Here is a 56665-nt window from a genome sequence, read left to right as displayed (position 1 = left end):
GGCGCATCTCCTTCGCTTGCTTCCACGGCTTCGTTCAGGCGCAGCATCACGACGCCGGGCGTCGCGCCGAAATCGTTGAGTTCGATTTTCGCCGCGCCGTCGTAGCGCTGGAAGAAGCGGTCGAGCACGCTCTTCCATACGTGGCCGTAACCATCGACGCTCGTGCGGATCACCACTTCGGCGTTCGCACCCGGCGACGGCGAGAGCAGCACTTCGAGATCGCCGGAGCCGACCACGCCTACGTGCGCGCGGCGCGTGACGGGCCGCTTGGCGGGGTATTCGTATCGCATGTTTTCCATCTTTGGTTCCTCTTTGCGCCTTACGCCAGACGTCTGAGACTGTCGAGAAAGAGCGTCGCCGCGAGCAGGTCGGCCGCGCCGCCAGGCGATGCGTTCAACGTCAGCAAATCGGCTTCGAGTTGCGCGAGCGCCGCGCGCCCGCCGTCCGTGCCCACGCCGCCGCGATCCATCACGCGCCGCGCGCCGCGCTGCGCCGCATCGAGCGCGTTCGAGCCGCCGCGATGCAGCACACACGTATCGTCGAGCGACGCGATGATCGCGATGAGCGCATTGAGACGCGCGTCCGGTTCGTCGAGCCCGCGCGCGCGTGCATCGTCGAGTGCGGACAGGCCGACGAAGCGCGCATGCGGGAAGCCATCGCGTGCTTCGCCGCGCGCGCCCGCCACGCGATAGCGCTCGCTCACGCGCGCGCCGTGACTCGTCGTCGCCGACGCCGGCGCATAACGATCCTCATGACGCGCGATCGCCGCAGCCGATGCGCAGATCGATTCGACATCGTCGGGAGCGTGCATCGACGCGCCCGCGCACAACAGACCGACGATCCAGATCGCACCGCGATGCGCGTTGCTGCCGCTCGTCGCGCGCATCATCGCGGCTTCGCCTTCGCGGCCGATGCGCGCCAGTTGCTCGCGCAAGGTCTGCGACGGTCGCACGTCGCAAGCCGCGCGCGCGATCGCGAGAAAAGTCGGTTGCAGCGCGCGGGCGGACCGCAGCATCGTGTCCAGATCGAGATCGCGATGTGCGCCGCTGCCGCGTTCATCGACGAGCGCGGGCTTCGGCGTGAGACGCGCCTCGGCAATCAGCGCATCGACGGCGAGCGTCGCGATGAGCGGCGGCGGCGTCGCTTCGTCACGCGCAAGGGGAAGGGCGGCCGCTGACGTTCTCGTCATCGCGCTCACCAGCTTCTGAAGCGCGCCGGCGGCGCATAGAGCCCGCCCGACCACGCGACCAGATCGTCGATGCTGCGCGCCGCGAGCAACGAACGCTTCGCCTCGCCGCGCCGCACGCCGAGATCTTCCGGAAACGCGACGATGCCGCGCCGTCTCAGTTCCGCCGTCTTTGCAGGATCGGCGCGCATGCCGATCGGCGTCACGCCCGCGACCGCCGCGAGCGCGGCGCGCCGCTCATCGACGCCTTCGGCCGCATGCAGATACGCGATGCCTTCCTCCGTTACGACGTGCGTGACGTCGTCGCCGTAGATCATCACCGGTGCGATCGGCATGCCGCTTTTCTCGCCGACGGCGATCGCATCCAGCGCATCGACAATGGTCGGCTCGCCGCCTTTCTTGTACGTCTCGGCGGTCTGCACGACGAGCTTGTGGCCGCGCGCGATCTTCGGGTTCGGGCCGTCGTCCTTCAGCAACTTGAGCCATGCTTCGCTCGAATGCCGGCGGCCGCGCGGGTCGTGCCCCATGTTCGGCGCGCCGCCGAAGCCTGCGAGCCGCCCGAGCGTGACGGTCGACGAGTTCGCGTCGGCATCCATCTGCAAGGTCGAACCGATGAACAGATCGACGCCGTATTGCCCCGCGAGCTGACAGAACACGCGGTTCGAGCGCAGACTGCCGTCGCGGCCGGTGAAGAATACGTCGGAGCGCGCCGCGATGTAGTCCTCCATGCCGACTTCGCTGCCGAAGCAGTGCACGCTCTGCACCCAGCCGGATTCGATCGCGGGAATGAGCGTCGGATGCGGATTGAGCGCCCAGTTCGTGCAGATCCTGCCCTTCAGCCCGAGCGATTCGCCATACGTTGGCAACAGCAGTTCGATCGCGGCCGTATCGAAGCCGATGCCGTGATTGAGCGACGTGACGCCGTAGCGGTCGTAGATGCCGCGGATCGTCATCATCGCCATGAGAATCTGCAGCTCGCCGATGTGACGCGGATCGCGCGTGAAGAGCGGTTCGACCGCGAACGGGCGATCCGCTTGAACGACGACATCGACCCACGAACCGGGGATATCGACGCGCGGCAGTTCATCGACGATCTCGTTCACCTGCGCGAGGACGATGCCGTGACGGAACGCCGTGGCTTCGACGATCGTCGGCGTGTCCTCGGTGTTCGCGCCGGTGTACAGATTGCCGTGCCGGTCCGCCTGCACCGCGCACACGAGCGCGACCTGCGGCGTGAGATCGATGAACATGCGCGCATACAGTTCGATGTACGTATAGATCGCGCCGATCTCCAGCATGCCGTCTTCGAGCAGTTGCGCGACGCGCAGGCTCTGCGGCCCAGCGAAAGCGAAATCCACCTTGTGCGCGATGCCTTGCTCGAATAGCGCGAGATGTTCCGGACGGCTTATGCTGGAAATGAGCAGATGGATGTCGTGCACGCGCTCCGGATCGAGCTTCGCGAACGCGCGCGAGAGAAAGTCGGCCTGCTTCTGGTTGTTGCCTTCGAGCGCAACCCGGTCGCCGCTGACGATCAACGCGCTCAACGCATCGACGATACGCGCGGAGTCGAGTACCGAGCCATTCAGCCACGGTTCGATCAGCTTCAGTCGCCGCGCTTTTTCCTGCGCCCGCGTGTTCCAGTTGCGGGTTGCGCGGAGCGCGTCAGGGGGTGTGGACGAATTCATCGGTCAGCCTTTGGAGAAGTCGTTCGGGACGATGCGCGGCGCTTCTTCTTGACGTGGCTCGTTTGAGCGAGCGACTGGGCATCGGCGAGAAAGCGGTGAATCAGTTCGCCCGTCGCGAGCAGATGACGCGCGACGAGCATTTGCGCCTGTTCGATATCGCGTGCGGCGAGGGCATCGAAGATCGCGCGATGTTCGGCATCGGACGCATCCTTGTGGATCGGCAGCCCGAGCTTCAGACGCAGATAACGCTCGCCGCGCCGATGCATCTGGCCGATCAGTTCCATCAGGCGCGGGCGGTCCGCGGGCGCATAAAGACTCATATGAAACTGCTCGTTGCGCACCACATAGAGCGCGGGATCAGGCTCGTTTTGTGCGGCTTCGAGCAGGCGCTTCACTTCGGCGAGCGTGGCGGGCGTGTGATGGTCGATCGCGATGCCGATCGCCAGGCTTTCGAGAGACGCGCGAATCTCGTAGATCTCGCGCGCCTCGTCGGCGGATTGCAAGCTGACCGCCGCGCCGCGATTCGGCTCGATCGTCACCCAGCCTTCGCTGTCGAGCTGGCGAAACGCCTCGCGCACCGGGATCGCGCTCACGGAAAACTGCCGCGCGATGGCGTCCTGGCGCAGCGGCTCGCCCGGCAGTAGCGAGCCCTCGACGATCGCGTTGCGCAGCGCGTCCGCGATGAAGCGCGACGTGCTCTGGCGCGGCTCGAACTGCGCGTCGCGAAAGGATGCCGGATGCTGCGGTGCGGCTGAGAGATCTGTCGACATGGCTAGGTGAAAACGCGGACTTGTCGCGTGTTGATGTTCAAATATTATATATAAAATTGCACACGCAAATCCGGTGCTTTCCCTAGACGCCATAACAAACACTTTCAACGCGCGCGTCGATAATTCACTAGGAGAGACATGGCCATGCCGACCATCCTGGATCGACGCATCAGCGCCACGCGCGCCGCGAAGACGCCGCTCAACCGGTCGCAGATCACCGGTTTCTGGGGCGCGTGGGCCGGCTGGACACTCGACGGAATGGATTCGTTCATCTACGCGCTCGTGCTCGCGCCAGCGCTCACGGAACTGCTGCCGCGCTCCGGCTACGCGGCGACGCCGGCCAACGTCGGCCTGGCAGGATCGATCCTGTTCGCGCTCTTTCTGGTGGGATGGGGACTGTCGTTCATCTGGGGCCCGCTTGCGGATCGCTTCGGGCGCACCAAGGTGCTCGCCGCCACCATCTTCACGTTCGCGATCTTCACGGGGCTCGCCGCCACCGCGCATACGGTGTGGGAACTCGGCATCTATCGCTTCTTCGCGGGCGTGGGGATCGGCGGGGAATGGGCGCTTGCCGGAACCTATGTCGCCGAAGCGTGGCCGGAAGATCGTCGGAAGATGGGCGCAGGCTATCTGCAAACCGGCTATTACGCGGGCTTCTTCCTCGCTGCCGCCCTGAACTACACGATCGGCGCGGCGTTCGGCTGGCGCGCGATGTTCCTCGTCGGCCTGGTCCCGGTCGTCGTGTCGATCATGGTGCTCCTGCGCGTGAAGGAAACCGACAAATGGGAGCGCGCCGAAGCCGTTCAGCCGCACATCAAACACGAGAGTTCGCTCAGGGCGATCTTCAATGCGCAGTATCGCAAGCGCACGATCGTCGCGGCTGTGCTGCTGACGGTGGCGATCATCGGCTTGTGGGCGGGCGCGGTGTACGAGCCGTCGGCGGTGATCCAGCTCGCGACGAAGGCGGGCATGGACAGGCACGACGCGGCGCGCATGGCGTCGATCGCGACCGGGCTGCTGTCGATCGGCACGATCGTCGGCTGTCTCGCGCTGCCGCCGATGGCCGAGAAGATCGGCCGCAAAAAGACGCTCGCGGTGTATTTCGTCGGCATGGCGGCGTCGATCGCGCTCGCGTTCGGCTGGGCGTTCTATCTGCCGAACGGGCTCGTGCCGTTCATCGCGCTGCTCGTCGTGCTGGGCTTCTTTGGCGGCAACTTCGCGCTCTTTTCGCTGTGGCTGCCCGAGCAGTTCGAAACGCGCGTGCGGGCGACCGCGTTCGCGTTCTGCACGTCGGTGGGGCGCTTTTTCGGCGCGATCGTCAACTTCGGCATCGGCGCGATGGTGCTCAACATGAAGACGCTCGGCGTGCCGATCGCGCTCACGGCGATTGCGTTTCTGATCGGTCTCGCGGTGATTCCGCTCGCGCCCGAGACACGTGGGCAGGAACTGCCGAACTGAGCGACAAAACAACTCATGCGGACGGCGGTCTTCGTGGTGCGAAGGGCGCCGTTTTTTATGCGCGCGAGCTTACTTTTCGTAAGTTTTTTCTCGGTAATAGCAGGTTACGAAGTCGAACACTTGGCGTGGCATCCGTCCGATATAGTCCCGTCAACACAACAAACATCCCATCGAGGTGGGCTTCACATGAACAAGGTATCGAAGGCTTCCGTGCTGGCTGGCGTCGCGATGATCGGCGGCTTGATGGTGTCCGGGGCGGCCAGTGCGGGTGTGTCCGTGGGCGTCAACATCGGCGTGCCCGCGCCGGTGTATGTCGCGCCGCAGCCGGTCTATGCGCCGCCTCCGCCGCCGGTCGTGTACGCGCCGCCTCCCGCGCCGATGTATGCGCAGCCGGTCGTCGTCGTCGGCTGGCACGGCGATCGTTACTGGGATGGCCGCCGCTACTGGAATCGCGACGACTACTATCGCCATTACGACCATGATCACGGTCACGGCCATGGCCATGACCATGACGGTCATGACAACGGCCATCACAACGGCTGGCATTGATCGACGTGCAGCGCCGTGGTCTCGCGCCGAAAGCCACCCAGCAACCCGGGTGGCTTTTTTTATGCCGAACGTCAAAAAACAACACCGGCAGGCCATTCCGTTCGTGGCGATGTAACAAAAGGTAAGGTTTCTCCAGACGTTATGCGCAAGCACGCAATAACTTACAAAGCTGAAATATTGCGCTGAAAGCTTTCCGTTATATTTCGTCGCAAGCGAACAAGTAGAAAAGCGAGGTCGGTTGCAGATGACAAAGAAACTTTCGGCAGGAATTCTCGCGGGCGTACTCGCGGTTGCGGCGCTGGGCGTATCGAGCATCGCGCGCGCGGATGTTCATGTGGGCGTGAATATCGGCATTCCCGCGCCGGTGTATGTCGCGCCGACGCCGGTTTATGCGCCGCCCCCGCCGCCGGTGATCTATCAGCCCGGGCCGGTGTATGCCGCGCCAGTGGTGATCGGCTGGCATAACAATCGATACTGGGACGGGCGCCGCTACTGGAGCCGCAACGACTGGAATCGCCATCACGGGTATGGACGCGGGCCGCATCACGGTCCGCCGCCGGGGCATGGCAACGGACACGGAAACGGACACGGGCACGGGCACGGACACGGCGGTCCGCACGGACGCCACTGACGGTCACGCGCGAAACGGCCGTGGCAAACAAAAAGCGCCGCTCGCATGACACGAGCGGCGCTTTTTCGACAGCGTCAGACGCGGCTTATTCCGCCTCGCCGCCCATGCCGCCGACAACCGCGTGAAATCCGGCATCGACGTGGACGACTTCCGCGCTCACGCCGCCCGACAGATCCGACAGCAGGAACGCGGCCACATTGCCCACTTGCTCGATCGTCACGTTGCGCTTGAGCGGCGCGTTTTCTTCGACGAAGTTCAGAATCTTGCCGAAGCCCTTGATGCCGCTCGCCGCGAGCGTCTTGATCGGACCCGCCGAAATGGCGTTGACGCGCACGCCCTTGCCGCCGAGCGACGGCGACGCCGCCATGTAACGCACGCTGGCTTCGAGCGATGCTTTCGCGAGACCCATCGTGTTGTAGTTCGGCAGCGCGCGCTCGGCGCCGAGGTAGCTCAGCGTCAGCAGCGACGAGCCGTCTTTCAGCAACGGCAGCGCGGCTTTGGCGAGCGCGGGGAAGCTGTACGCGGAGATGTCGTGCGCGACGCGGAAGTTCTCGCGCGTCATGCCGTCGAGGAAATCGCCAGCAATCGCCTCGCGCGGCGCGAAGCCGATCGAATGCACGAGGCCGTCGAGCGAGTCCCAGCGTTCCTTGAGCGAGCCGAAGAGGGCGTCGATCTGCGCGTCGTCGGCGACGTCGCAGGGATAGATCATGTCGCTGCCGAACTCGGTCGCGAATTCGGTGATGCGCTCCTTGAAGCGCTCGCCGACATACGTGAACGCCAGTTCCGCGCCTTCGCGCTTGCAGGCCGCGGCGATGCCGTAAGCGATCGAGCGGTTCGACAGCAGGCCCGTCAGCAGAATTCGTTTTCCAGCGAGAAAGCCCATGAATGCTCCTTCTTTGATGTCAATGTCGCGCGCGGATACCGCGCGTATCGTGCGTGGCGCAGTCGGCTCAGATGCGAACCTGGTGGCAAACCCCTAGGCCGCAAGCCGTATGGCGCGTGATTTTGGGTAGAATTCTCTCACAATGCAATGCCTGCACAGGATTCTCGCGGCGCTCGCTTCGGGCTTTGCCCGGGTCATTCAACGCTTCACCACACATCGCGCCAAGAGGCACATGACGACTCGCACGACGATCCGCTCATTCAGCGCCTCATGTAGATTCATCGCACTTGCACTGGCCGGATCGATCGCGTGGCTCGCGAGCCCGGCTTACGCGGTCCATGCGATCGCGCAATACGGCGAACCCAAGTATCCGGCGGATTTCAGGCATTTCGGTTACGTCAATCCCGATGCGCCGCGTGACGGCACGCTCGTGCTCGCCAATCCGAACCGGCTGACGAGCTTCGACAAGTTCAATCCGTTCACGCTGCGCGGCAATCCGGCTCCGGGGCTTTCGCTGATGTTCGAAAGCCTGACGACCGGCAGTTCCGATGAAGTAGCGACCGCTTACGGCCTGCTCGCCGACGATATCTTGGTCGCGCCCGACGGCATGTCGACGACCTTCCACATCAACCCGAAAGCACGCTTCTCCAATGGCGATCCGGTCACGGCCGAGGACGTGAAGTTCTCGTTCGAGACGCTCAAGAGCCCGTTGGCCGCGCCACAGTTCGCGGTCTACTTCGGGCAGATCGCGCGCGCGGTCGTCGTCGATCCGCTCACGATCCGCTTCGAATTCAAGATCGCGACGCGCGAAATGCCGCTGCTCGCGGGCGGCATTCCGGTGTTCTCGCGCAAGTGGGGCATGAAGCCGGACGGCACGCGCGTTCCGTTCGATCAGATCGCGTTTCAGAAGCCCATCGGCAGCGGGCCGTATCTGATCGACCGGTTCGACAACGGCCGCACGATCTCGTACCGGCGCAATCCGGAATACTGGGGCGCGGCGCTGCCGGTGCGGGTCGGCATGTACAACTTCGCGCACATCGACTACAAGCTGTACGGCGACCCCACCGCGCGTCTCGAAGCCTTCAAGGCGGGCGAGTACGACGTGCTGGTCGAATATGTCGCGCGAAGCTGGGTGCGGCGCGATATCGGCAAGCGCTTCGACAATGGTGAACTCATCAAGCGGGAGTTTCCGCAGCACAACGGCACGGGCATGCAGGGCTTCTTCATGAACACCCGCAAGCCGCTTTTCAAGGACGTGCGCGTGCGTCAGGCGCTCGATCTCGCGCTCGATTTCGAATGGCTCAACCGGCAGTTGTTCTTCAATCAGTACCGGCGCATCGACAGCTTTTTCGTCAATACGGATCTGCAGGCGAAAGGCAAGCCGAGCGATGGCGAACTGGCGATCCTGAATCCGTTGAAGCAGGAACTCGATCCCGCCGTGTTCGGCGAGATGCCGCGCCAGCCGGACACCGATCCGCCCGGCTCGCTGCGCGCGAATCTCATCAAGGCGCGCGAGTTGCTCGCGCAGGCCGGCTGGACGTATCGCGACGGCGCGCTGCGTAACGCGAAAGGGCAGCCATTCGCGTTCGAGATTCTCGACGACACCGGCGGCGGCGCGTCGATGGAGCCGGTCGCCGCCGCGTTCGGGCGCAATCTGCAGAAGCTCGGCATCACGATGAACTTTCGCACCGTCGATTACGCGCTCATCCAGAAGCGTCTCGACGCGTTCGACTTCGACATGACGAGCGTGCGCATGCCCGACGTGCAGGTGCCGGGAACCGAGCAGGTTACGCGCTTCGGCAGCAAGTCCGCTGACGAGCAGGGCTCGGACAATCTCGCGGGCGTGAAGTCGCCGGCCGTCGACGCCATCCTGCACAAAGTGATCTCCGCGCAGACGCGCGAGCAACTGGTCGACGCGACACACGCGCTCGATCGCGTGCTGATGAACGGCTACTATGTGGTGCCGCACTGGTACTCGGCGACGCATCGCGTGGCGTATCGCAATACGCTCGCGTACCCGTCGACATTGCCGCTGTATTACGGCGCCGAGGAATGGGTCATATCGACGTGGTGGGCGAAGTCCGCGCCCGCGGCGAAATAAAGGACGGCGCGCCATGTGGAGCTACATCCTCAAACGCATTCTCTTGATGATCCCGACGCTCATCGGTGTGCTGACGCTCACGTTCGTCGTGATCCAGTTCGTGCCGGGCGGTCCGGTCGAGCAGGCGGTGCACGATCTGCGGCGCGGCCAGACGGAAGGCGGCGGCGGGTTCGGCCTGCGCACGCATACGGGAGTCGATGCGCAACAGGTCGAGCAGCTCAAGAAGCTCTATGGCTTCGACAAGCCGCCGCTCGAACGCTATGTTCTGATGCTCGGCAAGTTCGCGCGCTTCGATCTCGGCGAAAGCTACTTCAGGCATCAGAGCGTGTGGTCGCTGATCGTGTCGAAGCTGCCGGTGTCGATCAGCATCGGCTTGTGGACCTTCTTCATCACGTATCTGATATCGGTGCCGCTCGGCATCGCGAAGGCGGTCAGGAACGGCTCGAAGTTCGATGTCGCGACGAGTCTCGTCGTGCTGGTCGGCTTCGCGATTCCGGGCTTCGTGCTGGGCGTGCTGCTGCTCGTGCTGTTCGGCGGCGGGACGTTCTGGCAACTGTTCCCGCTGCGCAATCTCACTTCCGACAACTGGGCGACGCTCTCGCTCGGCGGCAAGATTCTCGATTATCTGTGGCACATCACTTTGCCGGTGGTGGCGTCGGTGGTCGGCAGCTTCGCTATCGTCACGATGCTGACGAAGAACGCGTTCCTCGACGAAATTCGCAAGCAATACGTGCTGACCGCGCGCGCCAAAGGCCTGAGCGAGCGGCGCGTGCTGTGGAAACACGTGTTCCGCAATGCGCTCCTGCCGCTGATCGTGGGTTTTCCGGCGGCGTTCATCGGCGCGTTCTTCACGGGCAGCCTGCTGATCGAGACGCTGTTTTCGCTCGACGGCCTCGGCCTGCTCTCGTACGAATCCGTCGTGCGGCGCGATTACCCGGTCGTGCTCGGCACGCTGTATCTCTTCACGCTGATCGGCCTCGCGACCAAGCTCATCTCGGATCTCTGCTACGTCTGGGTCGATCCGCGCATTCAATTCGAACAACTGGAGCGCTGATTTGAATCGAGCCGCTTCACCGGAATCGTCACGGCGCGCGGCCAATGGCAGCGACGCGCAACCGTTGCGCGGCGAGGCACCGATCTCGCCGGGGCGGCGCGTGTGGCTGCGCTTCAGGCGCAATCGCCTCGGCTACTGGAGCCTCATCGTGTTCGTCGCGGCGTTCGTGATCAGTCTCGCGGGACCGCTGTGGTCGAACGACAAGCCGCTCGTCGTGCGTTATCAGGGGCATTTCTATTTCCCGCTTGTGAAGACCTACGCGGAAACGACCTTCGGCGGCGATTTCCCGACGCCCGCCGATTATCTCGATCCGTTCGTGCGCGACCGGTTCAGCGCGCCCGGCAACTTCGCGATCTATCCGCCGAATCACTATTACTACGATACGCTCAACTACTTCTCGAAAGGCTCGAACCCGGCGCCGCCTTCGCGCGAGAACTGGCTCGGCACCGACGACCGCGGCCGCGACGTGTTTGCGCGGCTCCTGTACGGCTTTCGCGTGTCGGTGCTGTTCGCGCTCGTGCTGACGGCGATCGGCACGGTGCTCGGCGTCGTCGCGGGCGCGGTGCAGGGGTATTTCGGCGGCCGGATCGATATCACCGGGCAGCGGCTCATAGAAATATGGAGCGCGCTGCCGGAGCTTTATCTGCTCATCATCTTCGCGTCGATCTTCGAGCCGAGCCTGATCCTGCTGATCATCCTGCTGTCGCTGTTCGGCTGGATCGGTCTGTCCGACTACGTGCGCGCGGAGTTCCTGCGCAATCGCACGCAAGACTACGTGCGCGCGGCGCGCGCGATGGGCCTGTCGAACTGGCAGATCATCTGGCGGCACGTGCTGCCCAATAGCCTGACGCCGGTCATCACCTTCCTGCCGTTTCGCATGAGCGGTGCGATTCTCGCGCTGACAAGCCTCGATTTTCTCGGCCTGGGCGTGCCGTCGCCGACACCATCGCTCGGTGAACTGCTCGCGCAGGGCAAGGCCAATCTCGACGCGTGGTGGATCTCGCTTTCGACCTTCGGCGTGCTGGTCGCCACGCTGCTGTTGCTGACCTTCATGGGCGACGCGTTGCGCAACGCGCTCGATACGCGCATCGCGGATGCGGTGAAAGCGGGAGGCGGGCAGTGAGCGCGCCTTTGCTTTCGATCGAAGACCTGCGCGTGCGTTTTGGCGATACGCTCGCCGTCGACGGCGTGAATCTCGAGATCCGCGCGGGCGAGCGTGTCGCGCTCGTCGGCGAATCGGGCTCGGGCAAGAGCGTGACGGCGCTGTCGATCCTTCGGCTCGTGCGCGATGCCGAAGTGACCGGCTCGATCCGCTTCGCCGGCGACGAGTTGCTGTCGAAGAGCGAGCATGCGATGCGCGGCCTGCGCGGCTCCGATATCGCGATGATCTTTCAGGAGCCGATGACGGCGCTCAATCCGCTCTATACGGTCGGCGACCAGATCGGCGAAACGATTCAACTGCACGACGGCACGAGTCCGCGCGAGGCGCGGCAGCGCGCGATCGCGCTGCTCGCGCGCACCGGCATCACGGAGCCGGAAAGGCGTGTGGACAGCTATCCGCATCAGCTTTCGGGCGGACAGCGCCAGCGCGTGATGATCGCGATGGCGCTCGCGTGCCGGCCGCGCCTGCTCCTCGCCGACGAGCCGACGACTGCGCTCGACGTGACGATCCGCGCGCAGATCGTCGATCTGCTGCTGGAGTTGCAGCGCGACGAGGCGGAAAAGCGCGGCATGGCCGTGCTGCTGATCACGCACGACCTGAATCTCGTGCGGCGTTTCGCCGAACGCGTCGCGGTGATGGAGAACGGCGTGCTCGTCGAGAGCGGCGCCACGGACGACATTTTCACGTCGCCGCAGCATCCTTACACCCAGCGTCTGCTGGCAAGCAAGCCGAAGCGCACCGTGCTGCCCGTGCTGCCGATCGCGCCGGTGCTGCTCGACGCGAAGGACGTGTCCGTCGATTACCCGACGCGCGTGCCCGGGCTCAAAGGCTGGTTCCAGAGCGGCCGCTTCAAGGCGGTCGACGATGTGACGCTGACGGTGCGCCAGGGCGAGACGCTTGGCATCGTCGGCGAGTCGGGCTCGGGGAAGTCGACGCTCGCGATGGCGCTTCTCGGGCTGCAGCGCATTTCAGCCGGCGCGGTGGAGTTTCAGGGCCGCGCACTCGGCGATTTTCGCGGACGCGAAAAAGCGGTGCTGCGCTCGAATCTGCAAGTGGTGTTTCAGGACCCGTTCAGCTCGCTGTCGCCGCGGCAAACCGTCGAGCGGATCGTCGGGGAAGGGCTGGCGCTGCATCGCCCGGAACTCGACGCGGCCGCGCGGCGCGCCAAGGTGATCGCGGTGCTGCGCGAGGTGGGCATGGAGCGCTCGGCGCTCGAACGCTACCCGCACGAATTTTCGGGCGGGCAGCGGCAACGCATCGCGATCGCGCGTGCGCTCGTGCTGGAACCCAGCATCCTGATCCTCGACGAACCGACCAGCGCGCTCGATGTTTCCATTCAGACTCAAGTACTTGCGTTGCTGGCCAGCATTCAGCAGAAGCACAATCTCGGTTACGTTTTCATTAGCCACGACCTGCAGGTGATCGGGGCAATGGCACATCGCGTCGCGGTGATGCGGAATGGTTTTATCGTCGAGTCCGGAGAAGTAGAGAAGATTTTTTCGAACCCGTCCGACGAATACACAAGAAAGCTTCTGAGAGCAGCCCTTGATTCCTAAAAATCTTTCTTTTTCACCAATTGGGTGCCCATCTTAATTGTATTTTTCTATTTCTTTTGACAGTTAAATACTTTGTGGCTAGTATCCTTCCAAACTTTCACGTATCTCCCTGATTTAGCAGCTTTTAATTGTAAAACCTACCGACCGATGCAGCCACTAACGTTGACTCAGACATGCGCCCGCGCCGCCGCGAGCATGTTGATCGGCCTTCTGATGACAACCACTTCCGGCGCGTTCGCCGACGAAGTCAACAGTAGCAGCCAAAATGCCAACAACGGCATTTTCTCCTCCAGCAAATCCACTGATGGATCCAGCGCAGACGCCGCCAGCACTCCGGGCGGCGCGAAGTCGTTTCTGTCGGGCGTAGCCAGCAAGGCGGGCGACGTCGTCGTCGGCGCGCTGAACATGATCGGCGTGCGCTACCGCTGGGGCGGCAACACGCCGGATTCCGGTCTGGATTGCAGCGGCTTCGTGCGCTACGTGTTTCAGGACACGCTCGGCATGACCTTGCCGCGCCGCGCCGAGGAAATGAGCCGTGTCGGCGAGAAGGTTACCGTCTCCGACCTCAAGCCGGGCGATCTGGTGTTCTTCAACACGATGCGCCGTTCGTTCTCGCATGTCGGCATCTATATCGGCGACAACAAGTTCGTGCATTCGCCGTCGACCGGCAGCACGATCCGTGTCGACGACATGGAAGACGGCTACTGGGAAAAGCGCTTCCAGGGCGCGCGTCGTATCGAGAACGCACAGGTCGGCGATGGTTCGGAACTGCGTCAGCGCGTGAGCGCGTCGATCGGCGGTTACTGATCGTTCTGACTGGCATCAGGAAAAGCCTGCCTCCTTCGGGACGCAGGCTTTTTGCATTTCCGGGCCGCACGCGGGACATGCCGAGGTTGCCTGGTTCGATCCAAAGCCCTGATTGCACGCGCCTCTAAAAGCCGTTATAGTTTTTGAATGAATTTTTCCCCGTTCCCCTTCTCGCTGTTCCCGGCAGGTGCGTCGCTACGCGCACTATCGCTGCTAGCGCGCCTACCGCGCTGATTCGTCTCGCCTCCCGTCTGCTCGTCTAGCCAGGTTTTCGACGCCAGCGGTGGCGCGAACACCCGAATTCCCTTTTGCCTGATCGTTTTCCACCCAACAATCGATAAATCTCCCCACAGGAGCCCAGCATGGCAGCAGACAAGTTGATCATTTTCGACACGACCTTGCGCGATGGCGAGCAGTCCCCCGGCGCGTCGATGACGAAGGAAGAGAAGATCCGCATCGCGAAGCAACTGGAGCGCATGAAGGTCGACGTGATCGAGGCGGGCTTCGCCGCCAGTTCGAACGGCGATTTCGACGCGATCAACACGATCGCGTCGCTCGTGAAGGACAGCACGGTCTGCTCGCTGGCCCGCGCGAACGACAAAGACATCCAGCGCGCCGCCGATGCGCTGAAGCCGGCGAACCAGTTCCGCATCCACACGTTCATCGCCACTTCGGCGCTGCACATGGAAAAGAAGCTGCGTATGACGCCGGAGCAGGTCTACGAGCAGGCGCGCCTCGCGGTGCGTTTCGCGCGCAAGTTCACCGATGACGTCGAGTTCTCGCCGGAAGACGGCAGCCGCTCGGATATCGATTTCCTCTGCCGCGTGCTCGAAGGTGTCATCGAAGAAGGCGCGCGCACCATCAACATCACGGATACGGTCGGCTACGGGATTCCGGAACATTACGGCAATCTCGTCAAGACGCTGCGCGAGCGCGTGCCCAATTCCGACAAGGCCATCTGGTCGGTTCACTGCCACGACGACCTCGGCCTCGCGGTCGCGAATTCGCTTGCGGGCGTGCAGATCGGCGGCGCGCGTCAGGTCGAATGCACCATCAACGGTCTCGGCGAGCGCGCGGGCAACACCTCGCTCGAAGAAATCGTGATGGCCGTGAAGACGCGCAAGGACTACTTCGGGCTCGATGTCGGCGTCGATACGACGCAGATCGTGCCCACGTCGAAGCTCGTCTCGCAGATCACCGGCTTCGTCGTGCAGCCGAACAAGGCGGTGGTCGGTGCGAATGCCTTCGCGCACGCGTCGGGCATCCATCAGGACGGCGTGCTGAAGGCGCGCGACACCTACGAAATCATGCGCGCGGAAGACGTGGGCTGGGCCGCGAACAAGATCGTGCTCGGCAAGCTGTCGGGCCGTAACGCGTTCAAGCAGCGTCTGGAAGAACTCGGCGTGACGCTCGAATCCGAAGCCGATGTCAACGCCGCATTCGCGCGCTTCAAGGATCTCGCCGACCGCAAGGCCGAAATCTTCGACGAAGACATCATGCAGATCGTCTCCGAGGAATCCGCCGAGGCGCAGGCGAAGGAACACTTCCGCTTCGTATCGATGAAGCAGCATTCGGAGACCGGCGAGCAGCCGCAAGCGAAGGTCGTGTTCGCGGTGGAAGGCAACGAAGTCACGGGCGAGGCGGGCGGCAACGGTCCCGTCGATGCCACGCTGCACGCGATCGAATCGAAGGTGTCGAGCGGCGCGGAACTCGTGCTGTATTCGGTGAACGCGATCACGACCGGCACGCAGGCGCAGGGCGAAGTGACCGTGCGTCTGTCGAAGAGCGGGCGCATCGTGAACGGCGTGGGCACCGATCCGGATATCGTCGCGGCATCGGCGAAGGCTTACATCGCCGCATTGAACAAGCTGCATTCGAAGGTCGAGAAGCTCAATCCGCAGCTTTGATGTTCGAACGCGGTTTCGTTTGAAACGCAACAGCCCTCGCGAGAGGGCTTTTTGCATGGCGCGGCGCGGATCTCGTCAGAACAGATTGCGCCGGTCGGGATCGTGCAGCGGGTCGGGTGTCTTCTGCGTCATGCGCAGAATGCCCTGATCGTCGAAATAGAAGTTGTACATCAGATACCAGATGTTCGCTTCCATGTAGCGATAGGTCCAGACTTCGCGCTTCATCAGCGGAAAGTACGAAGTCTCCACCGGGCGCCCGAAGTTCACGAGCACGTCCTTTCTCGTCCACGTACCGATCTGCGCCTTGTAGAACTCGTTTTCATCGAGCACCTGCCTGACGCTGACGATCCGGCCGGACGCGTCGATATCGGCGGCGGTGGTGAATTCGCCGAGCGGCTGTGTCGGCCACATCAGGCGCTTGCCGCCGTTGGGCAGATCGTAGACTTCGCGCGGCGGCCCAAGGCGGGTCGTGATTGTCGATGCATCCGCGCCGGTCTGATAGTTCTGCCACGGCTGCGCGCAGGCCGTGAGCAGCAGCGCGACGCCCGCGCCCGCGAGCGCGCCGCGCAGACGGTTCAATGAGTGCAGCATGGTAGCCTCCACGTGCTGGATCGTTCGATGTTTCCCGTGATTTTGACACGCGCGCGCGGCAAAACATTCGCCATGACGTCGCGGCATTCGAGCCGATGTGTCGGCAATGCCGGACTTGCGCGGCGAACGCGCCGCGGCCTATGATCCGCGCTTTCGGTGGATCGACGCAAACCCATGAAGAAACGAATCAGCGTGCGCGCGACGCGATGGCTGCGCTCCGTGGCATCGGCGTGTCTGGCAGTGTCCCTGACGGCGAATGCGGCCGATCTGCCGCCCATCAAGCTCGCGCTGATCGAGGGCATGTCCGGCCCGTTCGCGAATGCCGGCGCGATGGTCGAGCGCAATCTGCGCTTCGGCGTGGAGCGCGTGAACGCGCAGGGCGGCGTGAAGCTCGCCGACGGCGTGCATCCGCTGCAACTCGTCGTGCTCGACGGCCGTGGCAGCAGCGAGGCGAGTCTCGTGCAACTGCGCGCGGCGATCGACGAGAAGATCGGCTTCATCATGCAGGGGAACAGTTCGGCGGTGGCGGCGGCGCTCGTCGCGGCGGTCGACAGGCAGAACGCGCGCGAGCCCGACCGGCGCGTGATGTTCCTCAACTATTCCGCCGACGATCCCGCGCTCACCAACGACGCGTGCAGCTTCTGGCACTTCCGCTTCGACGCCCACGCCGGCATGCGCATGGACGCGCTCGCCGATGCGCTGAAAGACGATCGCGCGGTGAAGAAGGTGTATCTGCTGAATCAGGATTACAGCTTCGGCCACGACGTGAGCCGCGAGGCGCAGCGCGCGCTGAAGGAGCGGCGGGCGGATGTCGCGATCGCGGGCGACGAGTTTCATCCGATCGGCCGGGTGAAGGATTTCGCGCCCTATATCGCGAAAATCCGTGCGAGCGGGGCGGACGCCGTGATCACTGGCAACTGGGGCAACGATCTCACGCTGCTCGTGAAAGCGGCGCGCGAGCAAGGCCTCGACACGAAGTTCTATACGTTCTACGGAAACAGTCTGGGCGCGCCCGCAGCGCTCGGCGATGCGGGCGTGAAACGCGTGATCGCGGTGGCGGACTGGCATCCGAACGCGGGCGGCGCGGCATCCGACGCGTACTATCGCGCCTTTCGCGCCCGTTATCCGGCCGCCGCGGACGACTATCTGGTGGCGCGCATGCCGCTGATGATCGAGATGCTCGCCGCCGCGATGACGCGCGCCGGCAGCGCGGACCCGCTCGCGGTGGCGCGCGCGCTGGAAGGCATGAAGTTCGACGGCGAAGGTTTCCACGCGATGACCATGCGCGCCGACGATCATCAGGTGATCCAGCCCCTTTATGTCATGGAGATGGACAAGGCGGGCACGAAGGGCGTGGGTATCGACAACGAAGGCTCCGGCTACGGCTTTCGCACGCTGCTCGCCGTCGCCGCCGACAAGACTGTTCAGCCGACGACCTGCAGGATGACGCGGCCGGCCCGCTAGGCGTCGGCGGCGCGCCGGAACTGCGTCTCCAACGGTGCGCGCTGTGCTATACTTCGCGCTTCGTCTTTGGTTTGGCCGAAGCGAAATCCGAAACTGGTAAATCCACGGCACGGCCTTTCTTCCGTGACCGCCTGTCTGTATCAAAGGAAAAGCAAATGTCCGTAGCAGAAGTCAAGAAATCCGATATCGTCGCTGAATACGCGCGCGGCGCCAACGACACCGGCTCCCCCGAAGTGCAGGTCGCACTGCTCACGAGCCGCATCAACGAACTGACCGTCCACTTCAAAGCGCACTCGAAGGATCACCATAGCCGCCGCGGCCTGCTGCGCATGGTGAGCCGTCGTCGCAAGCTGCTCGACTACCTGAAGGGCAAGGATGCGGATCGTTATCGCTCGCTGATCGAGAAGCTGGGTCTGCGCAAGTAATTGGCGCCAAGCGGCCAGCGTTCCAACGAAGTGCCTGTGTCAGTCCGCTGATACAGGCATTTTGTTTTTGTACGTTCCGGCCGTGAAGTGGTGCCCGATCGTATTTCCCGGCGGTCGGCCCATCGTAGTCGGTTTTCGGCGGGTCATAGGCTTTACCCGGATGCATTGTCCGGTTCGACACCCGGTCCGGCCTCGCGGCAGAGCTTTGTGTCATTCCATCGCGGCGCGTGCCGCGCACGTTGGGCAGGCCCCGCGCTGGAATGGCATAACACACCTCTCAAGCGTGGCTCGCGACCGCCCCAGCCAGCGCCAGATGAAGCGGCGCGGCGCAACGAAGAAGGAGTCACAATGTTCAATAAAATCGTCAAAGAATTTAAGTGGGGACAGCACAATGTCCGCCTGGAAACGGGTGAGATCGCTCGTCAGGCAAGCGGCGCGGTGATCGTCGATGTCGAAGACACCGTCGTGCTCGCCACTGTCGTCGGCGCAAAGACCGCCAAGCCGGGCCAGGATTTCTTCCCGCTGACCGTCGATTACCTCGAAAAGACCTACGCCGCCGGCAAGATTCCGGGCGGCTTCTTCCGCCGCGAAGGCCGTCCGTCGGAAGGCGAGACGCTGATCTCGCGCCTGATCGACCGCCCGCTGCGTCCGCTTTTCCCGGAAGGCTTCTATAACGAAGTGCAGGTCGTGATCCACGTCCTGTCGCTGAACCCGGATATTCCGGCGGACATTCCCGCACTGATCGGCGCATCCGCTGCGCTGGCCGTGTCGGGCCTGCCGTTCAACGGTCCGGTCGGCGCCGCGCGCGTTGCCTACATCAACAACGAGTACGTGCTGAACCCGACGCGTCCGCAGATGAAGGAATCGGCGCTCGATCTGATCGTCGCCGGCACCGAGCGCGCCGTGCTGATGGTGGAGTCGGAAGCGCAGCAACTGAGCGAAGAAGTGATGCTCGGCGGCGTCGTGTTCGGCCACGAGCAGATGCAGACGGCCATCGACGCGATTCACGAACTCGTTCGCGAAGGCGGCAAGCCGGAATGGGACTGGGCGCCGGCGGCGAAGAACGAAACGCTGATCGGCCGCGTGACGGAACTCGCGCAAGCCGAGCTGCTCGCCGCGTACCAGTTGCGCAACAAGCAGGCGCGTTCGACCAAGCTGAAGGAAGTCTACGCAGCGACCTCCGCAGCCCTCGAGCAGGAAGCCGCGGCATCGGGCTCGGTCGCCGCCGACAAGGCAACCGTCGGCAACGTCCTGTTCGACATCGAAGCGAAGATCGTTCGCTCGCAGATCCTGAACGGCGAGCCGCGCATCGACGGCCGCGACACGCGCACGGTCCGCCCGATCGAAATCCGCACGGGCGTCCTGCCGCGTACGCACGGCTCGGCGCTCTTCACGCGCGGCGAAACGCAGGCGCTGGTCGTCGCGACGCTCGGCACGAAGGGCGATGAGCAGAACATCGACGCGCTCGAAGGCGAATACCGCGAGCGCTTCATGCTCCACTACAACATGCCCCCGTTCGCGACCGGCGAAACGGGCCGCGTCGGTTCGCCGAAGCGTCGTGAAATCGGTCACGGCCGTCTGGCGAAGCGCGCGCTCGCCGCGTGCCTGCCGAGCGCCGACGAATTCGGCTACTCGATCCGCGTCGTGTCGGAAATCACGGAATCGAACGGTTCGTCGTCGATGGCTTCGGTCTGCGGCGGCTGCCTCGCGCTGATGGACGCCGGCGTGCCGATGAAGGCGCACGTCGCGGGCATCGCGATGGGCCTGATCCTCGAAGGCAACAAGTTCGCGGTTCTGACCGACATCCTCGGCGACGAAGATCACCTCGGCGACATGGACTTCAAGGTGGCCGGCACGGCGCAAGGCGTGACCGCGCTGCAGATGGACATCAAGATCCAGGGCATCACCAAGGAAATCATGCAGGTCGCGCTCGCGCAGGCGAAGGAAGGCCGCATGCACATCCTCGGCAAGATGACCGCCGCCGTGCCGACCACCAACACGGAGCTGTCGGACTACGCGCCGCGCATGATCACCATCAAGATCAATCCGGAAAAGATCCGCGACGTGATCGGCAAGGGCGGTTCGGTGATTCGCGCGCTGACGGAAGAAACCGGCACGACCATCGACATTTCGGACGACGGCGTCGTGACGATCGCGAGCACGAGCGCCGAAGGCATGGCCGACGCGAAGAAGCGCATCGAGAACATCACGGCTGAAGTGGAAGTGGGTCAGGTCTACGAAGGTCCGGTGCTCAAGCTGCTCGACTTCGGCGCGATCGTGAACATCCTGCCGGGCAAGGACGGTCTGCTGCACATCTCCGAGATCGTCAACGAGCGCGTGAAGGACATCAACGACTATCTGAAGGAAGGCCAGATCGTGCGGGTCAAGGTCATCCAGACGGACGAAAAGGGTCGTGTGCGTCTGTCGGCGAAGGCGCTTCTGAACGAAGGCGCGCAACAGGCGGAACCCACGCACCCGCAGCAGTAATGCGGTAATGTGTAAACGGCCGGCCCGCTGATGCGAGCCGGCCGTTTTCATGTATGACGCTTCGGACGCTATGCGTTGTCCGACGCGTCATCGGACTCGATGGCAGTGCGGAGCGTGGATCACTCCGAGCGCGCGCAGTGCCATCCGGTTCGAATGCACACCGACTCCGGTCGGCACAGGGAGAGGATATGAAGGCCATCGAAATCACCGAGTTTGGCGCACCCGAAGTCCTGAAGCTGGGCGAACGTCCGACGCCTGCGCCGGGCAAGTGCGAGGTGTTGATCAAGGTGGCCGCTTCCGGCGTGAACCGGCCAGACGTCTTCCAGCGCAAGGGCGCATACGCGCCGCCGCCGGGCGCGTCGGATTTGCCGGGGCTGGAGGTCGCGGGTGAAATCGTCGATGGCGATTTCGATCCCAGGCACAACCCGTTCGGTCTGAAAAAAGGCGATCGCGTGTGCGCGCTGCTCGCAGGCGGCGGCTATGCCGAGTACGCGGTGGCGCCGCTCGAACAATGTCTGCCGGTGCCGAAGGGTTTGTCGGATATCGAGGCCGCGTCGCTGCCGGAGACGTTCTTCACCGTATGGAGCAATGTCTTCGAGCGTGGTCAGCTGGGCGCGGGCGAGAACGGCGAGGAAGAGACGCTGCTCGTGCAGGGCGGATCGAGCGGCATCGGCGTGACGGCGATTCAGATCGCGAAGGCGCTCGGTTTCCGCGTGTTCGCCACCGCCGGCACCGATGAAAAGTGCCGCGCGTGCGAAGCGCTCGGCGCGGAGCGCGCGATCAACTACAAGACGGAGGATTTCGTCGAAGTGGTGAAGTCGCTGACGAACGACCGTGGCGTGGACGTGATTCTCGACATGGTCGCGGGCGATTACCTGCAGCGCGAACTCAAGTCGCTGGCGGACGGCGGACGCATCTGCGTGATCGCGCTGCTCGGCGGCGCCAAGGCGGAGATCAATCTGAACGACGTGCTGCGTCGCCGGCTGGTCATCACCGGGTCGACTTTGCGTCCGCGTCCCGTCGCGTTCAAGGCGAAGCTCGCGGCGAAGCTGAAGGAGCGCGTCTGGCCGGAAATCGAGGCGGGGCGCATCAAGCCGGTGATCCATCAGGTTTTCCCGGCGCACGACGCCGCCGCCGCGCACGCGCTCATGGAAAGCAGCACGCATGTCGGCAAGATCGTGCTGGACTGGCGCGAGGATGCCTGATATTTCGCGCACGTCGTGGTATTTCATGTCGCGACACGGTTTTGACGGTTTGACCGGTTTTGTCGTAACACAGTAAAATCATCTGTTTTGCAAGCGGTTTGCAGTTCGTAGCGGCTTCACTTCTATAACATGGCGGCTCTCGAAAGCCGTCGCCGACTGACGAGACATATGTCCAGAGAACGAGCGAAACTGGTGGTGGGCAACTGGAAGATGCACGGCCGCATCGGTGACAATGCGACCCTGCTGACCGAAGTCGCCGCAGGCGCATCGGCTTTGCAAAAGGGCGTGCGCGTAGGCGTGTGCGTGCCGTGTCCGTATCTTGCGCAATCGCAGGCGCTCTTGAGCGGCTCGGTCGTGCAGTGGGGCATCCAGGACGTGTCCGCGCATGCGGGCGGGGCATTCACCGGCGAAGTCGCGGCGGAAATGGCGGCGGATTTCGGCGTCACTTACGCGATCGTCGGTCATTCGGAGCGACGCGCGTATCATCGCGAAAGTCCGGAGATCGTTGCGGCGAAAGCGCAGCGCGTGATCGAAGCGGGACTCACGCCGATCGTCTGTGTCGGCGAGACGCTCGACGAGCGTGAAGCCGGTACGACCGAACAGGTCATCGGCACCCAGCTCGACGCCGTTCTGCAGGTGCTGACGGAAGAACAGGCGGCGGGCATCGTGGTCGCCTACGAACCGGTCTGGGCCATCGGCACGGGAAAGACCGCGCGTCCGGGCCAGGCGCAGGACGTTCATGCATTCCTGCGCCGCAAGCTGCTGGAGAAGGGCGCAACAGTCGCGAACGTGCCGCTTCTGTACGGTGGCAGCGTCAAGCCCGAGAATGCGGAAGAGCTGTTCGGGCAAAAGGATATCGACGGCGGGCTGATCGGCGGCGCGTCGTTGAAGTCGAAGGATTTTCTGGCGATCTGCAGGGCAGCGCAAACCGTGCTGCACTGAGCGGCGGCCGGGAAGCAGGCAGGGCAAGCGAAAGAGCATAGTGCGACACGAAGGTGTCACGGAATTATCAGGAATCGGGTGAGTTGAAATGCTGTATTTGAAGACATTGATTATCGTTGTCCAGTTGCTGTCGGCGTTGGGCGTTATCGGCCTCGTGCTGCTCCAGCACGGCAAGGGCGCGGACATGGGCGCGGCGTTCGGCAGCGGTGCGTCGGGAAGTCTCTTCGGTGCGACGGGTTCGGCCAACTTTCTGTCGCGCACCACGGCGGTTCTGGCCGCGGTTTTTTTCGTGACGACGCTGACGCTGACCTACTTCGGCAGCTACAAGCCGCAGACTTCGGCAGGCGTGCTGGGCGCGGGTCCTGTGCCGGCATCGGCGCCGGCGGCAGGCGCATCGGCGGCTGCGGCACCGACTTCCGCGCCGGTCGCATCGTCCGCGCCGGGCGCCGACGTGCCTAAATAACGACAGAACGAATTTTTCGCAGAATCTGCATTTTGTGCGTTGAACAATTCGTAGGGCCCAGTTATAATTCAAGTCTTGAAGCGATTCGCGGCAATTTAGAAGTAGTTTTCCCGGATTGCAGTACAGTGCCGACGTGGTGAAATTGGTAGACACGCTATCTTGAGGGGGTAGTGGCGAAAGCTGTGCGAGTTCGAGTCTCGCCGTCGGCACCAAAGTTATCCAATGCCAGCCGCTTGCATCGCTTCGGCTGGCATTGTCACTTCTGGAGTACCCTTACGTTTTCGCAGCATCGACATCGTCAAAGCGGGTGTCACAGTGTGCTGATATCGTGAGCGGTCCCAAGTGAATTCTCCCGCCGGGTGGTCCGTCCCGGCTGAAGGCCCCAATCAATAACAGACCACATCTACCGATCAGAGGATAGCCTTGAACCTCGCACCCTATTACCCCGTCTTCTTGTTTCTTGTAGTGGGCCTAGGTTTAGGTATTGCGTTGGTCAGCATCGGCAAGATTCTCGGTCCCAACAAGCCCGACACGGAAAAGAACGCGCCTTACGAGTGCGGCTTCGAGGCCTTCGAAGACGCGCGTATGAAGTTCGATGTGCGTTACTATCTCGTCGCGATTCTTTTCATCATTTTCGACCTTGAGACGGCGTTCCTGTTTCCGTGGGGTGTGTCCCTGCGCGATATCGGCTGGCCCGGCTTCATGGCGATGATGATTTTTCTGCTCGAATTTTTGCTCGGTTTCGCCTACATCTGGAGAAAGGGCGGACTCGACTGGGAATGACAGTTAGATCACCGGATTCATGGGCGGCTTTGGCTGGCTGCTCATCTGGAGTGGAAAACAAATGAGTATCGAAGGGGTCTTGAAGGAAGGCTTTGTCACCACCACGGCTGACAAGCTCATCAACTGGACGCGCACCGGCTCCCTGTGGCCGATGACGTTCGGTCTCGCGTGCTGCGCGGTCGAGATGATGCATGCGGGCGCCGCCCGTTACGATCTGGACCGTTTCGGCGTGGTGTTCCGCCCGAGCCCGCGCCAGTCCGACGTCATGATCGTCGCCGGGACGCTGTGCAACAAGATGGCGCCCGCGCTTCGTAAGGTGTACGACCAGATGGCCGAGCCCCGCTGGGTCATCTCGATGGGTTCGTGCGCGAACGGCGGCGGCTACTATCACTATTCGTATTCCGTCGTGCGTGGTTGCGACCGGATCGTGCCGGTCGACGTGTACGTGCCCGGTTGTCCCCCGACCGCCGAAGCCCTGGTCTACGGCGTGATCCAGTTGCAGGCGAAGATTCGCCGCACCAACACCATCGCCCGTCAGTAAGGGCCTGAGTCTCCCCAAACTATGGCAAGCAAACTCGAGACCCTCAAAGCGAACCTCGAGACGGCGTTTGGCGGCCGTCTCCAGAGCATCACCGAGTCGCTGGGTCAGGTGACGGTCGTCGTCAAGGCGGCCAACTATCTGGACGTCTGCAAGCAGCTGCGCGATGACCCGTCGCTGCGCTTCGAGCAGCTCATGGATCTCGCTGGCGTCGACTACTCGACCTACGGCGACGGCGCCTACGACGGCCCGCGTTTCGCGGCCGTGAGCCATCTTCTCTCGATCACGAACAACTGGCGCGTGCGCGTGCGCGTATTCGCTCCGGACGACGAAGTGCCGATCGTGCCTTCGGTGGTGGACATCTGGACGTCGGCGAACTGGTACGAGCGCGAAGCGTTCGACCTCTACGGCATCGTGTTCGAAGGCCACCCCGACTTGCGCCGCATTCTCACGGACTACGGCTTCATCGGTCATCCGTTCCGCAAGGACTTCCCGGTTTCGGGCTACGTCGAAATGCGCTACGACCCGGAAGAGAAGCGTGTCGTGTATCAGCCTGTGACGATCGAGCCGCGCGAAATCACGCCGCGCGTGATCCGCGAAGATCGCTATGGCGGTCTGAAACACTAAGAGAACGTCATGGCAGAGATCAAAAACTACACGCTGAACTTTGGCCCGCAGCATCCGGCAGCGCACGGCGTGCTGCGCCTCGTGCTGGAACTCGACGGCGAAGTGATCCAGCGCGCCGACCCGCACATCGGTCTGCTGCATCGCGCGACCGAAAAGCTGGCCGAAACCAAGACCTTCATTCAGTCCGTGCCGTACATGGACCGTCTCGACTACGTGTCGATGATGGTCAACGAGCACGGCTACGTGATGGCCATCGAGAAGCTGCTCGGCATCGACGTGCCGGTTCGCGCGAAGTACATCCGCGTGCTGTTCGACGAAATCACGCGCGTGCTGAACCACCTGATGTGGATCGGCTCGCACGCGCTCGACGTCGGCGCGATGGCGGTGTTCCTCTACGCGTTCCGCGAGCGTGAAGATCTGATGGACGTCTACGAGGCAGTGTCCGGCGCGCGCATGCATGCGGCGTACTACCGGCCGGGCGGCGTCTATCGCGATCTGCCGGACGCGATGCCGCAATACAAGGCGTCGAAGATCCGCAACGCGAAGGCGCTCGACAGGATGAACGAAACCCGTCAGGGCTCGTTGCTCGACTTCATCGAGGACTTCTTCAATCGCTTTCCGCATTGTGTCGACGAGTACGAAACGCTGCTCACCGATAACCGCATCTGGAAGCAGCGTCTCGTGGGTATCGGCGTCGTGAGCCCGGAGCGCGCGTTGCAAATGGGCTTGTCCGGCGCGATGCTGCGCGGCTCGGGCATCGAATGGGATTTGCGCAAGAAGCAGCCGTACGAAGTGTACGATCAGCTCGACTTCGATATCCCCGTCGGCGTGAACGGCGATTGCTACGACCGCTATCTGGTGCGCGTGGAAGAAATGCGCCAGTCGACCCGCATCGCCCAACAGTGCATTGCCTGGCTGCGCAAGAATCCTGGCCCTGTGATGGTCGATAATCACAAGGTTGCGCCGCCGTCGCGCGTGGGCATGAAGAGCAACATGGAAGAGCTGATTCACCATTTCAAGCTCTTCACCGAAGGCTTCCACGTGCCGGAAGGCGAAACGTACGCGGCGGTCGAGCATCCGAAGGGCGAGTTCGGTATCTACCTGATTTCGGATGGCGCGAACAAGCCGTATCGCCTGAAGATTCGCGCGCCGGGCTATGCGCATCTCGCATCGCTCGACGAAATGGCGCGAGGCCACATGATCGCCGACGCTGTGACGATCATCGGTACGCAAGACATCGTGTTCGGCGAGATCGATCGCTGATCTCATTCTCCGCTTGCGCGGTGCGCTGATCGGCCGCCGCGCACGGAACGCGAAAGCAATAACAGGAACCCGCAGGAACGCCAGGTCTGCCGCAATACGAAGGACGCGGCAGGTTTTCGTTCGGTAGGAATTGAAAGAGTCGTGTCTGAAAATGATCTCAGCTGAAGGCCTGAAAGAAATCGATCGCGCGGTCGCGAAATATCCCGCCGAGCAAAAGCAATCGGCGGTGATGGCGGCGCTCGCCGTCGCTCAGGAAGAGCATGGTTGGCTCTCGCCCGAACTCATGCAGTTCGTGGCCGATTACCTGAGCATGCCGCCGGTCGCGGTGCAGGAAGTCGCGACGTTCTACACCATGTACCAGCTGAAGCCGGTCGGTAAGCACAAGATCACGCTCTGCACGAACCTGCCTTGCCAGCTCGGTCCGGACGGCGGTTCGGACAGCGCGGCCGACTATCTCAAGCAGAAGCTTGGAATCGATTTCGGTGAGACCACCGCGGACGGCAAGTTCACGTTAAAGGAAGGCGAGTGCTTCGGCGCGTGCGGCGACGCACCCGTGATGCTCGTGAACAACCATCGCATGTGCAGCTTCATGAGCCGCGAGAAGATCGACCAGCTGATCGAGGACCTTTCGAAATGACGTCACTCCACGATCGTCACATCAAGCCGCTGATCCTCGCCGGCCTCAACGGCGAGAACTGGCATCTCGAAGACTACGTTGCGCGCGGCGGCTACAAGCAGCTGCGCCGCATCCTGGAAGAAAAGATTCCGGCCGAGCAGGTGATTGCCGACGTCAAGGCGTCGGGTCTGCGCGGACGCGGCGGCGCGGGCTTCCCGACCGGCCTGAAGTGGAGCTTCATGCCGCGTCAGTTCCCGGGGCAGAAATACCTCGTCTGCAACTCGGACGAAGGCGAGCCGGGCACGTTCAAGGATCGCGACATCCTGCGCTGGAATCCGCACGCGCTGATCGAAGGCATGGCCATCGGCGCGTACGCGATGGGCATCACCGTCGGCTACAACTACATCCACGGCGAGATTTTCGAAGTCTACAAGGTGTTCGAAGCGGCGCTCGAAGAAGCGCGCGCGGCCGGCTATCTCGGCGCGAACATCCTGGGCTCCGGCTTCTCGTTCGAGCTGTATGCGCATCATGGCTACGGCGCGTACATCTGCGGTGAAGAAACCGCTCTGCTCGAATCGCTGGAAGGCAAGAAAGGCCAGCCGCGCTTCAAGCCGCCGTTCCCGGCGAGCTTCGGCGTGTACGGCAAGCCGACCACGATCAACAACACCGAGACCTTCGCGGCGGTGCCGTTCCTGCTGGAAATCGGCCCGCAGAATTATCTCGAGCTCGGCAAGCCGAACAACGGCGGCACGAAGATCTTCTCCGTGTCGGGCGACGTCAATCGTCCGGGCAACTACGAGGTCCCGCTCGGCACGCCGTTCTCCACATTGATGGAACTGGCGGGCGGCGTGCGCGGCAAGTCGGTCAAGGCGGTGATTCCGGGTGGCTCGTCCGCGCCGGTCGTGCCGGGCGACATGATGCTCGCCACCGACATGGACTACGATTCGATCGCGAAGGCAGGCTCGATGCTGGGCTCCGGCGCGGTGATCGTGATGAACGAAACGCGCTGCATGGTGCGCTCGCTGCTGCGTCTGTCGTACTTCTACTATGAAGAGTCGTGCGGCCAGTGCACGCCGTGCCGCGAGGGCACCGGCTGGCTGTATCGCGTGGTGCATCGCATCGAGCACGGCCTCGGCCGCAAGGAAGATCTGGATCTGCTGAACTCGGTCGCCGAAAACATCATGGGCCGCACGATCTGCGCGCTCGGCGATGCGGCGGCGATGCCCGTGCGCGGCATGCTCAAGCACTTCTGGGACGAATTCGAATATCACGTCGAGCACAAGCACTGTCTCGTCGGCGGACACGCGCATCACGCGGCGTCCGAAGCGCTTACCGCGTAATCAGGCGCGCAGTCCGTTGCGCGACAGAGGGTTGAGGATATCTATCCATCATGGTTGAACTAGAAATTGACGGCAAGACGGTCGAGGTGCCTGAAGGCAGCATGGTGATCCAGGCTGCGCACAAGGTCGATACGTACATCCCTCACTTTTGCTATCACAAGAAGCTGTCGATCGCGGCGAACTGCCGGATGTGCCTCGTTGAAGTCGAAAAGATGCCGAAGGCCGTTCCCGCCTGCGCGACGCCCGTGTCGGCCGGCATGATCGTGCGCACCACCTCCGACAAGGCCGTGAAGGCGCAGCAGTCGGTGATGGAATTCCTGCTGATCAACCACCCGCTCGATTGCCCGATCTGCGATCAGGGCGGCGAGTGCCAGTTGCAGGATCTGGCCGTCGGTTACGGCAAGTCGCAGTCGCGCTATAGCGAAGAGAAGCGCGTGGTGTTCCACAAGAACGTCGGCCCGCTCATTTCGATGGAAGAGATGTCGCGCTGCATCCACTGCACGCGCTGCGTGCGCTTCGGCCAGGAAGTCGCCGGCGTGATGGAGCTCGGCATGCTGGGCCGCGGCGAGCATTCGGAAATCACGTCGTTCGTCGGCAAGACGGTGGATTCGGAACTGTCGGGCAACATGATCGACCTGTGCCCGGTCGGCGCACTGACGAGCAAGCCGTTCCGCTACAGCGCGCGTACGTGGGAACTGTCGCGCCGCAAGTCGGTGAGCCCGCACGATTCCGTCGGCGCGAACCTCGTCGTGCAGGTGAAGAACAATCGCGTGATGCGCGTTCTGCCGATGGAAAACGAAGCCATCAACGAATGCTGGATCTCGGACAAGGATCGCTTCTCGTACGAAGGCCTGAACAGCGACGAGCGTCTCACCACGCCGATGCTCAAGCAAGGCGGCAACTGGATCGAAACCGACTGGCAGACCGCGCTCGAATACGTGGCGAAGGGCCTGAAGGGCATCAAGGCGGATCATGGCGCGAACGCCATCGCCGCGCTCGCCACGCCGCACAGCACGGTCGAAGAGCTGCATCTGCTCAAGCAACTGGCTGAAGGCGTCGGCACGCCGAACGTCGATTTCCGTCTGCGTCAGACCGATTTCTCCGCGCCGGTGGGCGTCGGTGCGCCGTGGCTCGGCACGAAGATCGCGGATCTGTCGATGATCGACACCGCGTTCGTGATCGGCTCGTTCCTGCGCCGCGATCATCCGCTGTTCGCCGCGCGTCTGCGTCAGGCAGCGAAGAGCGGCGCGAAGATCACGTTCCTGAACGCCAGCAACGACGACTCGCTGATCCCGACCGCGCATCGCCTGGTCGCCGCGCCGTCGGCGTGGCTCGATCAGCTCGCGGGTATCGCGGCGGCGGTCGCCGAAGCGCGCGGCGTCGCGCTGCCGGACGCGTTCGCGGGTCGCGACGTGTCGGCTGCGGCCAAGGATGTCGCGGCATCGCTGTCGGCGGGCGAGAAGCGCGTCGTGCTGATCGGCAACGTCGCGGTTCAGCATCCGGACTTTGCACAGATTCAGGCGGCGGCCCAGTGGATCGCCGACAATACCGGCGCGACGCTCGGCTTCCTCACGGAAGGCGCGAACTCGGTCGGCGCGCATCTCGTCGATGCATTGCCGGGCGAGGGCGGTCTCAACGCACGCGAAGTGTTCGAGCAGCCGCGCAAGGGCTATGTGCTCGTCAACGCCGAACCGGAATTCGACACAGCCAATCCGGCGCAAGCCATCGCCGCGCTCAAGGCAGCGGAAATGGTCGTCGTGATGTCGCCGTTCAAGCACGGCATGGACTACGCGGACGTGCTGCTGCCGATCGCGCCGTACACGGAAACGTCGGGCACGTTCGTCAACGCGGAAGGCACGGCACAGTCGTTCAACGGCGTCGTGCGCGCACTCGGCGACACGCGTCCGGGCTGGAAGGTTTTGCGCGTGCTGGGCACGATCCTCGGCTTGCCGGGCTTCGAATTCGACACGGCTGAAGAAGTGCGCGCCGCGGCGCTCGGTACGGGCGAGCTGAGCGCGCGTCTGTCGAACAAGACCACGGTGGCGGCGAAGCGCGCTGCATCGAACGTCGCGCTGAACGGCAGTGGCCTGCAACGTCTCGCCGACGTGCCGATCTACCACGCCGACGCGCTCGTGCGCCGCGCGCCGTCGCTGCATCTGACGGCGGCCGCACGCGATGCGAACGTGGCGGGTCTGCCGACCTCGCTCTTCGACAAGCTCGGCCTGAAGGACGGCGAAGCGGTGCGTATCAAGCAAGGCAACCTGTCGGTGACGCTGCCCGCGGTCCGCGATGCGAATCTCGCGGAATCGGTGGTCCGCGTGTCGGCGGGCACGACGGCTGGCGCCGCGCTCGGCGGCCTGTTCGGTGAACTGGTAGTGGAGAAGGCGTAAAAATGGGCTTGTTCGATACGATCAACGCAGGCGGCACGCAGCTTCTCGGCGTCGCATGGCCGACGGTGTGGGCGGTCATCCGCATCCTCGTGGTTTCGGTGGTCATCCTGCTGTGCGTGGCGTACCTGATTCTCTGGGAACGCAAGCTCATCGGCTGGATGCACGTGCGTCTCGGCCCGAACCGCGTCGGTCCCGCAGGTCTGCTGCAGCCGATCGCAGACGTGCTGAAGCTTCTGCTCAAGGAAGTCATTCAGCCGACGGCGGCCAGCAAGTGGATCTACATGATCGCGCCGATCATGACCGTGGTGCCCGCGTTCGCGGTCTGGGCGGTGATTCCGTTCCAGGCCAAGGCGGTGCTCGGCGACATCAACGCGGGTCTGCTGTACGCCATGGCGATCTCGTCGATCGGCGTGTACGGCGTGATCCTCGCGGGCTGGGCGTCGAACTCGAAGTACGCGTTCCTCGGCGCGATGCGCGCGGCGGCGCAGATGGTGTCCTACGAAATCTCGATGGGTTTCGCGCTCGTCGTGGTGCTGATGGTCGCGGGCACGCTGAACATGTCCGAGATCGTGCACTCGCAGCAACGCGGCATGTTCGCGGGCTGGGGCATCAACTTCCTGTCGTGGAACTGGCTGCCGCTGCTGCCGATGTTCGTCGTGTACTTCATCTCGGGCATCGCTGAAACGAACCGTCACCCGTTCGACGTGGTGGAAGGCGAATCGGAAATCGTCGCGGGTCACATGATCGATTACTCCGGCATGGCGTTCGCGCTGTTCTTCCTCGCCGAGTACATCAACATGATCGTGATCTCCGCGATCGCGACGACGCTGTTCCTCGGCGGCTGGGATGCACCGTTTGGCTTCCTGTCATTCATTCCGGGCGTATTCTGGTTCGTTTTCAAGGTATTCCTGCTGCTGTCGGTGTTCATCTGGGCGCGCGCGACTTTCCCGCGTTACCGCTACGACCAGATCATGCGTCTGGGCTGGAAGGTGTTTCTGCCGGTGTCGGTGATCTGGGTGGTGGTGGTCGGCTTCTGGATCATGTCGCCGCTCAACATCTGGAAGTAAGAGACAAGAGCGGACGAAAACATCATGAACGCTATTCAGAACTTCTTCAAAACCTTCTTCCTGACCGAGCTGCTGAAGGGTCTGGCGCTGACGGGCCGTTACACGTTCCAGCGCAAGATCACGGTGCAGTTCCCGGAAGAAAAGACCCCGATCTCGCCGCGTTTTCGCGGCCTGCACGCGCTGCGCCGCTATGAAAACGGCGAAGAGCGCTGCATCGCCTGCAAGCTGTGCGAAGCCGTGTGCCCGGCGATGGCGATCACGATCGAATCGGAAACGCGCGCGGACAACACCCGTCGCACGACGCGCTACGACATCGACCTGACCAAGTGCATCTTCTGCGGTTTCTGCGAAGAGAGCTGCCCGGTCGATTCGATCGTCGAGACGCACATCCTCGAATATCACGGCGAAAAGCGCGGCGACCTGTACTTCACGAAGGACATGCTGCTTGCGGTGGGCGATCGTTACGAAACGGAAATCGCCGCATCGAAGGCGGCGGACGCGCCTTATCGTTGATAGGAGTTCGATGCCGAAGCCATGCGTTTCGGCATCGCGCCAGAGCGATTTTGTTGTTGCTGTTTGGCACACTGCGGCGCGCGCCGAGGGCGGCTCCTGTCCGAAAGCGCCGACACACCATGCCTGATGATGGCCTAACGATGAACCGGTAATCATGGAATTCACAACCGTACTGTTCTATATCTTCGCGCTGCTGCTGACCGTGTCGGCGCTGAAGGTGATCACCTCGCGCAACCCGGTGTCATCCGCGCTTTTCCTCGTGCTCTCGTTCTTCAACGCGGCCGCGATCTGGATGCTGCTGCAAGCCGAATTCCTCGCGATTCTGCTGGTTCTCGTGTACGTGGGCGCCGTGATGGTGCTGTTCCTCTTCGTCGTCATGATGCTCGACATCAACATTGATGTCCTGCGGCGGGATTTCAAGCGCTTCGTGCCGCTCGCGAGCATTGTCGGCGCGATCATCGTGGTCGAGACGGCGCTGATCCTGTGGCACGGCTACGGCGCGACCACCACGCCGGTCGTCGGCGCCGCCGTCAGCGGTGCGGGCGTGATGCCGAACACGCAACTGATCGGCAAGGTCATCTACACGGACTACATCTTCGCGTTCGAAATCGCGGGTCTCGTGCTGCTGGTCGCCATCATCGCGGCAATCTCGCTCACGATCCGCGACAAGAAAGACAAGAAGACGCAAACCGTCAGCCAGCAAGTCAAGGTGCGTGCGCAAGACCGCGTGCGCATCGTGAAGATGAAGTCCGAGACGGAAGCGCCGGACGCCACCACGGAACCGGCCGTGACCGGCAATATCGGCGCGGGTACGGTCGACAACAAGGGCTGAGCGCGAAGGAGAATACGAATATGTTGAGTCTTGCCCATTACCTCGTGCTCGGTGCGATCCTGTTTGCGATCAGCATCGTCGGCATCTTCCTGAACCGCCGCAACGTCATCATTATTTTGATGGCCATCGAATTGATGCTGCTCGCGGTGAACACCAATTTCGTCGCGTTCTCGCACTATCTGGGCGATGTGCACGGCCAGATTTTCGTGTTCTTCGTGCTGACCGTGGCCGCGGCGGAAGCCGCGATCGGTCTCGCGATTCTCGTGACCCTGTTCCGTAGCCTCGACACGATCAACGTCGAGGACCTCGATCAGCTCAAAGGTTAAATTCAGGCTAGGCTGTTATGTCCACGACACTCAATGAAAACCTCCTGCTCGCGGTTCCGCTGGCGCCGCTGGCCGGCTCGCTGATCGCAGGGCTATTCGGGAAGGCGGTAGGGCGCAAGGGCTCGCATCGCATCACGATCCTCGGCGTCTTCATCTCGTTCATCCTTTCGGCGATCGTCTTCAACGACGTGGTGCATGGTGCGAGCTTCAACGCGACCATCTACGAATGGATGAACGTCGGCACGCTCAAGATGGAAGTCGGCTTCCTGGTCGACTCGCTCACGGCGATGATGATGGTCATCGTGACCTTCGTCTCGCTGATGGTGCACATCTACACGATCGGCTACATGGCGGACGAGGAAGTGGGTTACGAGCGCTTCTTCTCGTACATCTCGCTGTTCACGTTCTCGATGCTGATGCTCGTCATGAGCAACAACTTCCTCCAGCTCTTCTTCGGCTGGGAAGCGGTGGGTCTCGTGTCGTACCTGCTGATCGGCTTCTACTTCACGCGTGAGAGCGCGATCTACGCCAACATGAAGGCGTTCATCGTGAACCGCGTGGGCGACTTCGGCTTTCTGCTGGGCATCGGTCTGCTGCTCTCGTTCGCGGGTTCGCTGAACTACGGCGACGTGTTCGCCCAAGGCGACAAACTCGCGGCGATGACTTTCCCCGGCACGCAATGGGGCCTGCTGACGGTTGCCTGCGTCTGCCTGTTCATCGGCGCGATGGGCAAGTCGGCACAATTCCCGCTGCACGTCTGGCTGCCGGATTCGATGGAAGGCCCGACGCCGATCTCCGCGCTGATTCACGCGGCGACCATGGTGACGGCCGGCATCTTCATGGTGACGCGCATGTCGCCGCTGTTCGAGCATTCGGATGCGGCGCTCTCGTTCGTGACGGTCATCGGCGCGATCACGGCGTTGTTCATGGGCTTCCTCGGCGTCGTGCAGAACGACATCAAGCGCGTGGTCGCGTACTCGACGCTCTCGCAGCTCGGCTACATGACGGTCGCGCTCGGCGTCTCGGCATACCCGGTTGCCGTGTTCCACCTCGGCACGCACGCGTTCTTCAAGGCGCTGCTGTTCCTCGGCGCGGGCTCGGTCATCATCGGCATGCACCACGATCAGGACATGCGCAACATGGGCGGCCTGCGCAAGTACATGCCGATCACGTGGATCACGTCGCTGATCGGCTCGCTCGCACTGATCGGCACGCCGTTCTTCTCGGGTTTCTACTCGAAGGACTCGATCATCGAAGCGGTGAAGTACTCGCATCTGGCGGGCTCGGGCTTCGCGTATTTCGCGGTGGTCGCGAGCGTGTTCGTCACGTCGCTGTACTCGTTCCGCATGTATTTCATGGTGTTCCACGGCGAAGAGCGCTTCCGCGGTCCGAAGCATCCCGATTCGCCGATGGGCCAGGCCGAAGCGCACGGTCACGGTCACGGTCATGACGACGGTCACGGTCATCACGACGATCATGGTCATGGCCACGCGCACGTTCCGCACGAAACGCCCTGGGTGGTGACGCTGCCGCTCGTGCTGCTCGCGATCCCGTCGATCATCATCGGCGCGATCATGATCGGCCCGATGATCTACGGCGACTTCTTCGCGCACGGCGTGGCGTTCGACAAGGTGATCTTCATCGGCGAGAACCACGAAGGTCTGAAGGAAATGGCCGAAGAGTTCCACGGCTGGGTCGCGATGGCGCTGCACGGCATCATCACGCCGGGTCCGGTGTGGCTCGCGGCGCTGGGTGTGATCGTCGCGTGGTTCTTCTACATGAAGCGTCCGGATCTGCCGGCAGTCGTCGCGAAGACCTTCCGTCCGATCTACGTGCTGCTCGACAACAAGTACTACTGCGACAAGATCAACGAGGTCGTGTTCGCGAAGGGTGCGGTCGCCATCGGGCGCGGTCTGTGGAAAGAGGGCGATGTGGTCGTCATCGACGGCATCGTCAACGGCAGTGCGCGGTTCATGGGCTGGTTCGCCGGTGTGATCCGCTTCCTTCAATCCGGTTACATCTATCACTACGCGTTCGCCATGATTATCGGCATGTTGGGGCTCTTGACCCTGTTTGTGACGCTCGGCGGCAAATAAGGCGAGGGATCCTATGCACTCTTTTCCGATTCTCAGTGTCGCGATCTGGCTGCCGATCATTTTCGGTCTGCTGGTGCTCGCAGTTGGTAATGACCGCAACCCGGCGCCCGCGCGCTGGGTCGCGCTGATCGGCTCGGTGCTCGGGCTGATCGTCACGATTCCGCTCATCACCGGCTTCGATACGTCGACGGCCGCGCTGCAGTTCGTCGAGCAGTCGAACTGGATCGAGCGCTTCAACATCACGTACCACCTCGGTGTGGACGGCATCTCGATGTGGTTCGTCGTGCTGACCGCGCTCATCACGGTGATCGTCGTGATCGCCGGCTGGGAAGTGATCACCGAGCGCGTGTCGCAGTACATGGCCGCGTTCCTGATCCTCTCGGGCATCATGATCGGCGTGTTCTCGACGGCGGACGGCCTGCTGTTCTACGTGTTCTTCGAAGCCACGCTCATTCCGATGTACATCATCATCGGCGTGTGGGGCGGACCGAACCGTGTGTACGCGGCGTTCAAGTTCTTCCTGTACACGCTGGCCGGCTCGCTGCTGATGCTGGTTGCACTGCTGTATCTGTACACGCAGACGCATACGTTCGATCTCGCCACGTGGCATGCCGCGAAGCTCGACATGACGCCACAGGTGCTGCTCTTCATCGCGTTCTTCCTGGCGTTCGCCGTGAAGGTGCCGATGTGGCCGGTGCACACGTGGTTGCCTGACGCGCACGTGGAAGCGCCGACGGGCGGCTCGGTCGTGCTGGCGGCGATCATGCTGAAGCTGGGCGCGTACGGTTTCCTGCGCTTCTCGCTGCCGATCGCGCCGGACGCGAGTCACTTCCTCGCGCCCGTGGTCATCACGCTGTCGCTGATCGCGGTGATCTACATCGGTCTCGTCGCTCTGGTGCAGGCCGACATGAAGAAGCTGGTCGCGTATTCGTCGATCGCGCACATGGGCTTCGTCACGCTCGGCTTTTTCATGTTCGGACCGTCGAGCCAGCTCGCCGTCGAAGGCGGGCTGATCCAGATGATCTCGCACGGCTTCATCTCGGGCGCGATGTTCCTTTCGATCGGCGTGCTGTATGACCGCGTCCACTCGCGTCAGATCGCGGATTACGGCGGCGTCGTGAACACGATGCCGAAGTTCGCCGCGTTCGCGATGCTCTTCGCGATGGCCAACTGCGGCCTGCCGGGCACCTCGGGTTTCGTCGGCGAATTCATGGTCATTCTGGCGGCGGTGAAGTACAACTTCTGGATCGCGTTCCTCGCCACGTTCACGCTGATCCTGGGCGCGGCGTACACGCTGTGGATGTACAAGCGCGTGTATTTCGGCGCGGTCGCGAACGACCACGTCGCGAAACTCAAGGACATCAACAAGCGCGAATTCCTGATGCTCGCCGTGCTGGCGCTCTTCACGCTGTACATGGGCCTGCATCCGAAGCCCTTTACCGACGTGATGCACGAATCCGTGGCAAACCTGCTCTCCCACGTCGCGCAGTCCAAGCTGCCGCTGGCTCAGTAACGTCGTGCGGAGGAACTAAAAGATCATGCAAAACGCTCCTATGAGTATGTTGTGGCCCGACGCGGTCCTGATGGCCGCGGTCGTCGTCGCCTGGTTGAACGACACGGTGTTCGGCGAGAAGAGCCGCAATACGACGTATCTGATCGCGCTCGTGTCGACGATCGTCTGTGGCGTGTGGTTCGCGATGACCGCGCTCAATCCGACGCCGGCTTACTTCTTCACGCGCATGTATATCGTCGATCCGTTCGCGAGCGCGATGAAGGCGGTGGTGTGCCTCGGCTACGCGGTATCGATCATCTATTCGAAGAAGTACTTGCAAGACCGCGACCTGTTCCGCGGCGACTTCTTCCTGCTCGGCCTGTTTTCGCTGCTCGGCCAGTGCGTGATGATTTCGGGCAACAACTTCCTGACGCTGTATCTCGGCCTCGAACTGATGTCGCTGTCGCTGTACGCGGTCATCGCGCTGCGCAAGGATGCGCCGCAGTCGAACGAATCGGCGATGAAGTACTACGTGCTCGGCGCGCTCGCATCCGGCTTCCTGCTGTACGGCATCTCGATGCTCTACGGCGCGACCGGTTCGCTCGAACTGAACGAAGTCCTGAAGGCGGTGGCTTCGGGCCGCATCAACGATGCCGTGCTGCTGTTCGGCGTGATCTTCGTCGTGGCGGGCGTGGCGTTCAAGATGGGCGCGGTGCCGTTCCACATGTGGGTGCCGGACGTGTATCAGGGCGCACCGACCGCGATGACGCTGCTCACCGGCGGCGGCCCGAAGGTCGCGGCGTTCGCGTGGGGTCTGCGTCTGCTGGTGATGGGCCTACTGCCGCTCGCGATCGACTGGCAGGAGATGCTGGTGATTCTCGCGGCGTTGTCGCTCATCGTCGGCAATATCACGGGTATCGTGCAGAAGAACATCAAGCGGATGCTGGCGTATTCGGCCATCTCCAATATGGGCTTCGTGCTGCTCGGCCTGCTCGCGGGCGTCGTCGACGGCAAGTTGACCGGCGCGGCCGGCGCATACAGCTCGGCGATGTTCTACAGCATCATCTATCTGGTTACGACGCTCGGCACCTTCGGCGTGGTCATGCTGCTCGCGCGCCGCGACTTCGAAGCCGAAATGCTGGAGGACTTCAAGGGCCTGAACCAGCGCAGCCCGGTGTTCGCGTTTGTCATGATGATCATGATGTTCTCGCTCGCCGGCATTCCGCCGACGGTCGGCTTCTACGCGAAGCTCGCCGTGCTCGAAGCGACGATGAACGCCGGCCTCACGTGGCTCGCCGTCCTCGCCGTGATGACCTCGCTCGTGGGCGCGTTCTACTACCTGCGCGTCGTGAAGCTGATGTACTTCGATGCGCCGCAAGACGCATCGCCGATCGTCGCTGGCGGCCTGAACCGTTCGCTGCTCGCGTTCAACGGCCTCGCCGTGCTGGTGCTCGGTCTGGTTCCGGGCCCGCTGATGACCGCGTGCCTGACGGCGATCTCGCACACGCTGCCGCTGTAATGTCGGCGGCAGGCTGGTTCATCGTGCTGTTGGCGCTCGTTTTCGCCAACCTGCCGTTTCTGAATCAGCGCCTCTTCGCCATCGTCCCGTTGCCGCTTCCGGCGCCGACGGGACGCAGGACAGTGAAGAAGAGCGCGTGGATTCGCATCGGCGAGCTCATTGTTCTTTACTTCGCGGTCGGCGCGCTCGGCTTCATGCTGGAAGCGCGCGCCGGCAACCGCTTCGCTCAGGAATGGCAGTTCTATGCCATTACCTTCAGTCTCTTCGTGGTGTTCGCGTTTCCGGGCTTCACGTACCAATATCTCGTCAAGCGTCGCTGACGGCCTCGCGCCGTCAGCGGCCTGCTTCAAGGCACAAGGCTCAAGATGGCAGATCATTCCTCGACCCCCGGCAAAGACGACGGCCTCATCGAAAAGAAGGTCGAAAGCATCACGCTGCATGAGGGCAAATTCCTCACGCTCAAGCGCGATACCGTCGAATTGCCGGACGGCAAGCACGCGACGCGCGAATTCGTCGAGCATCCCGGTGCGGTGATGATCCTGCCCGTCTTCGACGATGGCCGCGTGCTGCTCGAACGTCAGTTTCGCTATCCGGTAGGGAAGGTTCTGCTCGAATTTCCCGCGGGCAAGCTCGATCCCAACGAAGACGAACTCACGTGCGCGAAACGCGAGTTGCAAGAAGAGACGGGCTACACGGCGCGCGAATGGACGTTTCTCACGCGTATCCATCCGGTGATTTCGTACTCGACCGAGTTCATCGACATCTATCTCGCGCGCGGCCTGAGTGCGGGCGATGCCAGGCTCGACGAAGGCGAGTTCCTCGAAACCTTCATCGCCGATGAAGCGCAACTGATGAACTGGGTGAAGGACGGCAGCATCAGCGACGTGAAGACGATCATCGGCGCGTTCTGGCTGGAGAAAGTCCGATCGGGCGAATGGAAGCTCGGCGAGACGATCACGGACTGAGCGTTCGTCGGAAGCATGCATGCGAAGGCGGCCTCGACGGCCGCTTTTGTCGTTTTTGCGTCAACAAAAGCGTCGCGGGGGCCGAGCGGCTAGAATGAATGTTCCGTCGATGAAGCGCGCGTGCCATTTTTCCGATGTTTCGAACGGTCGTTCACAAAACGCGTTTTTGAGATAAACTCCAGACGAAGCCCCATCAGCATGAAGGTTCTCGATTTAAAGTGCTCGCACGAACACCGGTTCGAAGGCTGGTTTGCCTCGACCGAGGAGTTCGAGTCGCAGTTGTCGCGCAAGCTGGTTGCATGTCCGGTTTGTTCGGCGACCGAAGTGAGCCGTATGCCATCCGCGCCGCGCCTGAATCTGTCGTCGGCGCGAGGCGAGGCGGCGCCACAGGCTGCGCAGGCGGAAGTCGCGCCCGAAGCGGCGGCGCTGCAGGCGCGCGCGCTGCAATTCATGCGTGAGCTGATCGGGAAGACCGAAAACGTGGGCGAGCGGTTTGCCGAAGAGGCGCGGCGCATTCACTACAACGAAGCGCCGGCGCGCAACATTCGCGGCGTTACGACGCCCGAGGACGCGCATGCCTTGCTCGAAGAAGGGATCGACGTGATGCCGTTGCCTGTTCCGGACGCATTGAAAGAGCCGCTGCAGTAGCATTCGCGTGCGGCGTCTCTTCTGGCTCTGGACCGGGCCGTGAAGGAGACACCGCGCATGAACCTCAACTGTTCCCCCGCCGACGACGCCTTTCGCGCCGAAGTCCGCACCTGGCTCGACGCCAGCCTTCCTCGCGCGCTGCGCGACAAAGTCCTCCATCACAAGCGTCTGACCCGCGACGATTACGCGAGCTGGCACAAGCTGCTGGCCGCGCGCGGCTGGTCGGCGGTCGCGTGGCCGACGGAATATGGCGGCCCGGGCTGGGACGTCACGCAGCGCCATATCTGGGACGAAGAATGCGCGCGCGCCGGCGCGCCGATGGTGCTGCCTTTCGGCGTGTCGATGGTCGCGCCCGTGCTGATGAAGTACGGCAGCGCCGAGCAGAAGTCCTTTTACCTCCCGCGCATTCTCGATGGCACCGACTGGTGGTGCCAAGGCTACTCGGAACCCGGCTCGGGCTCCGATCTCGCGTCATTGCGCACACGCGCCGAGCGGCGTGACGATCACTACATCGTGAACGGACAAAAGACGTGGACGACGCTCGGCCAGCACGCCGACATGATGTTCTGCCTCGTGCGCACCGATTCCGACGCGAAGAAGCAGGAAGGCATCTCCTTTCTGCTGATCGACATGACGACACCCGGCATCACCGTGCGGCCGATCATCACGCTCGACGAAGATCATGAAGTCAACGAAGTCTTCTTCGACGACGTGAACGTGCCGGTGACGAATCTCGTCGGCGAGGAGAATCGCGGCTGGACCTACGCGAAGTATCTGCTCGGTCACGAGCGTACGGGCATCGCGCGTGTCGGGCAATCGAAACGGGAGTTGCTGTTTCTCAAGCGTCTTGCGCTCGATCGCACCAAAGGCGGCAAGCCGCTGCTCCACGATCCGCTGTTCGCCGCAAAAGTGGCCGCGCTCGAAATCGAGTTGATGGCGCTCGAAGTGACCGTGCAGCGAGTCATCGCGAGTGAAGCAGGCGGCAAGGGCCCGGGCCCGGAAGCGTCGATGCTCAAGATCAAAGGCACCGAAGTGCAACAGGCGCTGACCGAACTGATGCTCGAAGCGATCGGCCCACAGGCGGCGGCCTTCGATCCCGCGTTCCTCGAAGGCGAACGCGCGCACAGCGTGACCGGCGACGACGATGCCGCGCCGCTCGCCGCGTACTACTTCAACTTTCGCAAGACATCGATCTACGGCGGCTCGAACGAGATTCAAAAGAACATCATCGCGCAGATGATTCTGGGACTTTGAGGAGCGCGCATGGACTTTACTTTCAGCGATGAACAGCAGCAGTTCCGCGATGCGCTGCGCCGTTACCTCGACAAGGAATATGCGTTCGATGCGCGGCAGAAGATCGCCGCATCAGAGGCGGGCGTCGATGAAAAACATTGGCGCGCATTCGCCGAATTGGGTCTGCTCGCGCTGCCGGTCCCCGAAGCGCAAGGCGGCTTCGATGGCGGCCCGGTCGACATGCTCGTCGTGATGCAGGAACTGGGGCGCGCGCTCGTCGTCGAGCCTTATTGGGCGACGGCTGTCGGTATCGAAGCATTGCGGCTCGCAGCGGAGAAGGGCAGCGCCTTTGCCGGTGAGTTGCTCGAACGCGCGGGACGCGGTGAGATTCATTTGGCGGTCGCGTTCCACGAGCCACACGCGCGCCACGATCTCTTCGATCTGCGCACGATCGCGAGCGAAGCGGGCGATCACATCGCGCTCGAAGGCAAGAAGTCGATGGTGCAGCACGGCGGGCAAGCCGATTACTGGATCGTGCCCGCGCGCGTGCAGGGCGAAGTGGCGCTTTTCATCGTCGGAAAGGATGCGGCGAACGTCGGCATCACGGAATACCGCACGATCGACGGGCAACGCGCCGCGACGCTCACGTTCGACCAGACCCCGGCGACTCGCCTCGATGGCCGCGACACGGGTGCGGCGACGCTCGAACGGATCGCCGATTACGCGACCTTCCTGCTGTGCGCGGAAGCGCTCGGCGCACTCGACGCGCTCAATCGCGCGACCGTCGACTATACGAAGGAACGTCAGCAGTTCGGCGTGCCGATCGCGCGTTTTCAGGCGCTGCAGCATCGCATGGTCGACATGCTGATCCACGCGGAGCAGGCGCGCTCGATCACGTATCTGGCCGCCGCGCGCTACACGAGCGACGATGCCGGAACGCGCGCGCAGGCCATCTCGGCCGCAAAGGCGCGCGTCGGGCAGGCTGCGCGCTTCGTCGGTCAGCAGGCCGTGCAGTTGCACGGCGGCATGGGCATGACCAACGAACTGCCCGCGGCGCACTGGTTCAAGCGCCTGTCGATCATCGAGACGACGCTCGGAGATGTCGATCATCACCTTGCGCGCTTTGCCGCGCTTCCCGCTTTTTCAGTCACCGAAGATTGACGCTCATCGAGGAGCTTACGCATGAAATACGCCTTTGAGGATTTCGAAATCGGCAGCGCGGTTCAGCTTAGCGCGCACACGTTCACGAGAGAAGAGATCGTCGGATTCGCGGAGCGTTACGATCCGCAGCCGTTTCATCTTTCCGAGGAGGCGGGCGAGGCATCGCATTTCGGAGGTCTCGTCGCGAGCGGCTGGAACACGTGTTCGGCGATGATGGGCATCCTCGTGCGCGATATGGTCGGCGATTCGACTTCGATGGGTTCGCCCGGGCTCGACAATATTCGCTGGATCAAACCCGTGCGCGTCGGCGATACGGTGCGGCTCAGCGTGCGCGTGCTCGACAAGCGCGTGTCGAAGAGCAAGCCGGATCGCGGTATCGTGCAGACGCGTTGGGAAGCGCATAACCAGCACGGCGAGCTCGTGCTCACGGTTGATTCGGCGGCGCTGTTCGGCTTGCGTGAACCGGGCGGTGAAACCCGCTAGCTTCTTCAGACGTCCGCGTACTTGCCGAACTCCAGCTTCGCGATGGCATTGCGATGCACCTCGTCGGGGCCATCGGCGAGCCGCAGCGTGCGCGCCGCGGCATACGCATACGCCAGCGGAAAGTCGTCGCTGACGCCGCCCGCGCCGTGCGCCTGGATCGCCCAGTCGATGACCTGACACGCGACATTCGGCGCGACCACCTTGATCATCGCGATCTCGCCGCGCGCGCCCTTGTTGCCGACGGTGTCCATCATGTACGCGGCTTTGAGCGTCAGCAGCCGCGCCTGCTCGATCATGATGCGCGCCTCGGCGATACGCTCCTGCGTCACGCCATGCTGTGCGATCGGCTTGCCGAACGCGATGCGCCCGAGCGTGCGCTTCGTCATCAGTTCGAGCGCGCGTTCCGCCAGGCCGATCAACCGCATGCAGTGGTGAATGCGCCCCGGCCCGAGCCGGCCCTGCGCGATTTCGAAGCCGCGCCCCTCGCCGAGCAAGATGTTCGTCGCCGGTACGCGTACGCGATCGAGCGTGATGTCCATATGACCGTGCGGCGCGTCGTCGTAGCCGAACACGTTCAAGGGTCGATGCACGGTGATGCCGCTCGCATCGGCGGGCACGAGAATCATCGACTGCTGCGCGTGCTTCGGCGCTTGCGCGTCGGTCTTGCCCATCACGATATACACCTTGCAGCGCGGATCGCCCGCGCCCGACGACCACCACTTGTGGCCATCGATCACGTAACTGTCGCCGTCACGCGCGATGCTGCACCGGATATTGGTCGCATCCGACGACGCGACTTCCGGCTCCGTCATCAGAAACGCCGAGCGAATCTCGCCGCGCAACAGCGGTTCGAGCCATTGGGCTTTCTGCGCATCGCTGCCGTAGCGCTCGATGGTTTCCATGTTGCCGGTGTCCGGCGCGCTGCAATTGAACACTTCGGGCGCCCACGGCACGCGGCCCATGATTTCGCACAGCGGCGCGTATTCGAGATTCGTGAGTCCGGCGCCGCGCTCCGATGCCGGCAGAAAGAGATTCCACAGTCCCTCGGCGCGCGCCTGTTCTTTCAGGCCTTCGATCAGGCGTGTCGGAATCCACGCGTTGCCGGCCGCGCGATTCGCCGCGATTTCTTCGGCATAGGCGCGCTCGTTCGGGTAGATGTGCGCGTCGAAGAATGCGAGCAGCCTTGCGCGCAATGCCTGCACCTTGGGCGTGTAGTCGAAGTTCATGCGTTTGTCTCCTGCGTTCTCATCGACCGACTTTCTGCGCGTATCGCCACGCGAGTTCGGCCATCGGCCGCGCGCGCCTGCCCGCATCGACGGCTTGCGCGCTCGCGGCGGTGCCATCGACGACGCGCTTCATGATGCCCTGCAGGATCGCGGCGATGCGGAACATGTTGTAGGCGAGATAAAAGTTCCAGTCGCCTTCGATCGCGAAGCCCGTGCGCTCGCAATAGCGCTGCACGTAGGCGGCTTCATCGGGAATGCCGAGCGCGGCCCAGTCGAGCCCCGCGATGCCGCGAAACTGCGATGGATCGACATGCCACGCCATGCAGTGATACGCGAAATCGGCGAGCGGATCGCCGAGTGTCGAGAGCTCCCAGTCGAGCACGGCGAGCACGCGCGGCTCGGTCGGATGAAAGATGAGATTGTCGAGCCGGTAATCGCCGTGCACGACACTCACGCGCGCCTGCTGCGATTGCGGAATGTGCTGCGGCAGCCAGTCGATCAGGCGATGCATCGCATCGATTGCTTCGGTTTGCGATGCGACGTACTGCTTGCTCCAGCGCCCGATCTGCCGCTCGAAGTAATTGCCCGGCTTGCCGTAGCCCGACAGGCCGGCGGCTTCGATATCCACCGTATGAAGCGCGGCGATCACGCGGTTGGTTTCGTCGTAGATCGCGGCGCGTTCGGCGGGCGTCATGCCCGGCAGCGATTGATCCCACAGCACGCGGCCCTGCACGAAATCCATCACATAGAACGCGCGACCGATCACGCTTTCGTCCTCGCAGAGCGCGAGCATGCGCGCGACGGGGACGTCGGTTGAGGCGAGCGCGTCCATCACGCGATACTCGCGCTCGATCGCATGCGCGGACGGCAACAGCTTCGCGGCGGGTCCGGGCTTCGCGCGCATCACATAGCTGCGCGCGGGCGTGACGAGCTTGAAGGTCGGGTTCGACTGGCCGCCCGCGAATTGCTCGACGGTCAGCGGGCCGCTGAAACCATCGACGTTCGATGCGAGCCATGTTGCGAGCGCATCGGTATCGAAGCGCTGCTTTTCCTGCACGGGACGCGTTCCTTCGAACGCGGAGAAATCGGACTGCTTGTTCTGTTCTTCGTCCTGCATCGTCTCCTCCGGTTTGCACGGCAACGTCAATCCATGTCGCCGGCCTTGTAGCGTACGAATTGCGCGTAGAGCAGTTCCATCGTCGTATTACGCACGTCGGCGTGCAGCGGCGAAGGCGGCGAATGGTTGATCGCGTGCACGATCCAGTCGCCCGGTTTATCGCCGACGTCGAGCGCGTTGATGCAGCCCGTCGCCTGCGACAGATGCCCGAAGAACGCGCGCCCGCCCGCGGTGATCGCATGCGAGAGCAGCGCGCGATTGACGCCGCCGTGCAGCACGAGCAGCACCGTGTCCCACGCGCGATCCTCACGCAGACGCGCGAGCGCAGGCAGCGCGCGATCGAGCAACTGGCCGATCGTCTCGCCGCCGAGGAATTGCGTTTCTTCCGGCACGACGCCATCGAACACCGAGAGAAACGCGCGCTCGATATCGGCGGTCGAAAGATTGGCGAGCCGTCCGCCGCGAATTTCCTGCCACTCGGGCCACGTCTCGATGCCGATGCGCTGTCCTGTCGCTTCCAGCACGCGCTGCGCGGTCTCGATCGTGCGCGGCAATCCACTCGCGATCACACGATCGAAACGGATGTCGCGCGCGGCGAATTCGCGGCCCGCCGCGCTCGCTTCCTCGCGCCCGCGTTCGTTGAGCGGCACGCTTTCCGGATCGATCGCGCGGCCGCTGTCGTCGAAATACGTGACGTCGCCATGACGCATCAGAAAGATGCGGCGGCGCTTGGGCAATTCGTAGTGAGCCATGGGTCTAGCGATAGTTCGGCTGGCGCTTGTCGAGGAACGCGGTGATGCCTTCGAGCGCGTCGCCGTGATGGAGCGCGTCGACGAAGCTGTCGCGTTCCATGTCTAGATGCGCGGCGAGCGGCTGCACGTCGGCGGCGTTGATCAGCGACTTGATGCGCGCCATCGCTTTCGGCGAGACGCTGCCGAGATCGTCGGCCCACGCGATGGCAGCATCCAGCGCGATGCCTTTCTTCGTCAGCCGGTTCACCACGCCCACTTCATGCAGGCGCGCCGCGCCGATCGGTTTCGCTTCGAGCAGCACTTCGCTCGCGAGCGTGCGCGGCAGGGCGCGCGACAGGAACCACGATGCGCCGCCGTCGGGCGTGAGGCCGACGCGCGCATACGACATGACGAAGCGGGCGTCGTCGGCGGCGACGATCAGATCGCAGGCGAGCGCGAGCGAAAAGCCCGCGCCGGCGGCCGCGCCTTCGACCGCCGCGATCACCGGTTTGGTCGATTCGCGCAGCGCGGTGATCCATTCGGCCAGCATGTCGATGCTTTCGCCCTGCACCGACGGGTCTTTCGCGCGGTTTTCGAGCAGGCGGTTCAGATTGCCGCCCGCGCAGAAAAAGTTGTCGGCGCCGGTCAGCACGATCGCGTGCACGCTGTTGTCGCGCTCCGCCGTGCTCAGCGCTTCGATGCCGGCGGCGTACATGTCCGGATGCAGCGCGTTGCGCGCGCCGGGATTGGATAACTTGAGCACGAGCGTGGTGTCGCTGCCCGCGGGACGTTCTGTCAGTAGTTCGGCGCTCATCTGAGCTCCTCGATATGGGTAAGCGAAAGTCCGAGCTGCGCGCGCCGCGTCAGCCACGGCGTGGGCCGGTAGCGCGGGTCGCCGAGCACGGCGTAGATATTGCGCAGAATCGTGAGGATGGTCGCGGCGCCGAGCGCGTCGCCGAGCGCGAGTGGGCCGCGCGGATAGCCGAGGCCGAGCATCACGGCGAGGTCGATGTCCTCGGGCGTCGCGATGTCTTGCTGCGCGATATCGCAGCCGATATTCACGATCGTCGCGACGACGCGCTGCGCGACGAAGCCGGTCGAATCGCGGATCACGCTCACGGGCACGCCGTCGAAGGCGAAGAGGGCGTGCGCGGCGTCGCGCATCGCGGGCACGGTCGCGGGCGTCGTCATGATCGTGCGGCGCGCGACGGTATCGAGCGGGAAAAGCGTATCGACGGCGACGACGCGCTTCGCATCGAGATGTTCGTTGACGGACGCGGTCGTCGCATCGAAACCGAGCGGCGTCACGATGATCAGCGAATCCGGCTCGGGCGTGTGGCCCGCGTCGATATGCACCGAGCAATCGCATTTGGCGATCAGCTTCAGCACCTGCTCGCGTCCTGCGTGCGACGCGCGGCTGATCCACACGCGCGTGGGGAGTTTCGTCGGCGCGGTGGGTTCGGGCGGCACGTCCTGCTTGCCATCGGCATAACGATAGAACCCCGCGCCCGCCTTGCGCCCGATGAGCCCGCCCGCGAGCCGCGTGCCCGTGATCGGCGATGGCTTGAAGCGCGGCTCCTCATAGAACTGGTGATAGATCGATTCCATCACTGGATGCGAGACGTCGAGCGCGGTGAGATCGAGCAACTCGAACGGCCCGAGCCGAAACCCCGCCTGCTCGCGCATGATGCGGTCGATGTCCGCAAAGCTCGCGACGCCTTCGCTCGCCACGCGCAAGCCCTCGGTGTTCATGCCGCGCCCGGCATGATTGACGATGAAGCCCGGCATGTCCTTCGCGCGCACCGGCGTGTGACCCATGCGGCGCGCGAGATCCGTCAGCGCATCGCCGGCGCGCGGGTCGCCGCGCAGGCCATCGATCACTTCGACGACGCGCATCAACGGCACCGGATTGAAGAAGTGAAAGCCCGCGACGCGCCCGGGATGCGTGCAGCCCGCGGCGATCGCCGTGATCGACAGCGAGGATGTGTTCGACGCCAGAATGCAGTGCTCGCCGACGACCGCTTCGAGTTCGCGGAACAACTCGCGCTTGATGTCGAGATTCTCGACGATCGCCTCGACGATGGCGTCGCAATCGGACAGCTCGCTCGTGTCGCGCGCATCGCGGATGCGCGCGAGCGCCGCGTGTGCATCGGCTTCCTTGAGCTTGCCCTTCGCGGTGAGTTTCGCGAACGTGTCCGACAAATACTCGCGCGCGGCGGCGAGCGCTTGCGGGTTGGTGTCGTAGAGGCGCACGTTCAGTCCGCCGAGCGCGGCGATCTGCGCGATGCCGCGCCCCATCGCGCCGCTGCCGACGATACCGAGCGTTTCGATCCTGTATTCGTGCTGAGTCATGATGCGGTTCTGCTCCTCGAGGATGGGAACGCGCGTGGCGTCGGGTTCGATGCGGCTCGGCAGGCGCGCTTTCGCTCAGAGTCTGGCAAGACGTTCGAGCGCGAGCGCGAGCGTCTCTTCTTTTTTCGCGAAGCAAAAGCGCACGACGCCGGATTCATGGCTCTCGTGATAGAACGCCGACACCGGAATCGCGGCCACGCCGATTTCGCTCGTGAGCCATTGCGAGAAGTCGGCTTCGGGCATGTCGCTGATCTTCGAATAGTCGACGCACTGGAAATACGTGCCGTCGCAAGGCAGCAGCGAGAAGCGCGTGTTCGCGAGACCCGCGCGGAAGAAATCGCGCTTCTTCTGATAGAAGGCCGGCAGTTCGAGATACGGCTTCGGGTCGTCGAGATAGTGCGCGAGGCCGATCTGCATCGGCGTGTTCACCGTGAACACGTTGAACTGATGCACCTTGCGGAACTCGGCGGAAAGCGCGGCCGGCGCGGCGACATAGCCGACCTTCCAGCCCGTCACATGAAACGTCTTGCCGAAGCTCGACACGACGAAGCTGCGCTTCGCCAGCTCCGGATAGCGCGAGACGCTTTCGTGCGGCGCGCCGTCGTAGACCATGTGCTCGTAGACTTCATCGGAGACGATCAGCACGTTGGTGCCGCGCACGATCTCCTCCAGCTTCTTCATGTCGTCCGCGCGCCACACGCGGCCAGTCGGGTTGTGCGGCGTGTTGATCATCAAAAGGCGCGTCTTCGGCGTGATCGCGGCGGCGATCTTGTCGAAGGGCAGGGCGTAATCGGGCGCTTCGAGCGACACGAACACCGGCTTGCCGCCCGCGAGTTCGATCGACGGCACGTAGCTGTCGTACATCGGCTCGATGACGATCACTTCGTCGCCGGGTTGCACGCAGCACAGCACGGCTGTGAGCAAGGCTTGCGTCGCACCGGCGGTCACGGTGATTTCCGTGTCGGCGTCGTAGGCGCGGCCGTAGAGCGCGTCGATCTTGCGCGCGATCGCCTGGCGCAGGGGCGCGGCGCCCGCCATCGGCGGATACTGGTTGTGGCCGTCGCGCATCGCGGTGGCGACGGCATCGACGATGCGCGCATCGCAATCGAAATCGGGGAAACCCTGCCCGAGATTGACCGCGCCTTTTTGCGCGGCGAGCGCGCTCATCACGGTGAAGATGGTCGTGCCCACGTTGGGCAGGCGCGACGGGAAGGAAAGCTCGGGCGGTGTCGGCGGCAATTCGTGCGTGGCGTTCATGATCATGTGGGCGTGGACGAAGCAATCGGGACGGTGCGCACGCTATTTTAAGACAGCGTCAGCCGATGACCGCGAGCGGCGCGATGTGCGCTTCCAGTTCGATGACGAAGGGTTTCGGCTCGGCGATGCGAAACGCGAAGTCGCGCGCGACGCGGCGCGCGAGCTTCAGCACCGCGCGGTCCTTCGACACGAGCCAGCCGGCGCCCGATGCGTGCGCGAGTTCGAGAAACTTCTGATCGTCGCGGTCGCGGCATTTGGGCAACGGGCGTTTGTTTTCGTCAGGCGTCGCCGCGACGAGCGTGGAAAGACGCGCGACGGTTTCGAGCGCGGCTGGCTTGTCGACCGCCATGCGCACGAACTGCGGATAGTCGAGCACGCGCGTGAGTTCCCTGAGGCAGCGCTCGTCGATCAGCGCTTCGAGGGCGCGGGCTTCGAGGGCCGAGCGAATCGGGCGCGTGGCGGGGTCGTCGAATACGAGGATGTCGATCCAGACATTCGAATCGAGCACCACGCGCATCGGTGACGGCGGCAGCGCGGCGGAATTTTCCATTCGATACAATCAGGGGTTTATGCCAATGATCGCCGGCGGCGTGCCGGCGAGCCTCCATGATAATCGTTCTATCGCCTGCCAAATCGCTCGACTACGAGACGCCCGCACATATCAAGAAGCACACGCTGCCGCAATTCGTCGATGACGCCGCCGAATTGATCGACGGCCTGCGCGCACTCTCGCCGCAGCAGATCGGCGGGATGATGAGCATTTCGGACCCGCTCGCGGCGCTGAATTTTCAGCGTTACGCAGATTGGTCGAAGAAATTCGACACGCGCAATTCCAAGCAGGCCGTGCTCGCGTTCAACGGCGATGTCTACGAAGGTTTCGCCGCGAAGACGCTGTCGGCAGGCGATCTCGATTTCGCGCAGAACCATGTGCGCGTGCTGTCGGGGCTGTACGGTTTGTTGCGGCCGCTCGATCTGTTGCAGCCTTATCGGCTCGAAATGGGCACGAAATTCCCGAACGCGCGCGGCAAGGATCTGTACGCGTTCTGGGGCGAGCGCATCACGGCGGCGCTCAACGAGCAGTTGAAGAAGCAGCGCGGCGCGCGCGTGCTGGTGAACTGCGCGTCGGAGGAATATTTCAAGTCGGTCAAGCCGAAGCTGCTGGCAGCTCCTGTCGTTTCGCCCGTCTTCGAGGAGTGGAAGGGCGGGCGCTACAAGATCATCAGCTTTCACGCGAAGCGCGCGCGCGGCCTGATGGCGCGCTATGCGGTCGAAAACCGCATCGACGAGCCGGAAGCGCTCAAGGGCTTCGACAAGGAAGGCTACGCGTTCGATGCGAAAGCGTCGAACGATACGACATTCGTATTTCGCCGCCGCGTCTCGGAATGAGGTGCGCGCGGCAAGCCAAGGAAACGCAGATGACTCTCTCCATTTCAAGCAACTTCGACGCAGGCGCGATCGAAGTCATCAACGCCGACGATCCCGCCGATATCCGGCTGCGCGTTCGCCCGGACTCGCATGCCGATTTCGCGCAATGGTTCTACTTCCGCGTATCCGGCGCGCGCGGCGAGCGTCTCGTGATGACCTTCGAGAACGCGGCGCAGTGCGCGTTCCCGGAAGGCTGGCGCGACTATGAAGCGGTCGCGAGCTACGACCGCGTGAACTGGTTCCGCGTGTCGACGGAGTACGACGGCAAGGTAATGACGATCGACCATACGCCGGATTTCGATCGCATCTATTACGCGTACTTCGAGCCGTACAGCGAGGAGCGCCACTCGGAGTTTCTCGGCGCGGTTCAGCAGATGCCGCTCGCGACGCTGACCGAACTCGGCAGCACGGTGCAGGGCCGCCCGATGTCGGTGCTCTCGCTCGGCATCCCGGATTTCGGCGACGCCGAGCCGAAGAAGAAAATCTGGATCATCGCGCGCCAGCATCCGGGCGAGACGATGGCGGAATGGTTCGTCGAAGGGCTCGTGAAGCGCCTCGCGGGCTTCGGCGACTGGGCGGGCGATCCGGTTGCGCGCTCGCTCTTCGAGCGGGCCATCTTCCATATCGTGCCGAACATGAATCCGGACGGCAGCGTGCTCGGCAACCTGCGCACCAACGCGGCGGGCGCGAACCTGAATCGCGAGTGGATGGAGCCGAGCGCCGAGCGTAGCCCGGAAGTGCTCGTGGTGCGCGAGGCCATCGAGGAGACCGGCTGCGACCTGTTCTTCGATATCCACGGCGATGAAGCCATTCCGTACGTGTTTGTCGCCGGCTCGGAGATGCTGCCGGGCTTCACCGCGCAGCAGGCGAAGGAGCAGAAGGCGTTCGTCGAATTCTTCAAGCAGGCGAGCCCGGATTTTCAGGACGTGTACGGCTACGAGTCGAGCAAGTATCAGACGGATGCGCTCAAGCTGGCGTCGAAGTACATCGGCAACGAGTACAAGTGTCTTTCGCTCACGCTGGAGATGCCTTTCAAGGACAACGCGAATCTGCCGGATGAGAGCGTCGGCTGGAACGGCGCGCGTAGTGCGGCGCTCGGCGCATCGATGCTTCAGGCCATTCTGTGGCATCTGAAATCGCTCGACGCCTGATGTGCCTGCGGATGTAAAAAGAGCCTGGCTACTTCGCGTGGCCAGGCTCTTTTTTGTCGTGTCTTCGCCGCGTAGCGGACGTGATCAGTGCTTCTTGGTCGTCTTTTTCGTCGATTTGGTCGACGACGACTTCGCTGTGCTCTTCGTCTTGCCTTTCGCGCTGTGCTTGCCCTTCGTGCTGTGCGTGGACGGCTCGGCGCGGGCGCGCAGCGGCGGCACGGGATCGTTCCATCCGAATGCGAGCATCTGACTGCCGACATAGCCGCAGCGGAACTTGAGCGGCGTGGGATCGCGCTCGCCGCTCTTCGGCATGCCCTGACCTTCGACGGTCACGACGTTGTCCACTTTGATGCGCTGCTTCTTCTCGTCGAACGAATCGTTCCACGGTTCGATCGTGGAGTGCGAGGTGTCGAAAGAAGCGGGCGGGAATTCGACGTGATCGAAGGCCGCGGAGGTGCTGGCGATGAAGTTGCCATGCGCGGCGCAATCCGCCACGAGCGGATTGGCGTTGAATTCGGTGACGAAGTGGTGAATCAGTTCATTGCGCTCGTCGAGCGAATCGGCAAAAGCGGACACCGCGCATGCCAACGATGCGCATACCGCTAACCGGCCGACGAGCCGCAGGAGCCGGCGCGGTGCGTAGTTACTATCCATCAAGTCTGGCGCTAAGAAGACACGGGCAAGTAAGATGCGCCGTGTGGGGAAGGAGTTCAATCTTATCGTACTTTGCGCGCGTTCCCATCGCCCGAAATCCGATATCGGGCAATCCCGATGGCAATGACTTGGTGCGCTTCGCGGAACCTAGACGCGCGGACCCCGGTCGAGACGATAGCGGCGCACATCATACGTGGTGATCCACGCGGGCTTGTACACCGTGATCAGGATGGTGAGCAGCCCCGTGAAGAGGGCTTCACCCGCGCCGAGAAGAAGCGAGCTTCGCGTGAACGCCGCGGGTATGACGATGGGGCTGCCCGCGAGCGCCATCTCGAGCAGCACGGTTGCGCCGCATGCCGCCGCCACCGCGATGGCCGAAGTGATGAAGCCGTGTCCGGCGATGAAGGTGAAAAGATTGCGCGGCAACCAGGCGTTGCTCAGGCGTTGCAGCAGGGTCGAGACGGCGACGGGTAGCGCGCCGAAAAGGAGATAGGTGGTCGCCACCGCGAGCCACGAAGCATCGAGTACGACGGCGGCGAGGCCCGTAGTCGCCGCCGTGCCGATGAGCGCGAGCCGCCAGTCGAACAGCGTGACCATCAGCGTTGCGCCCAACAGGTGGATGACGGGTCCGTCGTCGAACCATGCATTGCACGCCCACAGCACGGAAACCGCGACGATGATGCCTAGCCACACGTTCTGCAGCGTGGCGTCCTGAAGACGAGCGAACGGACGCTGCAGTAGCGCGAGCGCAAGCAGCCCCGCGGCGATGATCCAGCCGCCGACGGTCAGCCAAAGCGGTAGTGGTGTGTAGAAGAACCCCATGCCTTGCATATTACTCGCTGCGCGTAAAACGTGTGCGCGAAGGACGAACCCGTTTGCTTCATTTGTTGCTAGAACGGTGATTCCGGCTCGGCGGCCATCGGGAGCGCGGCCGCGTCGTCGTCCAGGAGCGATGGATAACGCGTCCTCGTCCTGCGCAGCGGAATCACGCCTGGCTGGCCCGAAACGACTCGCGCCGCGTGCTCGCTGGCGTTGCGCAGAATCTCCAGATGCGAGTTTTGCACGCCGTTGTAGATGGCTACCGCGGCGGCGCGATTTGTCGCGCCCAGCTGCTGGAAGATACTTGCAAGGTGGATTTTGACCGTGCCTTCACTGATGCCGAGGGTCTTCGCGATCATCTTGTTCGTGCTGCCCATGTGCACGCACCGCATGATCTGCTGCTGACGGGGCGAGAGCGTCGGATGCAAGCGAAGCCTGGGCGGGATCCGGTCGCCAGCCTGCGCGCGGCGGGCGGTGAGCGCGAGCGTCAGTGCCGGATCGACGACGTCTGGAGGAATATAGTGGCCGCCGACGAGCACCATCTCCAGCGCGCGAAGGATCACGATCGGTTCGAGCGTGCGGGGGATCACGCCCATGGCGCCCACGCTTATCAGCGCATAGACCAGCGCGGCGCCGCAGCGGTCGACCATGATGGCCGCGGGTACGCGGGGCGCGGTGTCGAGCAGAATCTGCAGGTCGCCGGTGCGCAGGTCGGGCGCCCAGTCGATCACGATCATGTCGGGTTGAGAGCGTTTCAAGGCGGAACGGGCTTGTCTCCAGTCCTTCGCCTCGGTGAATTGCGCTTGGCGCGCAATACGGCGCAGCAATGTTTTAAGGCCCGCCCGGCGCTCGGCGTCGGAACCAATGATATTGATTTTCATGCTTTACCTCTTGTCAAAACACCCGTCGCCTTCGGCTTCAGGGACTCGACGCCGGAGAACAGGTCGGCGTTAGTGCTATGTTGACAAATTTGAGGTGATTCGGCCCCCTATCCAAACGGCATAGGCATAAATACACAAAACCCCGCGCGAGGGCGGGGTCCGGTTCTGGTCGAAAACGGCTGTTGCGCCGGTTTTCAGTGGAAGTGAGGCTGCGCCGGCTCGGCGTCCTCGGGCATTTCGGCATGGACGATCTCGCCGAGCGGATCGGCATAGAGCGGCACGCCGCAGTCGTCGCAAAATTCCGGTTCGAAGCGTCCGGCATGGCGACGCACGTCCGACACGCCCGCCTTCTTCAGCAATTCGACGATTTCCTCGACCGCGCCGTTGGCGCCTTCGAGATCGGCGGCATCCTCATCCATGCCCAGTTCGCCGTTCTCGCGTCCGTAGAGCGGCCACACGACGCCATAGATCACGTCGTTGCTGCCGCGTCGCGTGAAGCCGATGCGGTATTCGTCGATACGCCGCTCGCCGAAACCCGCGATGACGGCGCGCAGGTCCTGAGGCGCGGCGCCGAGCGTGTCGAACAGATAGCGCACTGCGGTGCGTACGGTGTGCGGGCGGACTTGCTCGTCGGCGTCGCGGCAGGCGGAATAGTAGGCGTCGGGAAGGAGACACTCGAATTCGCAGCCGGGCAGAATGGCCGCGAAACTCGGCCCGCCTTGCGCGGCCCATTGTTCCAGGCATTGACCACGCTCGACGCGGCCGCCGTTCTCGTCTTCCTGCCAACGGAACAACGCCCCGCCAGCCGGTACGACGACCAGGGCCAGCAGGAATCGCGGGTCGGCGAGAATCGGCGAGGTTTCCGGAAGATCGGACAGGTTCAAGCGTGCGACGTTGCCGCTCAAGACCGTTTGCAGCAGTTGTTGCGCGAGGCGCGCCGTATCGACGTGGTGCCGCGGCAACTGGTCGATGCTATAGAGGTACGGCGCGACCGCCACGCGCGCGCCGGCCGCGAGGACATGCGCTTGCATCTGCGTGCGCAGCGCATCGATTGCGTCGCCCTTGAGGGCGCCGGAGGGGATCGCGTAGCGCGTCCACGCGAGCACCGGGGCGGCGATGAGCAATGCTTCGTGGGGCGCGCCGTCGATGTCGATATTGAACGACTCGCTGTGGGTCTCGGCCATGTCTGCGAGGGCGCCGTACGCGTCCGGATGATTCTGCTGCAGATGGTCGAGCGCGGCGTCGAGCGTCGTCTGATTACCGTTGCGGACGAGTTTGGCAATGAGCGCGTCGAGGCGATCTTCCCAGAAGCGATCCTCGACACGGCTGCCGGACGCGAAGAGCGCGAGAGAGAGGCTGACGAGCTTGTCGGCGTCCGGGGGAATACGTTTTGCAAGTCGCGAGCGCATATCGATACGTGAGTGAATTGGTGCGGTGAACCTTTGATTGTAGTCGCTCGGCGGTTGGTTTTATCGTGTGGCGTTGCAGCACGTGGGTCTGTCGGAAGGAATAGGCATTTGGGACGATCGAATCGTTTTTTCACACACCCCTTGCGGAGCCGGGATTCACTGACTAGAATTCCGTTCCTTCGCGATTCGATGAACGCGAAGGAGGCGGGATGAGGCGGTTCCAGGCGTGGTTGGCAAGAAAAGAAGTTGGAAGTTCTTGTTGACAGATACCGGAGCGTTCTTCATAATCTCGTTTCTCTGCTGCTGATGCAGCGACGCAAGACGGAAGTTGATGTGGTGCTTGCGATGTGCTCTTTAAAAACTAACAGCCGATAAGTGTGGGCGCTTGATAGCGAGTGCGGTTTCAGTCTTTCGGGGCTGAAGCA

At 63.1% G+C, this 56665-nt stretch carries 54 protein-coding genes and 1 tRNA gene (1 of these 55 cut by a window edge); 38 read left to right on the top strand and 17 right to left on the bottom strand.

Annotation, left to right across the window (positions count from 1 at the left end):
* The 4 genes in view from AWB80_RS24465 to AWB80_RS24450 are tightly spaced (at most 20 nt apart) and all read right to left on the bottom strand, a layout consistent with a single transcriptional unit that may run on beyond the window.
* Positions 1-299, bottom strand: partial view of a malonate decarboxylase subunit delta gene (locus AWB80_RS24465; RefSeq protein ID WP_061177242.1) — the 5' portion only. The gene continues 4 nt to the left of window position 1, outside the view; 299 of the gene's 303 nt are visible here — the first part of the coding sequence; it begins with the start codon at positions 297-299; the stop codon falls past the left edge of the window.
* A 20-nt stretch (positions 300-319) separates the two neighbouring features.
* Positions 320-1189 (bottom strand): triphosphoribosyl-dephospho-CoA synthase, encoded by an 870-nt coding sequence (locus AWB80_RS24460; protein ID WP_061177333.1) that lies wholly within the window; start codon positions 1187-1189, stop codon positions 320-322.
* Positions 1190-1194: 5 nt separating this feature from the next.
* Entirely contained in the window at positions 1195-2871 is a 1677-nt protein-coding gene (gene mdcA, locus AWB80_RS24455; RefSeq protein WP_061177241.1) for a malonate decarboxylase subunit alpha, read from the bottom strand.
* Positions 2868-3641 carry a GntR family transcriptional regulator gene (locus AWB80_RS24450; protein ID WP_061177240.1) on the bottom strand — a complete coding sequence of 258 codons (774 nt, stop codon included), beginning with the start codon at positions 3639-3641 and terminating at the stop codon, positions 2868-2870. Before AWB80_RS24450 ends, mdcA begins: the two co-directional genes overlap by 4 nt.
* Positions 3642-3785: 144 nt before the next feature.
* Here AWB80_RS24450 and AWB80_RS24445 point away from each other — a divergent pair, with 144 nt between their 5' ends.
* The 3 genes from AWB80_RS24445 to AWB80_RS24435 all read left to right on the top strand — a co-directional run bounded on the left by AWB80_RS24445 (position 3786) and on the right by AWB80_RS24435 (position 6279).
* Positions 3786-5099: an MFS transporter gene (locus AWB80_RS24445; protein WP_087131577.1), complete on the top strand. Its 1314-nt coding sequence runs from the start codon at positions 3786-3788 to the stop codon at positions 5097-5099.
* A gap of 186 nt (positions 5100-5285) precedes the next feature.
* Positions 5286-5648 carry a hypothetical protein gene (locus tag AWB80_RS24440; protein WP_061177238.1) on the top strand — a complete coding sequence of 121 codons (363 nt, stop codon included), beginning with the start codon at positions 5286-5288 and terminating at the stop codon, positions 5646-5648.
* A 244-nt stretch (positions 5649-5892) separates the two neighbouring features.
* Positions 5893-6279 carry a hypothetical protein gene (locus AWB80_RS24435; RefSeq protein ID WP_061177332.1) on the top strand — a complete coding sequence of 129 codons (387 nt, stop codon included), beginning with the start codon at positions 5893-5895 and terminating at the stop codon, positions 6277-6279.
* A gap of 85 nt (positions 6280-6364) precedes the next feature.
* On the opposite strand, the gene fabI is transcribed toward AWB80_RS24435, so the two are convergent.
* Entirely contained in the window at positions 6365-7162 is a 798-nt protein-coding gene (fabI, locus tag AWB80_RS24430; protein ID WP_061177237.1) for an enoyl-ACP reductase FabI, read from the bottom strand.
* Positions 7163-7394: 232 nt separating this feature from the next.
* Between fabI and AWB80_RS24425 the strand changes: the two genes are divergently transcribed.
* The 6 genes from AWB80_RS24425 (at position 7395) to AWB80_RS24400 (ending at position 15749) form a co-directional block, all read left to right on the top strand.
* Positions 7395-9263, top strand: a complete 1869-nt coding sequence (locus AWB80_RS24425) for an extracellular solute-binding protein (RefSeq protein ID WP_061177236.1) — start codon at positions 7395-7397, stop codon at positions 9261-9263.
* Between the two features lie 13 nt (positions 9264-9276).
* Positions 9277-10317, top strand: a complete 1041-nt coding sequence (locus tag AWB80_RS24420; RefSeq protein WP_061177235.1) for a microcin C ABC transporter permease YejB — start codon at positions 9277-9279, stop codon at positions 10315-10317.
* Position 10318: 1 nt separating this feature from the next.
* Positions 10319-11440, top strand: coding sequence for an ABC transporter permease (locus AWB80_RS24415; protein ID WP_061177234.1), 1122 nt, complete (start codon positions 10319-10321; stop codon positions 11438-11440).
* Positions 11437-13035, top strand: a complete 1599-nt coding sequence (locus AWB80_RS24410) for an ABC transporter ATP-binding protein (RefSeq protein ID WP_061177233.1) — start codon at positions 11437-11439, stop codon at positions 13033-13035. Before AWB80_RS24415 ends, AWB80_RS24410 begins: the two co-directional genes overlap by 4 nt.
* Before the next feature lie 147 nt (positions 13036-13182).
* Positions 13183-13842: a C40 family peptidase gene (locus tag AWB80_RS24405; RefSeq protein WP_061177232.1), complete on the top strand. Its 660-nt coding sequence runs from the start codon at positions 13183-13185 to the stop codon at positions 13840-13842.
* A gap of 362 nt (positions 13843-14204) precedes the next feature.
* Positions 14205-15749 carry a 2-isopropylmalate synthase gene (locus AWB80_RS24400; protein WP_061177231.1) on the top strand — a complete coding sequence of 515 codons (1545 nt, stop codon included), beginning with the start codon at positions 14205-14207 and terminating at the stop codon, positions 15747-15749.
* 75 nt (positions 15750-15824) lie between these two features.
* Here the strand turns inward: AWB80_RS24400 and AWB80_RS24395 are convergent, their stop codons facing one another.
* Positions 15825-16340 (bottom strand): hypothetical protein, encoded by a 516-nt coding sequence (locus AWB80_RS24395; protein WP_061177230.1) that lies wholly within the window; start codon positions 16338-16340, stop codon positions 15825-15827.
* A 174-nt stretch (positions 16341-16514) separates the two neighbouring features.
* Here AWB80_RS24395 and AWB80_RS24390 point away from each other — a divergent pair, with 174 nt between their 5' ends.
* The 27 genes from AWB80_RS24390 (at position 16515) to AWB80_RS24260 (ending at position 43218) form a co-directional block, all read left to right on the top strand.
* Positions 16515-17804, top strand: a complete 1290-nt coding sequence (locus tag AWB80_RS24390) for a branched-chain amino acid ABC transporter substrate-binding protein (protein WP_061177229.1) — start codon at positions 16515-16517, stop codon at positions 17802-17804.
* A gap of 155 nt (positions 17805-17959) precedes the next feature.
* Complete coding sequence (gene rpsO, locus AWB80_RS24385; protein WP_061177228.1) at positions 17960-18229, top strand: 30S ribosomal protein S15; 270 nt, start codon at positions 17960-17962, stop codon at positions 18227-18229.
* A gap of 348 nt (positions 18230-18577) precedes the next feature.
* The gene (pnp, locus tag AWB80_RS24380) at positions 18578-20716 is read left to right on the top strand and encodes a polyribonucleotide nucleotidyltransferase (protein WP_061177227.1); all 2139 of its coding nucleotides are present in this window, start codon (positions 18578-18580) and stop codon (positions 20714-20716) included.
* 188 nt (positions 20717-20904) lie between these two features.
* On the top strand, positions 20905-21921 hold the full coding sequence (locus tag AWB80_RS24375) for an NAD(P)H-quinone oxidoreductase (RefSeq protein WP_061177226.1): 1017 nt from the start codon (positions 20905-20907) through the stop codon (positions 21919-21921).
* A 168-nt stretch (positions 21922-22089) separates the two neighbouring features.
* Positions 22090-22863 (top strand): triose-phosphate isomerase, encoded by a 774-nt coding sequence (tpiA, locus tag AWB80_RS24370; RefSeq protein ID WP_061177331.1) that lies wholly within the window; start codon positions 22090-22092, stop codon positions 22861-22863.
* Between the two features lie 88 nt (positions 22864-22951).
* Entirely contained in the window at positions 22952-23326 is a 375-nt protein-coding gene (gene secG, locus AWB80_RS24365; protein ID WP_061177225.1) for a preprotein translocase subunit SecG, read from the top strand.
* Positions 23327-23453: 127 nt separating this feature from the next.
* Positions 23454-23538: transfer RNA gene (locus AWB80_RS24360), tRNA-Leu, on the top strand.
* Between the two features lie 211 nt (positions 23539-23749).
* Positions 23750-24109 carry an NADH-quinone oxidoreductase subunit A gene (locus AWB80_RS24355; RefSeq protein WP_061177224.1) on the top strand — a complete coding sequence of 120 codons (360 nt, stop codon included), beginning with the start codon at positions 23750-23752 and terminating at the stop codon, positions 24107-24109.
* A 61-nt stretch (positions 24110-24170) separates the two neighbouring features.
* The gene (locus AWB80_RS24350; protein ID WP_006052903.1) at positions 24171-24650 is read left to right on the top strand and encodes a NuoB/complex I 20 kDa subunit family protein; all 480 of its coding nucleotides are present in this window, start codon (positions 24171-24173) and stop codon (positions 24648-24650) included.
* A 21-nt stretch (positions 24651-24671) separates the two neighbouring features.
* Positions 24672-25274, top strand: coding sequence for an NADH-quinone oxidoreductase subunit C (locus tag AWB80_RS24345; protein WP_061177223.1), 603 nt, complete (start codon positions 24672-24674; stop codon positions 25272-25274).
* 9 nt (positions 25275-25283) lie between these two features.
* Positions 25284-26537, top strand: coding sequence for an NADH-quinone oxidoreductase subunit D (locus tag AWB80_RS24340; RefSeq protein WP_061177222.1), 1254 nt, complete (start codon positions 25284-25286; stop codon positions 26535-26537).
* A gap of 151 nt (positions 26538-26688) precedes the next feature.
* Positions 26689-27174, top strand: a complete 486-nt coding sequence (nuoE, locus tag AWB80_RS24335; protein ID WP_061177221.1) for an NADH-quinone oxidoreductase subunit NuoE — start codon at positions 26689-26691, stop codon at positions 27172-27174.
* Positions 27171-28493 carry an NADH-quinone oxidoreductase subunit NuoF gene (gene nuoF, locus AWB80_RS24330; protein ID WP_061177220.1) on the top strand — a complete coding sequence of 441 codons (1323 nt, stop codon included), beginning with the start codon at positions 27171-27173 and terminating at the stop codon, positions 28491-28493. Before nuoE ends, nuoF begins: the two co-directional genes overlap by 4 nt.
* A 50-nt stretch (positions 28494-28543) precedes the next feature.
* The gene (gene nuoG / locus AWB80_RS24325) at positions 28544-30883 is read left to right on the top strand and encodes an NADH-quinone oxidoreductase subunit NuoG (RefSeq protein WP_061177219.1); all 2340 of its coding nucleotides are present in this window, start codon (positions 28544-28546) and stop codon (positions 30881-30883) included.
* A gap of 2 nt (positions 30884-30885) precedes the next feature.
* Positions 30886-31950: an NADH-quinone oxidoreductase subunit NuoH gene (nuoH, locus tag AWB80_RS24320; RefSeq protein WP_061177218.1), complete on the top strand. Its 1065-nt coding sequence runs from the start codon at positions 30886-30888 to the stop codon at positions 31948-31950.
* Positions 31951-31974: 24 nt separating this feature from the next.
* A complete protein-coding gene (gene nuoI / locus AWB80_RS24315; protein WP_008341734.1) occupies positions 31975-32463 on the top strand; it encodes an NADH-quinone oxidoreductase subunit NuoI in 489 nt (162 codons plus the stop codon).
* 154 nt (positions 32464-32617) lie between these two features.
* Positions 32618-33295, top strand: coding sequence for an NADH-quinone oxidoreductase subunit J (locus AWB80_RS24310; protein WP_061177217.1), 678 nt, complete (start codon positions 32618-32620; stop codon positions 33293-33295).
* 20 nt (positions 33296-33315) lie between these two features.
* Positions 33316-33621: an NADH-quinone oxidoreductase subunit NuoK gene (gene nuoK / locus AWB80_RS24305; RefSeq protein WP_007588140.1), complete on the top strand. Its 306-nt coding sequence runs from the start codon at positions 33316-33318 to the stop codon at positions 33619-33621.
* Between the two features lie 17 nt (positions 33622-33638).
* Positions 33639-35717 (top strand): NADH-quinone oxidoreductase subunit L, encoded by a 2079-nt coding sequence (gene nuoL / locus AWB80_RS24300; protein ID WP_061177216.1) that lies wholly within the window; start codon positions 33639-33641, stop codon positions 35715-35717.
* 13 nt (positions 35718-35730) lie between these two features.
* Positions 35731-37230, top strand: a complete 1500-nt coding sequence (locus AWB80_RS24295; protein WP_061177215.1) for an NADH-quinone oxidoreductase subunit M — start codon at positions 35731-35733, stop codon at positions 37228-37230.
* Positions 37231-37255: 25 nt separating this feature from the next.
* A complete protein-coding gene (gene nuoN / locus AWB80_RS24290; protein WP_061177214.1) occupies positions 37256-38728 on the top strand; it encodes an NADH-quinone oxidoreductase subunit NuoN in 1473 nt (490 codons plus the stop codon).
* Positions 38728-39048: a DUF2818 family protein gene (locus AWB80_RS24285; RefSeq protein ID WP_061177213.1), complete on the top strand. Its 321-nt coding sequence runs from the start codon at positions 38728-38730 to the stop codon at positions 39046-39048. The genes nuoN and AWB80_RS24285 overlap by 1 nt, the downstream gene beginning before the upstream one ends.
* A gap of 45 nt (positions 39049-39093) precedes the next feature.
* Positions 39094-39693 carry an NUDIX domain-containing protein gene (locus AWB80_RS24280; RefSeq protein ID WP_061177212.1) on the top strand — a complete coding sequence of 200 codons (600 nt, stop codon included), beginning with the start codon at positions 39094-39096 and terminating at the stop codon, positions 39691-39693.
* Between the two features lie 198 nt (positions 39694-39891).
* Positions 39892-40341, top strand: a complete 450-nt coding sequence (locus AWB80_RS24275) for a DUF1178 family protein (protein ID WP_061177211.1) — start codon at positions 39892-39894, stop codon at positions 40339-40341.
* A gap of 57 nt (positions 40342-40398) precedes the next feature.
* Complete coding sequence (locus tag AWB80_RS24270; protein WP_061177330.1) at positions 40399-41595, top strand: acyl-CoA dehydrogenase family protein; 1197 nt, start codon at positions 40399-40401, stop codon at positions 41593-41595.
* A 9-nt stretch (positions 41596-41604) separates the two neighbouring features.
* Positions 41605-42735, top strand: a complete 1131-nt coding sequence (locus tag AWB80_RS24265) for an acyl-CoA dehydrogenase family protein (protein ID WP_061177210.1) — start codon at positions 41605-41607, stop codon at positions 42733-42735.
* Between the two features lie 21 nt (positions 42736-42756).
* Positions 42757-43218: a MaoC family dehydratase gene (locus tag AWB80_RS24260; protein WP_061177209.1), complete on the top strand. Its 462-nt coding sequence runs from the start codon at positions 42757-42759 to the stop codon at positions 43216-43218.
* Positions 43219-43223: 5 nt separating this feature from the next.
* On the opposite strand, the gene AWB80_RS24255 is transcribed toward AWB80_RS24260, so the two are convergent.
* From AWB80_RS24255 to AWB80_RS24225, 7 genes are all read right to left on the bottom strand, one after another.
* Entirely contained in the window at positions 43224-44444 is a 1221-nt protein-coding gene (locus AWB80_RS24255) for an acyl-CoA dehydrogenase family protein (protein ID WP_061177329.1), read from the bottom strand.
* 19 nt (positions 44445-44463) lie between these two features.
* Positions 44464-45561: a phosphotransferase gene (locus AWB80_RS24250; RefSeq protein WP_061177328.1), complete on the bottom strand. Its 1098-nt coding sequence runs from the start codon at positions 45559-45561 to the stop codon at positions 44464-44466.
* A gap of 26 nt (positions 45562-45587) precedes the next feature.
* Complete coding sequence (locus AWB80_RS24245) at positions 45588-46313, bottom strand: histidine phosphatase family protein (protein ID WP_061177208.1); 726 nt, start codon at positions 46311-46313, stop codon at positions 45588-45590.
* Positions 46314-46317: 4 nt separating this feature from the next.
* A complete protein-coding gene (locus AWB80_RS24240; protein WP_061177207.1) occupies positions 46318-47106 on the bottom strand; it encodes an oxepin-CoA hydrolase, alternative type in 789 nt (262 codons plus the stop codon).
* Entirely contained in the window at positions 47103-48644 is a 1542-nt protein-coding gene (locus tag AWB80_RS24235) for a 3-hydroxyacyl-CoA dehydrogenase (protein WP_061177206.1), read from the bottom strand. The genes AWB80_RS24240 and AWB80_RS24235 overlap by 4 nt, the downstream gene beginning before the upstream one ends.
* A gap of 75 nt (positions 48645-48719) precedes the next feature.
* The gene (locus AWB80_RS24230) at positions 48720-49901 is read right to left on the bottom strand and encodes a pyridoxal phosphate-dependent aminotransferase (protein WP_061177327.1); all 1182 of its coding nucleotides are present in this window, start codon (positions 49899-49901) and stop codon (positions 48720-48722) included.
* Positions 49902-49959: 58 nt separating this feature from the next.
* A complete protein-coding gene (locus AWB80_RS24225) occupies positions 49960-50451 on the bottom strand; it encodes a putative toxin-antitoxin system toxin component, PIN family (RefSeq protein ID WP_061177205.1) in 492 nt (163 codons plus the stop codon).
* 56 nt (positions 50452-50507) lie between these two features.
* On the opposite strand from AWB80_RS24225, the gene yaaA reads away from it, so the two are divergent.
* Entirely contained in the window at positions 50508-51287 is a 780-nt protein-coding gene (gene yaaA / locus AWB80_RS24220; protein ID WP_061177204.1) for a peroxide stress protein YaaA, read from the top strand.
* Positions 51288-51316: 29 nt separating this feature from the next.
* Complete coding sequence (locus tag AWB80_RS24215) at positions 51317-52477, top strand: M14 family metallopeptidase (RefSeq protein ID WP_061177326.1); 1161 nt, start codon at positions 51317-51319, stop codon at positions 52475-52477.
* 84 nt (positions 52478-52561) lie between these two features.
* Here AWB80_RS24215 and AWB80_RS24210 read toward each other — a convergent pair whose 3' ends face one another.
* The 4 genes from AWB80_RS24210 to AWB80_RS24195 form a co-directional block, all read right to left on the bottom strand.
* On the bottom strand, positions 52562-53131 hold the full coding sequence (locus AWB80_RS24210; protein ID WP_061177203.1) for a BspC domain-containing protein: 570 nt from the start codon (positions 53129-53131) through the stop codon (positions 52562-52564).
* Positions 53132-53278: 147 nt separating this feature from the next.
* Positions 53279-53953, bottom strand: a complete 675-nt coding sequence (locus AWB80_RS24205; protein WP_061177325.1) for an energy-coupling factor ABC transporter permease — start codon at positions 53951-53953, stop codon at positions 53279-53281.
* Between the two features lie 68 nt (positions 53954-54021).
* Positions 54022-54831 (bottom strand): response regulator transcription factor, encoded by an 810-nt coding sequence (locus AWB80_RS24200; protein WP_061177202.1) that lies wholly within the window; start codon positions 54829-54831, stop codon positions 54022-54024.
* A gap of 194 nt (positions 54832-55025) precedes the next feature.
* Positions 55026-56240 carry a DUF2863 family protein gene (locus tag AWB80_RS24195; RefSeq protein WP_061177201.1) on the bottom strand — a complete coding sequence of 405 codons (1215 nt, stop codon included), beginning with the start codon at positions 56238-56240 and terminating at the stop codon, positions 55026-55028.
* Between the last annotated feature and the right edge of the window lie 425 nt (positions 56241-56665).

This window comes from Caballeronia pedi, assembly GCF_001544915.2.
GTDB classification, from domain to species: domain Bacteria; phylum Pseudomonadota; class Gammaproteobacteria; order Burkholderiales; family Burkholderiaceae; genus Caballeronia; species Caballeronia pedi.
The sequence above is the reverse complement of the archived record's forward strand: the minus strand, read 5'-3'. Positions and strand labels throughout refer to the sequence as shown.

Bases quoted from the DNA above. Each gene is read 5' to 3' on its own strand.
- AWB80_RS24460 (WP_061177333.1), bottom strand. From the start codon at position 1,189: ATGACGAGAACGTCAGCGGCCGCCCTTCCCCTTGCGCGTGACGAAGCG.
- mdcA (WP_061177241.1), bottom strand. From the start codon at position 2,871: ATGAATTCGTCCACACCCCCTGACGCGCTCCGCGCAACCCGCAACTGG.
- AWB80_RS24450 (WP_061177240.1), bottom strand. From the start codon at position 3,641: ATGTCGACAGATCTCTCAGCCGCACCGCAGCATCCGGCATCCTTTCGC.
- AWB80_RS24445 (WP_087131577.1), top strand. From the start codon at position 3,786: ATGCCGACCATCCTGGATCGACGCATCAGCGCCACGCGCGCCGCGAAG.
- AWB80_RS24440 (WP_061177238.1), top strand. From the start codon at position 5,286: ATGAACAAGGTATCGAAGGCTTCCGTGCTGGCTGGCGTCGCGATGATC.
- AWB80_RS24435 (WP_061177332.1), top strand. From the start codon at position 5,893: ATGACAAAGAAACTTTCGGCAGGAATTCTCGCGGGCGTACTCGCGGTT.
- fabI (WP_061177237.1), bottom strand. From the start codon at position 7,162: ATGGGCTTTCTCGCTGGAAAACGAATTCTGCTGACGGGCCTGCTGTCG.
- AWB80_RS24425 (WP_061177236.1), top strand. From the start codon at position 7,395: ATGACGACTCGCACGACGATCCGCTCATTCAGCGCCTCATGTAGATTC.
- AWB80_RS24420 (WP_061177235.1), top strand. From the start codon at position 9,277: ATGTGGAGCTACATCCTCAAACGCATTCTCTTGATGATCCCGACGCTC.
- AWB80_RS24405 (WP_061177232.1), top strand. From the start codon at position 13,183: ATGCAGCCACTAACGTTGACTCAGACATGCGCCCGCGCCGCCGCGAGC.
- AWB80_RS24400 (WP_061177231.1), top strand. From the start codon at position 14,205: ATGGCAGCAGACAAGTTGATCATTTTCGACACGACCTTGCGCGATGGC.
- AWB80_RS24395 (WP_061177230.1), bottom strand. From the start codon at position 16,340: ATGCTGCACTCATTGAACCGTCTGCGCGGCGCGCTCGCGGGCGCGGGC.
- AWB80_RS24390 (WP_061177229.1), top strand. From the start codon at position 16,515: ATGAAGAAACGAATCAGCGTGCGCGCGACGCGATGGCTGCGCTCCGTG.
- rpsO (WP_061177228.1), top strand. From the start codon at position 17,960: ATGTCCGTAGCAGAAGTCAAGAAATCCGATATCGTCGCTGAATACGCG.
- pnp (WP_061177227.1), top strand. From the start codon at position 18,578: ATGTTCAATAAAATCGTCAAAGAATTTAAGTGGGGACAGCACAATGTC.
- AWB80_RS24375 (WP_061177226.1), top strand. From the start codon at position 20,905: ATGAAGGCCATCGAAATCACCGAGTTTGGCGCACCCGAAGTCCTGAAG.
- tpiA (WP_061177331.1), top strand. From the start codon at position 22,090: ATGTCCAGAGAACGAGCGAAACTGGTGGTGGGCAACTGGAAGATGCAC.
- secG (WP_061177225.1), top strand. From the start codon at position 22,952: ATGCTGTATTTGAAGACATTGATTATCGTTGTCCAGTTGCTGTCGGCG.
- AWB80_RS24350 (WP_006052903.1), top strand. From the start codon at position 24,171: ATGAGTATCGAAGGGGTCTTGAAGGAAGGCTTTGTCACCACCACGGCT.
- AWB80_RS24345 (WP_061177223.1), top strand. From the start codon at position 24,672: ATGGCAAGCAAACTCGAGACCCTCAAAGCGAACCTCGAGACGGCGTTT.
- AWB80_RS24340 (WP_061177222.1), top strand. From the start codon at position 25,284: ATGGCAGAGATCAAAAACTACACGCTGAACTTTGGCCCGCAGCATCCG.
- nuoE (WP_061177221.1), top strand. From the start codon at position 26,689: ATGATCTCAGCTGAAGGCCTGAAAGAAATCGATCGCGCGGTCGCGAAA.
- nuoF (WP_061177220.1), top strand. From the start codon at position 27,171: ATGACGTCACTCCACGATCGTCACATCAAGCCGCTGATCCTCGCCGGC.
- nuoG (WP_061177219.1), top strand. From the start codon at position 28,544: ATGGTTGAACTAGAAATTGACGGCAAGACGGTCGAGGTGCCTGAAGGC.
- nuoH (WP_061177218.1), top strand. From the start codon at position 30,886: ATGGGCTTGTTCGATACGATCAACGCAGGCGGCACGCAGCTTCTCGGC.
- nuoI (WP_008341734.1), top strand. From the start codon at position 31,975: ATGAACGCTATTCAGAACTTCTTCAAAACCTTCTTCCTGACCGAGCTG.
- AWB80_RS24310 (WP_061177217.1), top strand. From the start codon at position 32,618: ATGGAATTCACAACCGTACTGTTCTATATCTTCGCGCTGCTGCTGACC.
- nuoK (WP_007588140.1), top strand. From the start codon at position 33,316: ATGTTGAGTCTTGCCCATTACCTCGTGCTCGGTGCGATCCTGTTTGCG.
- nuoL (WP_061177216.1), top strand. From the start codon at position 33,639: ATGTCCACGACACTCAATGAAAACCTCCTGCTCGCGGTTCCGCTGGCG.
- AWB80_RS24295 (WP_061177215.1), top strand. From the start codon at position 35,731: ATGCACTCTTTTCCGATTCTCAGTGTCGCGATCTGGCTGCCGATCATT.
- nuoN (WP_061177214.1), top strand. From the start codon at position 37,256: ATGCAAAACGCTCCTATGAGTATGTTGTGGCCCGACGCGGTCCTGATG.
- AWB80_RS24285 (WP_061177213.1), top strand. From the start codon at position 38,728: ATGTCGGCGGCAGGCTGGTTCATCGTGCTGTTGGCGCTCGTTTTCGCC.
- AWB80_RS24280 (WP_061177212.1), top strand. From the start codon at position 39,094: ATGGCAGATCATTCCTCGACCCCCGGCAAAGACGACGGCCTCATCGAA.
- AWB80_RS24275 (WP_061177211.1), top strand. From the start codon at position 39,892: ATGAAGGTTCTCGATTTAAAGTGCTCGCACGAACACCGGTTCGAAGGC.
- AWB80_RS24270 (WP_061177330.1), top strand. From the start codon at position 40,399: ATGAACCTCAACTGTTCCCCCGCCGACGACGCCTTTCGCGCCGAAGTC.
- AWB80_RS24265 (WP_061177210.1), top strand. From the start codon at position 41,605: ATGGACTTTACTTTCAGCGATGAACAGCAGCAGTTCCGCGATGCGCTG.
- AWB80_RS24260 (WP_061177209.1), top strand. From the start codon at position 42,757: ATGAAATACGCCTTTGAGGATTTCGAAATCGGCAGCGCGGTTCAGCTT.
- AWB80_RS24255 (WP_061177329.1), bottom strand. From the start codon at position 44,444: ATGAACTTCGACTACACGCCCAAGGTGCAGGCATTGCGCGCAAGGCTG.
- AWB80_RS24250 (WP_061177328.1), bottom strand. From the start codon at position 45,561: ATGCAGGACGAAGAACAGAACAAGCAGTCCGATTTCTCCGCGTTCGAA.
- AWB80_RS24245 (WP_061177208.1), bottom strand. From the start codon at position 46,313: ATGGCTCACTACGAATTGCCCAAGCGCCGCCGCATCTTTCTGATGCGT.
- AWB80_RS24240 (WP_061177207.1), bottom strand. From the start codon at position 47,106: ATGAGCGCCGAACTACTGACAGAACGTCCCGCGGGCAGCGACACCACG.
- AWB80_RS24235 (WP_061177206.1), bottom strand. From the start codon at position 48,644: ATGACTCAGCACGAATACAGGATCGAAACGCTCGGTATCGTCGGCAGC.
- AWB80_RS24230 (WP_061177327.1), bottom strand. From the start codon at position 49,901: ATGAACGCCACGCACGAATTGCCGCCGACACCGCCCGAGCTTTCCTTC.
- AWB80_RS24225 (WP_061177205.1), bottom strand. From the start codon at position 50,451: ATGGAAAATTCCGCCGCGCTGCCGCCGTCACCGATGCGCGTGGTGCTC.
- yaaA (WP_061177204.1), top strand. From the start codon at position 50,508: ATGATAATCGTTCTATCGCCTGCCAAATCGCTCGACTACGAGACGCCC.
- AWB80_RS24215 (WP_061177326.1), top strand. From the start codon at position 51,317: ATGACTCTCTCCATTTCAAGCAACTTCGACGCAGGCGCGATCGAAGTC.
- AWB80_RS24210 (WP_061177203.1), bottom strand. From the start codon at position 53,131: ATGGATAGTAACTACGCACCGCGCCGGCTCCTGCGGCTCGTCGGCCGG.
- AWB80_RS24205 (WP_061177325.1), bottom strand. From the start codon at position 53,953: ATGGGGTTCTTCTACACACCACTACCGCTTTGGCTGACCGTCGGCGGC.
- AWB80_RS24200 (WP_061177202.1), bottom strand. From the start codon at position 54,831: ATGAAAATCAATATCATTGGTTCCGACGCCGAGCGCCGGGCGGGCCTT.
- AWB80_RS24195 (WP_061177201.1), bottom strand. From the start codon at position 56,240: ATGCGCTCGCGACTTGCAAAACGTATTCCCCCGGACGCCGACAAGCTC.